Raw genomic sequence first — 55,907 nt, forward strand, 5'->3', positions numbered from 1 at the left:
GGTGCCCTGCCCGTGGTCCGGCGGTCGACGACGGCGACACCCGTCCACGGTGCGACCGGCACCCACGTGATCCGCCGCGCCGTCGAGCAGTCGAACATCCTGATCGGCTGCCCGTCCCTGACCGCGACCGACGAACGGCGGTTCGCGATGAGCGTGCTGAACGCCGTGCTCGGCGGGGGGATGTCCTCCAGGCTGTTCCAGGAGATCCGCGAGAAGCGCGGGCTCGTGTACTCCACCTATTCCTTCTCCGCGGCGTACGCGGACGCCGGCTACTTCGGCATGTACGCGGGCTGCTCGCCGGCCAAGACCGGCCAGGTGATCCGGCTGCTCGGCGCCGAGCTCGACCGGCTCGCAGCGGACGGCATCGACGCCGAGGAGCTCCGCAAGGCCGTGGGCCAGCTCTCCGGCGGACTCGTGATGGCGCTCGAGGACAGCAGTTCCCGGATGTCACGCCTCGGCCGCTCGGAGCTCGTGTCGGGGGAGTTCGTGGACATGGATGCCTCGCTCGAACGCATCAGGGCCGTCACGGCGGAGGACGTCCGGGACCTGGCCCGCGCGCTGGCCGCAGCGCCCCGCACCACCGTCGTCGTCGGTCCCTTCGACACGGAGGCCGACTTCACCGAGCAGGAGGGCTGAGGCGCAGACAGGCTGTCAGGACGTGCCGACGCGGCACTGCGGTGCTCCCGGCTAGCCGCCGGCGAACGGGGGCAGGATGTCGAGGACGTCGTCGGGCCGGAGGACGGTGGCGTGGTCGCGCACCGCGATCTCGTTGAGCAGGTAGCTGCTCCGGTCGAGGACCTTCGCGAGCGAGGGGGAGCCGGGTGGGCCGGACCTGCCGCGGAGATCCGCCAGCAGCTCCGCCAGGGGACGTCCGGCGGGCAGCTGCTCCTGGTCGACGCCGGACGCGGCCTTGGCCGCCCCGAAGTAGCGTACGAGGACCTCAGCCACCGATGGCACTCATCGACCGGTCGGGCTGGACGAAGCCGTCCGCCCCGAGGCCCGTGTGCCCCATGCCGTGCGCCTTGGGCTTCAGCCACATGGCGTCGCGCCAGCGCTGAGCGACGGCGTCGTCGTCCGCGTCCGAGCGGAGCAGGTCACGGAGGTCGGTCTCCTCGCGGGAGAAGAGGCAGCTCATGATCTTGCCCTCCGCGGTGACGCGCGTGCGGCGGCAGTCGGCGCAGAACGGCTCGGTGACGGACGCGATGATGCCCACGGTCCCCAGGACGACGTCGGGTGCGTCCTTCGACCTGACCTCCCACCGCTCGGCAGGGGCGCCGTCCCGGTTGCGCGGATCCGGGGTGAGGACGAAGCGGGTCTCGACGAGCTCCCGCATCTCCGCGGCCGTCACCATGCCCTCCTTGGTCCAGCCGTGGTCCGCATCGAGCGGCATCTGCTCGATGAAGCGCAGCTCGAAGCCGCGGCTCACCGCCCACTCGACCAGATCGGGTGCCTCGTGGTCGTTGATGCCGCGCATGAGGACGGCATTGATCTTGACGAGGCCCAGTCCGGCGTCCGCTGCGGCCTCGATGCCCTTCAGGACACGGTCGAGGAAGGGGCGGCGCGTCAGCTGGGCGAAGGTCTCCGCGTGGAGGGAGTCCATCGAGACGTTGATACGCGTCAGCCCGGCCTCCTTGAGCTGTACGGCGCGCCGGTCCAGGCCGAGCGCGTTGGTCGTCATGGAGATGGGCAGATCCGGATGGTTCGCCCTGATCTCCCGGATGATGTCGAGCAGGTCCGCCCGGACGAGGGGCTCACCGCCGGTCAGCCGGAGCTCCCTGATGCCGAGGCGGTCGACGCCGATGCGGACCAGCCTGACGATCTCGACCCGGGACAGGACCTGGTCCTTCTGCAGCCAGTTCAGGCCCTCCGCGGGCATGCAGTAGGTGCAGCGCAGATTGCACTTGTCGGTGAGTGAGAGGCGCATGTCCGTGGCCTGCCGGCCGTGGGTGTCCATCAATCCCGCTGCCGGGACGACGGGGGCGGCGCTCGGCATGCCCAGGTCGGTTCCCATGGTTCGAGGGTACGCCCTCGCCGCCTCCGGACCCTACCCGGCAGCCCGTGCGGGACGGGCCTTCCGCGGCCACCTCCGGGGAGGTAGGGGACGGCGGCGGGGGCCGGGGAACCCGGCGACGGCGGCACGCGTGTATCGGGAGGACCACAGCGGGCGGCACCCTGCCGCCCGGGGCCCGGACGGAAGGCACCGGTATGCGGCGGCGGACATGGGCAGCAGTCTCCGGAGCGCTGGCGGTGGGGCTGGGCGTGATCGGCGGGGAGCTGTCCGCAGCGGCGCTGAGCCCCTCCGTCACGCCCGTCAGCGCCGTCGGGTCCGCGGTGATCGACGGCCTTCCGCCCGGGGTGAAGGACTGGGCCATCGCCTGGTTCGGTACCGCCGACAAGGCGGTGTTCCTCGTGACCATCGCGGTCCTCATCGCGCTGCTCGCCCTCGCCGCCGGTGTGCTCGAGTACCGCAGGCGCTTCGCCGGACGGGCGATGATCGCCGGCTTCGGCGTGGTCGGCGCACTGGCGGTGGCGTCCCGCCCGCAGTCCTCCCCGGTCTCCTTCGTCGCGCCGGTCGTCGCGGCACTGGTGGCCGTCCTCGTGCTCGACGCGCTGGTCCGCGCCCTCAGGGCGTGGCAGCAGGGCGCCGACGGAGCAGCCACGACCGACAGGTCCCCGGCCCGACGCCGGTTCCTGCAGGGTGCGGGCGGCACGGCCGTCGTCGTGGCCGCCACCGGTGCCGCGGCGACCGGAGTCCGGTCCTCGCAGTCGACCGTGACCCAGCAGCGCTCGTCCATCACCCTGCCCGCGCCGGCGGAACCGGCAGTACCCCCGCGCCCCGAGGGATCCTTCATCCCGGAGGGCGCGGAACTGGAGATCCCCGGCATCAGCGAGCTGGTGACCGATGCCGACGACTTCTACCGGATCGACACCGCGCTCGTCGTCCCCGTGGTGGATCCCGCCGGGTGGACACTCCGGGTCACCGGTCTCGTGGACCGGGACGTGGAGATCACCTTCGACGAGCTCCTCGCACTGCCGCTCATCGAGCGCCACATCACCCTGGCCTGCGTCTCGAACACGGTGGGCGGAGGCCTGACCGGCACTGCACGGTGGCTGGGCTGGCCGGTGCGGGAACTCCTCGCGCGCGCGGGCGTCCGGCCGGAGGCGGACATGGTGCTGTCCCGCAGCGTCGACGGCTTCACCGCGGGCACCCCGCTGGAGGCGCTCACCGACGGCCGCGACGCGCTGATCGCCGTGGGCATGAACGGCGCGCCGCTGCCGGTCGAGCACGGCTTCCCGGTCCGCCTCGTGGTCCCCGGGCTCTACGGCTACGTCTCCGCCACGAAGTGGGTGAGCGAGCTGCGGGTGACCCGGTTCGCCGACGAGAAGGCCTACTGGTCCACACGGGGCTGGTCCGAGCGCGGCCCCGTGAAGACCTCCTCGCGGGTCGACGTGCCGCGCCCGAACGCCGATCTACCGGCGGGGGACGTCGTCGTCGCGGGGGTCGCCTGGGCCCAGCACCGCGGCGTCGAGGCCGTCGAGGTGAGGGTCGACGGCGGTCCCTGGCAGCGCGCGGTCCTCGCGACGGCGATCTCCGCGGACACGTGGTGCCAGTACAGCGCGACGCTGGCCCTGGCCGCCGGCTCGCACACCGTCCAGTCGCGGGCGGTGGATCGTGAGGGCGACGTGCAGTCGGACGCCGATGTGGCTCCGGCGCCTGACGGGGCCGAGGGCCTGCACACGGTAACGTTCACGGTGACCTAGACCACCCGCCTCCCCGGCGCCCGACCGCTCCCCGTGGCTCTTGCAGGGACAGCGGTTCCGCACGGGACGGCGTCCGGCTCAGCGGAGGCACTGATGAGAAGAACCGTCGCCGAACACCAGGCCGCCGTAGCCGGCCTCCTCCGCTGGAGCAGCGGGTACGACGCCGGAGCGCCGGAGATCCTCCCGCTCGCCGACGCCCTCGGCCGGTCCCTGGCCGCCGACGTCCCGGCTCCGGTCAGCCTTCCGCCGTTCGACAACTCACAGATGGACGGGTACGCGGTCCATGCCGCCGATCTCGAGGATCCGTCCCGGCTCGCCGTCACCGACGCGATCGCGGCCGGTTCCGTGCCGGCCGACCTGCGGCCCGGCACGGCCGCCCCGATCATGACGGGGGCCATGCTGCCCACCGGCGCCGCCGCCGTCGTGCCCATCGAGCGGGCGGTCCCACCCCGGTTCTACGCTGCAGCCGATCTCGCCCGGCCCGGTGCCGCGGTGACGGTCGCCCTCCCGGCAGGCATCCCTGCCGGACAGTACGTGCGACGGGCCGGGAGCGACATCGCCGAGGGGGCCACCGCGCTGACCGCCGGAACGCTGCTGGGGCCCGCACACCTCGGACTGCTCGCGGCCTGCGGCGTCGGACGCGTGCCCGTCCGGCCACGCTTCCGGGTCCTGCTGCTGTCCACCGGCGACGAGGTTGCGGAGCCCGGGACACCGCTCGCTCCCGGCACCATCTACGACGCCAACAGCACCCTGCTGGAGTCCGCCCTGACCGAGGCCGGGGTCGCGGTCACCCGCCACCGCCCCCTCGGTGACGACCCCGCCGTCCTCCGGGAGGCACTCGCCGGTATCGCCGCGGGCAGCACCAACCTGGTCCTCAGCACCGGCGGCATCAGCCAGGGGGCCTACGAGGTGGTGAAGCAGGCCCTGGCCGACAGCAGCGTCGAATTCTCGTCGGTCGCGATGCAGCCCGGAGGGCCGCAGGCGCACGGGACGCTCTCGGGGATCCCCTTCCTCGGCTTCCCCGGCAACCCGGTCAGCGCGCTCGTCTCCTTCGAGATGTTCCTGCGGCCCGCCCTGCAGCAGCTCACCGGCCTCCCGGCAGCACGGCCCGTCCTCGACGCCGTCCTGACCGAGGGACTCACCAGCCCCGAGGGCAAGCACCAGCTGCGGCGCGGGCTGTTCCGTGGAGGCCGGGTGGCACTCATCGGCGGACCGGGCTCCCACCTCCTCCACGCCCTCGCGGCGTCGAACTGCCTGGTCCACGTGCCCGAGGGAGTGGACATCCTGCAGGAGGGGGACAGGGTGCAGGTGACCCTCCTGGGACCCGTCCCCACGGACCCGTTCGCCGTCGAGGACGTCCTCGTCCTCGAGGACGCCGAACCGGCGAGCGTCACGGACTGATTGAATGGGATCCGCAGAAAGGACTCCTCGATGAGCACACCAGCACCTCCCGATGCCGGAGGCCCACCGGCCGCGTCCCCGGCCCTCTCCCACGTGCGGGCCGACGGGACCGCCCACATGGTCGACCTCTCCGGCAAGCAGCCGACCGTCCGCGAGGCCGTCGCCGAGTCGACGCTCGAGACCACGGCCGAGGTCGTGGCCCTGATCGCGGACGGGACCCTGCCGAAGGGTGACGCCCTCGCCGTCGCCCGCGTGGCCGGCATCATGGCGGCCAAGCAGACCTCCACCCTGATCCCGCTGTGCCACCCGTTGCCGCTGTCGAAGGTGACGGTCGACTTCGAGCCGGACGGCGGCACCGTCAGGGTCGTCGCGCTGGTCAGGACCACGGCGCTCACCGGGGTCGAGATGGAGGCGCTCACCGCCGCGTCCGTCGCGGCCCTCACGCTCTACGACATGGTCAAGGCCGTGGACAAGCGCGCCGTGATCAACGGGACGCGCGTGGTGGCCAAGTCCGGCGGGAAGAGCGGGGACTGGACGGCATGACGGGTCTCCGCACCGCAGCCGTGGTCATCGCCTCCACCCGCGCCGCCGCCGGCACCTACGAGGACGAGTGCGGCCCCGCCATCGCCGCGTGGCTCTACGAGCACGGGTTCGCCGTCGCGGACGCCGTGGTGGTCCCGGACGGCGACGCCGTGGGGACCGCCATCGGCGCGGCCCTGGAGGCGCGTCCCGCCGTCCTGATCACGAGTGGCGGGACGGGCCTCAGCCCCGACGACGCCACGCCGGAGCAGACGGCGCCCTACCTCACCCGCAGCCTCCCCGGCATCGTCGAGGCCATCCGGCGTGCCGGTGAGCCGAAGGTGCCGACGGCCGTGCTGAGCCGTGGCCTGGCAGGCACCGCCGGCAGCACCTTCGTGCTCAACCTGCCCGGTTCGCCCGGCGGGGTCCGCGACGGACTCTCCGTGCTCTCGCCGCTGATCGACCACATCTGCTCCCAGTTGGAGGGCCGCAATGACCACCGGTGACGTCGTCCACGCAGCCGTCGCAGCATCGCCGATCACCCCCGAGGAGGCCTACGCCGCCGTCGATTCTCCGTTCTGCGGTGCCGTCGTCGGCTTCAGCGGTGTGGTGCGGGACCACGACGGCGGCAAGGGCGTGACGTCCCTGAGCTACTCCGCGCACCCGAGCGCGGAGCGCATCATCCGCGAGGTCGCCGAGGAGATCGCGTCCCGGCACGAGGGCATCCGCGTCTGGGTGGCGCATCGCGTGGGTCCCCTCGACATCGGCGACCAGGCCCTGGTGGCCGCCGTCGGGGCCGCCCACCGCGGTGAGGCGTTCCGGGCGTGCTCGGACCTCGTGGACCTGGTCAAGGAGAAGGTGCCCATCTGGAAGGAGCAGTTCTTCACGGACGGCACCGTGGAATGGGTCGGCGCCGGCGCGTGACAGTAGGCTGGAGGGCATGACCGATCTCCTGCCCGTCGCCGTCCTCGGCGCCCGTGGTCGCATGGGTTCCGAGGCGGTCCGCGCCATCGGGGCGGCGCCCGACCTCGACCTCGTGGCCGCCCTCGGCAGCAGCGACCCGCTCGAGTCCCTCGTCTCCGCCGGTGCCGCCGTCGTCGTCGACCTGACCGTACCCGAGGCCACGGCATCCAATGTGCGCTTCATCGTCGACCACGGCATGCACGCCGTGGTGGGGACCACGGGCTGGACCGTCGACCGGCTCGCCGAACTCGAGTCCCAGCTGGCCGGCAGCCCCGCGACGGGAGTCCTCATCGCGCCGAACTTCGCCCTCGGATCCGTCCTCGCATCGGCGTTCGCCGCCACCGCGGCCCGGTACTTCGAATCCGTCGAGATCATCGAGCTGCACCACCCGGACAAGGTGGATGCGCCGTCGGGCACGGCCGCGCGGACCGCGCAGCTCATCGCCTCGGCGCGGGCCGCCGCTGGGGTTTCCCGGGCGCCGGACGCGACGCGCGACGAGCTCGACGGGGCGCGCGGGGCCCGTGTGGACGGCGTCCCCGTGCACTCCGTCCGGCTCCGGGGACTCACGGCGCACCAGGAGGTGCTGCTCGGCAGTCCGGGGGAGCAGCTGACCATCCGGCACGACTCCTACGACCGCGCGTCCTTCATGCCGGGCGTCCTCCTCGGCATCCGCTCCGTGGCCGGGCATCCGGGGTTGACCGTCGGACTCGACGGCTACCTCGACCTGCAGACCGGCGGACGATCGTGAACGCCGTGGACCTCTACCGCCGGCACAAGGTCAAGCTCGGCGTCCTGCTGGTGACGGCCCTGCTCGTGTTCTGGCTCGCGGTCGCCTTCCAGCGCAGCTTCCTGCTGCTCGGCGACCCCGAGCCCGTGGCCAAGGCGATCGGCGCGGGGTACCTGCTCCTGCCGTGCATCGGGGCGTGGGCACTGATCCGCGAACTGCTGTTCGGTGCGCAGACCCAGCGCATGGCGCGGCAGCTCGACCGCGAGGGCGGGCTACCGGTCGACGACCTGCCGAGGACCCCTGCCGGGCGTATCGTCCGCTCCGCGGCGGACGAGTCCTTCCCCGCCTACCAGGTCGAGGTCGAGTCCGACCCGGAGAACTGGCGCAGCTGGTTCAGGCTCTCCTGCGCCTACGACGCGGCCGGGGACCGCAAGCGGGCCCGGCGGGCGATGCGTGAGGCCGCGAAGCTCCACCGGCAGGACGGCGCGGCCAGCACGCCCTGACGGCGTCGCCTGCACGGACCGGGACCGGGTCGCCGGAGCCCCAGCGGCTCAGCGGCGGGCTTCGATGCGGCCGTCGCGTGCCGCGTTGGCCGCGCCCGACGCGATGAGTTCCAGGGGCCCCCGCGAGCGCACGCGCTGGAAGAGGATGCCGATGGCGACGGCGGCCGCCAGCTGGAGCCAGAAGAGCTGCACGGGATCCGGGAGCGGAGTCAGCTGGTCGGCCCAGCTCATGACGCAGACGTGGAGGCTGTAGAGGGTCAGCGTCATGGCCCCCGGCGCCGAGAGCGGCAGGAGCGCCTGCGGGAAGCGGCGCGTCAGCAGGAGGCAGACGGCGACGACGGCGGCGGCCGCTCCGGACACGTGCACCAGGTCGAGGGTCGAGCCGGAGTGGGGGGCACTGACCGCGAGCCACCACCAGGACCCGGTCTGGTCGATCCCCGCGAGGCCGACGTCGAGCATGGCCTGCAGCGGATACCGGGAGCCGTCCGGGGTCGCGAGGATGGCGTCGAGGCCGCCCGCCCGGAGCAGCTGTGCGCTGAGGAGCTTGGCCCCGATCGCCGCGGCGACGCCTCCCCCGAGGAGGCCGAGCTGCACGGGCAGTCGGCGGAGGTCCAGCCGCCCGACGACCAGCCCCACGAGGATGAAGCCGAGCCACTGCAGTGCCGGGTAGTAGCCGGTGAGCATGATGTCCGCGGCGAGGGTCTGCGGTACGAGGAGGTGGTCGAAGACCGGATTGCCGCCGAGGGTCGGGGGGTCGATCCCCGCCGTGACGACGGGCCGCAGCAGGTAGGCCGCGACGGGCGCGAGGACGAGCCACCCGACGGTCCAGGCGGCCAGCGCACGCAGCCGGAGGCCCACGAAGGGAAGGGCGAGGAGGAACAGTACGCCGTAGTGGACGAGGATGATCGCGATGTTCGTCTCGACGCCGCCCAGGATCAGGCCGGTCAGCGCGATGAGCAGGGCGCGCACCGCGATCCCGGTCCGGTCGGCGGAGAGCGTGCGGTCGCGGTGCGGCGATCGCCCGCCGGTGAGCAGCGCCAGCCCGATCCCGGCGATGACCGCGAACAGGCCGGAGGCGCGTCCGGAGAAGACCAGGGCGGTCCAGGTGGCGGTCGTGCTCCCGGGTGCGTACAGCGGCAGGATGTGCGTGCTCATCATCCCGAACAGCGCCACGCCGCGGGCCGCGTCGATCCCGGTGAGGCGCCGCGGCGCGGCCGTCGTCTGCATGCTGTCATGGTCCCACAGGCATCGTGACGGTCACGCCGGGTCCCACCGGGTGCCGCCCGAACGGGTAACGTTTCATCCATGGCTGACACCCCCTCGAGCACCCCTCCCTTCGGGACCCTCGTGACCGCCATGGTCACGCCGTTCACCGCCGACGGCGCCGTCGACCTCGACGCCACCGCCGTCCTCGCCTCGAAGCTCGTGGACGACGGCTGCGACGGCCTGGTGGTGTCGGGGACCACGGGGGAGACCTCGACACTGGAGGACTCCGAGAAGGAGGACCTCTACCGCGTGGTCGTGGAGACCGTCGGGGACCGCGCCCGCGTGATCGCCGGGACCGGGACCAACCACACCTCGCACTCGGTGGAGATGGCGCGCCGTGCGGAGCGGGCAGGGGCCCACGCGCAGCTCGTCGTGACGCCGTACTACAACAAGCCCACCCAGGCCGGGGTGATCGCGCACTTCGACGCCGTCGCGGCGGCCTCGGACCTCCCCATCATGATCTACGACATTCCCGGCCGCTCGGCCATCCCCATCACCACCGAGACCATGATCCGGCTCGCGGAGAATCCGAGGATCGGCGCCCTCAAGGACGCCAAGGCCGACTTCGCGGCGATCACCCGGGTCCTCGCCTCCACAGACCTCGACGTGTACTCCGGCGACGACGGCCTGACCCTGCCCTGGATGGCGGCCGGAGCGGTCGGCGTCGTCAGCGTCAGCGCCCACGTCGCGACGGCGGCCTTCCGGGCGCTGGTGGACGCGGCGGCCGCCGGGGACTTCGTGGAGGCCCGGCGCATCCATTTCGAGCTCGACCCCGTGATCCGCGCCGTCATGACGCACATCCCCGGCGCGGTCTCCGCCAAGCACATCCTGCACCTGCAGGGGGTCCTGGCGAACGCCGTCGTGCGCCTGCCCCTGGTCCAGGCCGACGAGCAGGAGCTCGCCCCGATCCTCGCGGATCTCGCCGAGGCGGGGTGGGACCTGGCCCCGACCGGAGCGCACCGGGGCGCAGGCGCATGAGTGACGCCGCCGGTGTCGGGCCCGCCCTGCGCACCCTGCCACCGGCACTCGGGGCCGGCACGCTGAGGATCGTCCCGCTCGGCGGGCTGGGGGAGATCGGCCGGAACATGGCCGTGTTCGAGATCGGCGGCAAGCTGCTGATCGTCGACTGCGGCGTCCTCTTCCCCGAGGAGACCCAGCCCGGCGTGGACCTGATCCTGCCGGACTTCTCCTACATCGAGGACAGGCTCGACGACGTCGTCGGGCTGGTCCTCACGCATGGCCACGAGGACCACATCGGCGCCGTCCCGTACCTGCTGCGCCTCAAGGCCGACATCCCGGTCATCGGCTCGCAGCTCACCCTCGCGCTCGTCGAGGCCAAGCTGCAGGAACACCGGATCCGCCCCTACACCCTGACGGTGTCCGAGGGGCAGATCGAGCAGTTCGGCCCCTTCGAGTGCGAGTTCGTGGCGGTCAACCACTCCATCCCGGACGCGCTGGCGGTCTTCATCCGCACGGAGGCCGGCAACGTCCTCCATACCGGTGACTTCAAGATGGACCAGCTGCCCCTCGACGGCCGCATCACGGACCTCCGCGCCTTCGCCCGCCTCGGCGAGGAGGGCGTGGACCTCTTCATGGTGGATTCCACCAATGCGGACGTCCCCGGCTTCACGACGGCGGAGCGCGAGATCGGCCCGGTCCTCGAGAACCTCTTCGGGCAGGTCCGCAAGCGCATCATCGTCGCGTCCTTCTCATCGCACGTGCACCGCGTGCAGCAGGTCATCGACGCCGCGCACGCCCACGGCCGCTTCGTCTGCTTCGCCGGCCGGTCGATGGTCCGGAACATGGCCATCGCCGCGAAGCTCGGCTACCTCAAGGTCCCGGACGGGATCCTCGTCGACATCAAGAACGTCGACGACCTGCCGGACGACCGCGTGGTCCTCATGTCCACCGGCTCCCAGGGTGAACCCATGGCCGCGCTGTCGCGCATGGCCAACGGGGACCACCGCATCACCGTCGGCAAGGGCGACACCGTGATCCTCGCGTCCTCGCTCATCCCGGGCAACGAGAACGCCGTCTACCGGGTCATCAACGGCCTGCTGAAGCTCGGCGCGGACGTCATCCACAAGGGGAACGCGAAGGTGCACGTCTCCGGGCACGCCGCAGCAGGCGAGCTCCTCTATTGCTACAACATCCTCCGGCCGAAGAACGTGATGCCCGTGCACGGCGAGACGCGCCACCTCATCGCGAACGGGAAGCTGGCGCAGCAGACCGGCGTCCCCGCCTCCAACGTGCTCCTGACGGATGACGGCTCCGTGGTCGATCTCGTGGACGGCAGGGCGCGGGTGGTCGGCGCCGTGGAGTGCGGCTTCGTGTACGTGGACGGCTCCAGCGTCGGAGAGATCACGGACGCGGACCTCAAGGACCGGCGGATCCTCGGCGAGGAGGGGTTCATCTCGATCATCACCGTCGTGAACCGGACCACGGGGAAGGTCGTCTCCGGCCCCGACATCCACGCGCGGGGCTTCGCGGAGGACGACTCCGTGTTCGACGAGATCAAGCCGAAGATCAACGAGGCGCTCGAGGAAGCCGTGATGAACACCACGGACCACACCACGTACCAGCTGCAGCAGGTGGTCCGGCGCATCATCGGGACCTGGGTCAATCGCCGGTACCGCCGCAGGCCCATGATCATCCCGGTCGTCCTCGAGGCCTGACGGCAGACGGGTCCACCGCGGCGACGCTCGACCGGGTGCCGGGTGCCGGGTGCCGGGTGCCGGGTGCCGTGGGTGCCGGGTGCCGTGGGTGCGGGAATCCGACGCTTCGGCGGCGCGGTCCGGTACCGTGAGGATCATGGCCACTCGAACGTCCCCTGCCCCGCGGGGCCAGCACCAGACCCGCGGCAAGGGAGCCTCCGCCGCTGCGGGGACCGGCCGGGCCAAGGCGCCCGCCAAGGACACCCAGCGCACGACGGCGAAGACCCGGCAGGTGCCGGTCGCTCCGGAGCCGCAGCACGAGGACCGCCTGGCGCTGCCGCTGCGGGCCGTCCGGGCCGTCTGGATGGGCACGGCGCGCCTCGTGGGGTCGGGTGTCCGCACGTTCGGGCACCACGTCGAACCGGAGCGTGACCTCCGCCGTGACGGCACCGGGTTCTTCCTCCTCCTGCTGGCACTGGCCGTCGCGGCCGTCGAATGGTGGGCCCTGACCGGGACGCCGGCCGACATCGTCCACGCGGCCGCCGGAGGGACATTCGGCTGGATGGCCCTGCTCGTGCCCTTCATGCTCGGTGTCGGCGCCGTCAGGCTCTTCCGGTACCCGGAACGCCACCGGGCCAACAACCGCGTCGCCATCGGACAGCTCGTCATCCTCGTCGCCGGCTCGGGCATCGCGCACCTCGTCGGTGGCCAGCCCGGCCTCGCGGCAGGACTGGACGCCCTCTGGCGCGCCGGGGGAGTGGCCGGCTTCGTCGTCGCCGGACCCCTCAGCAGCGTCCTCACGGCCTGGCCCGTCGCCCTCGTGCTCACCGCGGCGATCTTCCTCGGCCTGCTGATCGTCACCGCCACACCCTTCCGCCACATCCCCTCGCGCCTGCGGACCCTCTACGAGCACCTCATGGGCCAGGACCCGGACGCGGCCGACCACCGGCGAGAGGACGGCCACGACCAGAGCTACCTCTACGAGACGCACGGGGCCACCGCCGCACAGGAGCCGAAGAAGCGCAAGCGCCTGTTCGGCAAGGACCGGCAGTCCGCCGCAACCGGGGACCACGGCGAGGACGACGTCGACGGCTACGTCGGCGACGAGGCGTTCGAGCGCGCCGTCATCGAGGACGAGGAGCGCCGCGCCCGCGAGGCCGAGGCCGCCGTGCCCCCGGGCATCCGCCGCCCGACCAAGCAGGAGCTCGCCGCCGAGGAGCTGAAGCGGTCGAACGCAGCCCGGCTGCCGGCCGCCGAGGCCCCGGAGCGCGCGCCCGAGGGCGCCACCGAAGCCATCGACGTCGTCCCGGCGGCGAAGGCCCTGATCGTCCCGTCGACCCCGGTGCAGCCCCAGGTGCCGCCGACGCCGATCCCGCAGCGCACCGAGCAGCTGCAGCTCGCCGGGGACGTCGCCTACACCCTGCCGCCGTCGGACTACCTGCCGGCAGGCACCCCGCCCAAGGAGCGCTCGGAGGCCAACGACGCCGTCGTCGCCGCCCTGACGCACACCATGGACCAGTTCAACGTCGACGCCAAGGTCACCGGATTCTCGCGTGGTCCGACGGTCACGCGCTACGAGATCGAACTCGCGCCGGGCACCAAGGTGGAGCGGGTCACGGCGCTGTCCAAGAACATCTCCTACGCGGTCGCGTCCTCCGACGTCCGCATCCTCTCGCCCATCCCCGGCAAGTCCGCCATCGGGATCGAGATCCCCAACACGGACCGCGAGACCGTCTCCCTCGGTGACGTGCTCCGCTCCGGCAACGCGCGGAAGACGGACCACCCGATGGTCATGGGCGTCGGCAAGGACGTCGAGGGCGGGTTCGTCGTCGCGAACCTCGCCAAGATGCCCCATCTCCTCGTGGCCGGTGCCACGGGCGCGGGCAAGTCCTCCTTCGTCAACTCGATGATCACCTCCATCCTCATGCGGTCCACGCCGGACGAGGTGCGGATGGTCATGGTGGACCCCAAGCGCGTGGAACTGACCGCGTACGAGGGGGTCCCGCACCTCATCACGCCGATCATCACCAGCCCGAAGAAGGCCGCCGAGGCGCTGCAGTGGGTGGTCCGCGAGATGGACACGCGCTACGACGATCTCGCCAACTACGGCTACAAGCACATCGACGACTTCAACAAGGCCGTCCGCAACGGCAAGGTGGTGCCGCCCGAGGGCTCCAAGCGGGTCGTCCGCCCGTATCCCTACCTCCTGGTCATCGTCGATGAGCTCGCGGACCTCATGATGGTCGCCCCGCGCGACGTCGAGGACTCGATCGTGCGCATCACGCAGCTCGCGCGTGCCGCGGGCATCCACCTCGTGCTGGCGACGCAGCGCCCCTCGGTCGACGTCGTGACCGGCCTGATCAAGGCCAACGTGCCCTCCCGCATGGCCTTCGCGACATCATCCGTGACGGACTCCCGCGTGGTCCTCGACCAGCCGGGCGCCGAGAAGCTGATCGGCCAGGGCGACGCCCTGTTCCTGCCGATGGGTGCGTCCAAGCCGATGCGCGTGCAGGGCGCGTGGGTCACGGAGTCGGAGATCCACCGCGTCGTCGAGCACGTCAAGGGCCAGCTGCAGGCGGTGTACCGCGAGGACGTCGCGGTCGACGCGCCGAAGAAGCAGATCGACGACGACATCGGGGACGATCTCGACGTCCTGCTGCAGGCCACCGAACTGGTGGTCACCACCCAGTTCGGCTCGACGTCGATGCTGCAGCGCAAGCTGCGCGTCGGCTTCGCCAAGGCGGGCAGGCTCATGGACCTGCTCGAGTCGCGTGGCGTCGTCGGCCCCTCGGAGGGGTCCAAGGCCCGCGACGTCCTCGTGAAGCCGGACGACCTCGAGCCCGTCCTCGCGGCGATGCGCGGCGACGAACCGGCGTCGCAGGCCGCTTCGGTGCCCCGCCCTGCCCAGCCCCCGATCGACCTCGTCGCCGACGACCTCGCCTCCCGGGCACAGGCCGTCGACTATCACGACGGTGCTGACGGCTCGGACGACGCGGACGGCGACACCGACGCCTGGAACCTCACCGGCAGGTAGCCTGACACCGTGAACAGCTCCCCGACCCCGGCGGTGCCGGTACTGAACATCGCGAACGTCCTGACGGTCGTGCGCATCCTGCTGGTCCCCTTCTTCATCTGGTTCCTCCTGCTCGACGACGGCGGTGGCGGCCTCTTCCGCTGGCTCGCGGTCGCGACGTTCGCCGTCGCGATCTACACGGACAAGCTCGACGGCGACCTCGCCCGGAGCAGGGGACTCATCACGGACTTCGGCAAGATCGCAGACCCGATCGCCGACAAGCTCCTCATCGGCTCCGCGCTGATCCTGCTGTCCGTGCTCGGCGAACTGTGGTGGTGGGTGACGATCGTCATCCTGGTGCGGGAAATCGGCATCACGCTGCTCCGCTTCGCGGTGATCCGCTACGGCGTGATGCCCGCCTCGCGCGGCGGGAAGCTGAAGACGGTCGTCCAGACGGTCGCGATCCTCCTGCTCCTGGTCCCGCTGCAGGCGCTGCTCGGCGACTGGGCCTGGTGGGTCGCCGCGGCGGTCATGGCCGCCGCGCTCGTGATCACGGTCGTGACGGGGGTCGACTACATCCTCCAGGCGATCCGTCTCCGCGCGCGGGCCCGCCGGTGAGCCCGTCCTCGTCCGACCCGACGGGCGACAGGCTCCTGGTCCTGCCGCGGCCGGTCGCGGAGGGAGCAGCAGGGGACGCTCGGTGAGCGGCACCCTCGCCGCCGACGTCATCGCCCTCGCCACGCGGCGCGGTCTGACGGTCGCGACCGCCGAATCCCTGACCGCCGGCATGGTCGCCTCGGCACTGGCCGATGTGCCCGGCGCCTCGTCCGTCCTGCAGGGCGGTGTAGTCGCCTACCAGGTCGAGGTCAAGCAGAATCTGCTCGGCGTGGACGCTGATCTGCTGGCCGATGTCGGAGCCGTCGATGCCCGCGTAGCGGCGGCCATGGCCGAGGGGGCCCGGCTCGCCCTCGTCGCCGACATCGGCGTCGCCACCACGGGAGTGGCCGGGCCGTCGGCGCACCAGGGCAAGCCCGTGGGCACCGTCTTCACGGCGATCTCGACGGCATCCGGGACCCGGAGCTTCGAACACCACTTCCACGGCGGGCGGGACGGCGTCCGCGCCGCGACCGTCGAAGCCGTCCTGGCGGAACTCCTCGGGGAACTCTCCGGGGGAACAAACCGCCCACGGGGTGAGTTATAAACACTGCCGGCCGTTGATAGGGTTGGCGGCTCAGGCTCAAGCAGATCGGGCAGGTCATCATCACGGGCGTTCGTCGATCACGGCGGTGCCGCATCTATGAGGGAGCAAGGCGATACAGATGGTAAAGCAACCCGTATCCGTAAACGGCGTCGTCCGTTGGCGTGATGTGGGGTTGGCAGATGATGCACAACGCAAGCCCAAGGAGCGCAAAATGGTCGTACTTCGCCATGAGATCGGCGATGTCCTCCGGGATGTCCGCCAGCGCCAGGGCCGTACCCTGCGTGAGGTGTCGCACAGTGCGAGGGTTTCCCTCGGATACCTCAGCGAGGTCGAGCGTGGACAGAAGGAAGCATCCTCTGAACTCCTCTCATCAATCTGCAGTGCACTCGAGGTGCCGCTCTCCTCGATGCTGCGGGAAGTCAGCGACCGGCTGGCAGAAGCAGAAGGCGTGTCCATCCCGGATACCGTTCCCCAGGAATTCGCGCGTGAGTTCGGCGACGACCTCAGCGACGGACTGAACGACGATTTCCGTCGGGGGCTCGCGGCGACGAACCGCTAGCCACCCCACGACAAGGAAGGCCCGCCCCACAGGGGACGGGCCTTCCTGCTGTCCGCTACCAGTTGTCCTTGGTGTACGTGTTGTTGAGCTGCGCGATCAGGGTGCCCAGACGCGTGAGGTCGTCGACCTCCCAGTCCTCCATGAGCTGGTGGAACGCCTGCTTCCTGGCAGACTGCGCCGCGACCAGCTGAGTGGTTCCGGCGTCCGTGAGCGAGATGGACTGTGCCCGCCCGTCGAGCGGGTCCGCCTCCTTCTGCACCAGGCCGAGCTGCTCCAGCATCGCGATCTGGCGACTGACCGAGGGCTTGCCCACCCCGACGCTCGCAGCGATGTCCGTCAGGCGCATCGACCCCTCCCGCTGCAGGATCACGAGCAGGCCGTAGGCCGCCGGTTCCATGTCCGGGTGCACGCGACGCGCTACCTTGTAGGAATTCGACCTGGCACGACGCCACAGCATGCTCAGCTGTTGCTCGAGCGCTTCGATGGCGGCATCGGTGTCGGCGTCGTCGCCGGGATAGGGCGCCAGGCTCGGGCCGGGGTCGGTGCTGCTCGGCTTCGCGTTCATGGGCCAATTGTAGGGTTCCGGTTCCCGGGCGGCACCATGCGACGCCGGCCGATATCCCGCGACCTCCGTCGACGTGGCGCGACTCCGTCGCGTGCCGGATCGCCAAGAGCACCACGGCGCTGCACGGACCAGCCGCGCAGCCTGCCCTCGTGGCGGGCAGCTCGGGCCCCGCCCCGGCCGATGCTGCGCGGCGTCGGTGCGGGCGGCCACAATGGAGAGGGCGCCGCAGGGCATGCAGGCGCCGTCGAACAGGAACGGCGGGGAACTGGACATGCGGTTGAGCGATTTCTGGCGGTTGATGGACGACGAGTTCGGGGAGCGGTATTCCCGCACCCTCGCCCGTGACCTCGTGGTGGACCAGCTCGGTGACAGGACCGCCTCCGACGCGCTGTCGGCGGGCCTGGATCCGAAAGCGGTGTGGGAGGCGGTGTGCCGCGCCCAGGACGTCCCCCGGGACCGCTGGCTGGGCCAGGACGTGAAGCCGCGCTGACCCCGCCCGGACCGTCGGCGAACACGCGGGGGAGGTCCTGGATAATCGAATATCTGTTCGGATCGCGGTAGAATGATCCTGGAGGCGGAGTGCTCTTGTACACATAGCGGCAGGCCCACCTCAAACTGTCGGCGCAGACTCCTACAGTCGACTCTGAACACGTAAACAGGCCTCACGGCCATGGACAACCGAGGTGAAGAATGGCCGCTCCAGACCGCGAGAAAGCCCTCGAAGCAGCTCTCGCTCAGATCGACAAGCAGTACGGCAAGGGTTCCGTGATGCGTCTCGGTGACGAGACCAGGGCGCCCATCGAGACCATCTCGACCAGCTCCATCGCGCTGGACGCCGCGCTCGGTATCGGCGGGCTGCCCCGGGGAAGGGTCGTCGAGATCTACGGGCCGGAGTCCTCGGGCAAGACCACCGTCGCACTCCACGCCGTCGCCAGTGCCCAGCGCAACGGCGGGATCGCCGCGTTCATCGATGCCGAGCACGCGCTCGACCCCGAGTACGCCAAGCGGCTCGGTGTGGACACGGATGCCCTCCTGGTCTCCCAGCCGGACACCGGTGAGCAGGCGCTGGAGATCATGGACATGCTGATCGGGTCGGGGTCCATCGACATCGTCGTGATCGACTCCGTCGCCGCACTCGTGCCCCGCGCCGAGATCGAGGGCGAGATGGGCGACAGCCACGTCGGTCTGCAGGCGCGCCTCATGAGCCAGGCGCTGCGCAAGATCACCGGTCGCCTGAGCCAGACCAAGACGACGGCCATCTTCATCAACCAGCTACGCGAGAAGATCGGCGTGTTCTTCGGAAGCCCCGAGACCACCACAGGTGGCAAGGCGCTCAAGTTCTACGCCTCCGTCCGCATCGACGTGCGGCGCATCGAGACGTTGAAGGAGGGCGTGAACCCGGTCGGCAACAGGACCCGCGCCAAGATCGTCAAGAACAAGATGGCGCCGCCCTTCAAGCAGGCGGAGTTCGACATCCTCTACGGACACGGGATCTCCCGTGAGGGCGGGCTGATCGACGTCGGGGTCGAGAACGGCCTGGTCAAGAAGTCGGGCGCCTGGTTCACCTACGACGGTGACCAGTTGGGACAGGGCAAGGAGAACGCCCGTAAGTTCCTCATCGACAACCCGGGACTGGCCGATGAGCTGGAGCAGAAGATCCGGGTGAAGCTGGGGATCGGTGTCCACGCGGAGGAGCCTGAGGCGCCCAAGCTGAAGGCCGTCAGCGGCGAGTAGACGCATGAACGGCGACGACGGCGCGGGTCCCGTCGAGTGGGGGACCTCCTTCGGCCGATTCGGCGCCGACAGCTCGCAGGAGTCTGCCGAAAGGTCGGAGGGCGACGGCGAGACTCCCCGTCGGCAGGGCATGCGGAAGGGCCTGACGCGGTCCGGATCGTCCTCCTTCGGCCGGAGCGGGGTATCGAGGTCGGCGTCCGGGCGCACGGAAGCCGGAACGTCCAAGCGAAGCCGGCGGCAGCCGGGAGCGCGGGCTACCAGCGGCCGCGGCGGACGCTCCGTCGTCGATCCGTTCGGACCGGTCGTCGGATCGTCGGCCGATGCCGACGCCGATGCCTCCGCGGATTTGACGGGTGGGCCGTCCGACAGCGGCGAGAGCCCGAGAGCCCGGCCGCAGGGACGCCGCCGTCGGCAGGGTGCGCGAGTCGGGACCGGGACCGGAGCGGATGCCGCACTCGACGGACCGGCCGGGCCACCGCGGCATCCCGACGGTGATGAGATGCCTGCCGACGCTGCGAGGACCGACGAGGAGTGGACGTCACTGGGTCGCTCGGTGCTCCTGCGGCAACTCGCCCTCGGTGCGCGGAGTCGTCATCAACTCGACCGCAAGCTCGCCGAGCGGGAGGTGCCTCCGTCGGTCGCCTCGGCGCTCCTCGACCGGTTCGTCGAGGTGCAGCTGATCGATGACGCGGAGTTCGCGCGCATGTGGGTCCGCACGCGGATCGCGGCCAAATCCCTGTCCCGGTCGTCATTGCGTCGCGAGCTGGCCGAGAAGGGCATCGCCGTCGAGCTCGTCGAGGATGCCCTCGAGCAGGTGTCCGACGAGGACGAGATCGAGCAGGCCCGTGACGTGGTCCGACGGAAGCTGCGGATGTCCGCCGATCTCGCCGACCGGACGGTCCGCGAGAAGGAGATGCGCAGGCTCGTCGGAGTCCTCGCCCGGAAGGGCTACAACCCGGGGAGTGCCTACTCCATCGTCAAGGAGGTCATCGCCGGGGCGGCAGCAGATGCGGCAGAAGGGGCAGAGCCGGAGGGGTGACCCTCATGCATCACCCGGGGACGGCGGAGACGCAGATCGCGCCGAGAGCCCGGGAGGTCGAGGGCGTGCCCGCAGAGGCGCCGGTCCGGGTGCGACCGGACGCGACCGGAGGCGGGCCGTCGCTCGGCTCATCGTCGGACTGCTGTACCGGGCCGCTGCGATTGTGGGGCTCCGTCCCGGCGGTCGTAGGCTTGATGCCGTGAGCAGCACAGTCCCCGTCGCCGTCGGCCCCATCGATCTCGAACCAGCCGGAGCACCCTCCGCCCTGCCGGTACCGCCACGCACCTACGAGGTGCGCACCTTCGGCTGCCAGATGAACGTCCACGACTCCGAGCGGATCTCGGGCCTCCTCGAGGACTCCGGCCTCAGCCGGAACGAGGACGGGCAGGCCGACGTCGTCGTCTTCAACACCTGCGCCGTCCGCGAGAACGCGGACAACAAGCTGTACGGCAACCTCGGGATGCTCAAGGCCATCAAGGAGCAGCGACCGGAGATGCAGATCGCCGTCGGGGGGTGCCTCGCGCAGAAGGATCGGGAGACCATCCTCGCCAAGGCTCCCTGGGTCGACGCGGTCTTCGGAACCCACAACATCGGCGCCCTGCCCGCCCTGCTCCAGCGAGCACGCCACAACCAGGACGCACAGCTGGAGATCCTGGAATCGCTCGACGTGTTCCCGTCCACGCTCCCGACGAAACGCGAATCCGTCTACGCCGGCTGGGTCTCCATCTCGGTCGGGTGCAACAACACCTGCACCTTCTGCATCGTGCCCGCCCTGCGCGGGAAGGAGCGCGACCGCAGGCCGGGGGAGATCCTCGCCGAGATCGAGGCGCTGGTGGCGGACGGGGCCGTCGAGGTCACGCTGCTCGGGCAGAACGTCAATTCCTATGGTGTGGAGTTCGGCGACCGCGGTGCCTTCGCCAAGCTGCTCCGCGCCTGCGGGTCCATCGAGGGGCTCGAGCGCGTGCGCTTCACCAGCCCCCACCCTGCAGCATTCACCGATGACGTCATCGAGGCGATGGCGGAGACGCCGAACGTGATGCCGCAGCTGCACATGCCGCTGCAGTCGGGCTCGGACCGGATCCTCAAGGCGATGCGCCGCTCCTACCGGTCCTCACGGTTCCTCGGCATCCTCGACCGGGTGCGCGAGCGCATGCCGGACGCGGCGATCTCCACGGACATCATCGTCGGGTTCCCGGGCGAAACCGAGGAGGACTTCCAGGCCACCCTCGACGTCGTGGAGCGGTCCCGCTTCGCGACGGCCTTCACGTTCCAGTACTCGAAGCGGCCGGGTACGCCTGCTGCCGATCTTCCCGACCAGCTCCCGAAGGCCGTGGTCCAGGAGCGCTTCGAACGGCTCACAGCACTCCAGGACCGCATCGCCCGCGAGGAGAACGCCCGCCAGGTCGGCCGCTCGGTCGAGGTGCTCGTGACCGATCAGCAGGGCCGCAAGGGCAGCGAGACGCACCGCCTGACCGGGCGGGCACGCGACCAGCGGCTCGTCCACTTCTCCGTGCCCGAGGGAGCACCCGCACCGAGGCCCGGCGACGTCGTCACCGTGCCCGTCACCGAGGCCGCGTCGTTCCACCTGCTCTCGGACCCGGGCCCCGAACAGTACGTCCTCCGCCGTTCCCGGGCAGGAGACGCATGGGACCGGAGCCAGGCCGACTCCTGCGGTGTCCCCACCGCAGGGGACGGGGCCGTCCGGGCCGTGTCCCTCGGCATGCCGGCCCTCCCCGTCAGGGCGAGCGCCTGGTGATCCTCCCCGTGGTCGCCGTGGTCGGCCCGACCGGATCAGGCAAGTCCGAGCTCGGGGTGGCACTTGCACACCGGCTGGGCGGGGAAGTGATCAATGCCGATGCGCTGCAGTTCTACCGCGGCATGGACATCGGCACGGCGAAGCTGCCTGTCGAGGACCGCCGGGGCGTCGAGCACCATCTCCTGGACGTCCTCGACGTCACGCAGGAAGCATCCGTCGCGGCCTACCAGCGGGACGCACGGAGTGCCATCGACGAGATCCGCAGCCGCGGGCTGGTTCCCGTGCTCGTCGGTGGCTCGGGGCTGTACCTCCGGGCGGCCCTCGACCGTCTCGACTTCCCTCCCACAGACCAGGCGGTCCGCTCCCGCCTGGAGGCCGAACTGCTCGACGGCGGCCGCGCGGTCTTCCGTGAGCGGCTCCGGGCCGTCGATCCCGTATCCGCTGGTCGTATCGAGGACGACCGCCGCCTCGTCCGGGCGCTGGAGGTCCACGAGGTCAGCGGGCGGCCCTTCAGTTCCTTCATGCCGACGCGCGAGTATCATCACCCGGCCGTGCAGATCGGCCTGGCAGTGGACCGTGATCTCCTGCGTGAGCGTCTCGGGGAGCGCGTGCACGGCATGGTCCGCCTCGGGCTGCGCAGGGAGGTCGAGCGACTCGCCGCGAGCGGACTGCGCGAAGGGCGGACGGCATCGCGCGCGCTCGGCTACGGCCAGTTCCTGCGGGTCATCGACGGTGGCCTGACCGAGGCCGAAGCCGTCGACGAGACCATCGCCGCCACGCGCCGCTTCGCGAAGCGTCAACTGACCTGGTTCCGGGGGGACCCCAGGATCACCTGGCTGGACGCGCAGCAGGAGAGCCTCGTCGACGACGCCGCCGCCCTGGTGCGGTCCCGCGGGGACCTATCCTTGGAAGCGTGACCGACTTCCGCAGCGACACCGAACCAGCCCGAGGCACCCACCCGGTGGACGCCTCCGTCGCAGGCTCCTCCGGGCTCACCTTCACCAAGGGCCATGGCACGGGCAACGACTTCATCCTCGTGCTCGACCCCGACGGCCTCGCACCGACGGACGGCCCTTTCGTCGCAGCCCTGTGCGACCGGCACCGCGGTATCGGCGCGGACGGCTACATCCGCGCGGTCCGTTCGTCCTCGCTCCCGGAGGGTCGAGCTCTCCTGCAGACCGAACCCGCCGCGGAATGGTTCATGGACTACCGCAACGGCGACGGATCCGTGTCGGAGATGTGCGGCAACGGCGTCCGCGTCTTCGCCCACTTCCTCCTTCAGATGTCCGTCGCGCACCTGCCCGAGGGCGGAGAACTGGCCATCGGTACGCGCGCGGGCGTCAAGCGCGTCGCACGGTCCGGCGACGGGTACGCGGTGGACATGGGCCCGTGGGAGTTCATCGCGCCCGATGCCGCCGTGTCTCGGGGCATGGACTCGCTCGTCGCCGTGGGCGGGCTCGACGTCGATCGTCCCGGCCTGTCGATCAGCATGGGCAACCCGCACACCGTCGTCGCGCTGGCGGAGTACGAGGAACTGGGCCGGACCGACCTGAACAGGGCACCGGTCGTGGATCCGGCGCCTCCGCTCGGGACCAATGTGGAGCTGGTCGTGCCGTCCGATCCGCTGGTGGGGGACGACGGCGTGGGTCGCCTGACCATGAGGGTGCACGAGCGGGGTGTCGGAGAGACGCAGTCCTGCGGGACCGGGGCCTGCGCCGCGGCAGCGGCGACGCGCTTCTGGGCAGGGCCCACGGCGCCGGCGCACTGGCTCGTCACGGTACCCGGCGGCGTGGTCGGCGTGACCTTCTTCGACGGTCCGGAGGGTCGGGAGCACGTGCAGCTCAGCGGGCCGGCCGTCCTGGTGGCCCACGGCACCCTCCTGAACGGATCCTGAGCAGCGCCTGAATGCTCCTGAATGCTCACCCCGGTGCGCCGGTCGCGGTGATCGTGGTTCCGGCGCTGGACGGGCCGGAGCGGCAGGGACGTCAGTCCGCCCGGTGTACCTCGATGACGCGGAAGGACTTGGACGTCTCGGCGCGCCGCACCGTGAAGCCGGTAGGCAGTTCGTCCGCCAGCCACCGCTGCAGTGAGTCGGCGCCGAGATTCTTCTGGACCACCAGCCAGGCCCGGCCGCCCGGGGCGAGCCGGGGGATCCAGCGGAGCAGCAGCGCGTGGAGCTCCTGCTTGCCGATACGGATCGGCGGATTCGACCAGATGGTGTCGAACTCGAGGTCCGGGTCGACATCGTCGGGCTTCGCGCCCGTGATGTTCGTCAGGCCCAGGCGTGTCGCATTCTCGGCGGTGAGTGCGAGGCACCGCTCGTTCACGTCGACCGCAAGGACCGACGCCTGCGGGGCCTGGAGCGCCAGGGTCAGCGCGATCGGACCCCACCCGCACCCGACGTCCAGCAGCCGCTGTCCCTCGGGGGCCGGTACGCCGTCCAGGAGGATCCGCGTGCCCTTGTCGACGCCGTCGGGACTGAAGATCCCCGACGAGGTCACGAGCTCGCGCCGTTCGCCGGCGAGGACGACAGACAGGGGTTTCCGGGTGTCCGGACCGGACGGCTGCTCGCTGAAATAGTGCTGGGACTCCATGGGGAAAGCCTAGTGGCAGCCTGCAGGCAACCGGTCCGGCCGACATTTCGCGCTGGGAGAAGAGCCTGTGTCCGTCGTCGTGCGTGGACGTAGAATTGACCTACTCATACCTAGGGAGACCATGACCACGAACAACGGACATTCCACCGGAGCCGACATGGGCCCGGAGGAGATCCAGGCAGTCATCGATCGGATTCTCGCCAGCGACGAAGCTGCCGTGGCGAAGACGAAGGCCGGTACATCGGAGCAGGCTGCCGCGCCCACGGAGAAGACCTGGCGCTCGCGGGCGCTCGCCCTCTCGGACGGGGACGAGACGTCGGACGCCGACGGGGACCAGCAGGATCTCGCCGAACGCCGCGCCCTGCGGCGCGTCGCGGGACTCTCCACGGAGCTCGAGGACGTCACCGAGGTCGAATACCGCCAGCTGAGGCTCGAGCGCGTGGTCCTCGCCGGACTGTGGAGCGAGGGCACGGCGCAGGATGCCGAGAACTCGCTGCAGGAGCTGGCGGCCCTCGCCGAGACAGCAGGTTCCGAGGTCCTCGACGGGATCGTCCAGCGCCGGCTCAAGCCGGACCCCGGGACGTTCCTCGGTTCGGGCAAGGCACAGGAGTTGAAGGACATCGTGCAGGCCACGGGCGCGGACACCGTGATCGTGGACAGCGAGCTCTCGCCGTCCCAGCGGCGTGGCCTCGAGGACATCGTCAAGGTGAAGGTCATCGACCGGACCGCCCTGATCCTCGACATCTTCGCGCAGCACGCCAAGTCCCGCGAGGGCAAGGCGCAGGTGGAACTGGCCCAGCTCGAGTACCTCCTGCCGCGTCTGCGTGGCTGGGGCGAGTCGATGTCCCGCCAGGCCGGTGGCCAGGTCGGCAGTGCCGGGGCGGGCATGGGATCGCGCGGACCGGGTGAGACGAAGATCGAACTCGACCGACGCAAGATCCGCACCCGCATGGCGAAACTGCGCCGGGAGATCGCGGGGATGAAGCCTGCCCGGGAGACGAAGCGGTCCAACCGCCGCCGGAACCAGGTGCCGTCCGTGGCGATCGCCGGGTACACGAACGCCGGGAAGTCCTCGCTCCTGAACCGCCTCACCGATGCCGGCGTGCTCGTCGAGAACGCGTTGTTCGCGACTCTCGATCCGACCATCCGACGCACCGAGACGCCGGACGGGATCGGCTACACGCTGGCCGACACCGTCGGCTTCGTCCGGTCGCTGCCCACACAGCTCATCGAGGCCTTCCGGTCCACCCTCGAGGAGGTCGCCGACTCGGACCTCATCCTGCACGTCGTCGACGCCTCCCACCCCGACCCCGAGGGGCAGATCGCCGCGGTCCGCGCGGTGCTGACGGAGGTCGAGGCCCGGAACGTCCCCGAGATCATCGTGCTCAACAAGGCCGATGCAGCCGATCCGTTCGTCATCGAGCGACTGCGTCAGCGGGAGCCGCGCTCCGTGGTCGTCTCCGCCCGGACCGGTGCGGGCCTGACCGAACTGCGGCAGCTGATCAGCACGAGCATCCCGCGCCCCGGGGTGAAGCTCGACCTGATGGTGCCCTACGAGCACGGCGAGATCGTCAGCCGCCTCCACGAAGAGGATGCCGAGATCCTCGGGATGGAGCACGTCGACGAGGGGACCCGCCTCGAGGTGATGGTCCGCGAGGGCCTGGCAGCCGAGCTGGAGCCGTACGTCCGGCATGAGTGACAGCACGCGGTCCGGCGCCGCCGTCGCGGCGCCGGACGCGGCTCGCCCTTCCCCGGAATCACGCCAGGCGCTCGAGCTCCTCGACGCCGCCGTCTCCGCCATGGGCGGGGAGATGCGCTCGGGCCAGCACGAGATGGTCCGTCAGGTCAGTGAGGCGATCCACTCGGGCGACCACCTGCTCGTCCAGGCCGGCACGGGAACCGGCAAGTCGCTCGCCTATCTGGTGCCCCTGATTGCCCACGCCATGGACAGCGATCGCCCGTCCGTCGTATCGACCGCGACGCTCGCCCTCCAGGCACAGATCGTGGGCCGGGACCTGCCACGACTGCTGGACGCGGTCCGGCCCGCGCTTGCCCGGCCGGTCGACGTCGCGCTGCTCAAGGGGCGCTCGAACTACGTCTGCCTGCACAAGACCGGCGGGGGATTCCCGGAGGAGGATGCGCCGGACACGCTCTTCAGCCTCGGCGAGGATGCGGCTCCCCACCCGGCGCCGGCCGCCATCGCGGGTGGAGCCGCCTCGGCTCTGGGCCGTGAGGTGGTCCGGCTCCGGGAGTGGGCGGAGGAGACGGAGACGGGTGACCGCGACGACCTCGTGCCCGGCGTCAGCGATCGTGCATGGCGGCAGGTGTCCGTCTCCAGCATGGAGTGCCTCGGCGCCGCGCGCTGCCCCGTCGCCCAGGAGTGCTTCAGCGAGAAGGCCCGCGCCGCGGCGGCCGACGCCGACATCATCATCACGAATCACGCCATGCTGGCGATCAGCGCCTTCGAGGGGCTCGCCGTGCTGCCCGAGTACGACGTCGTCGTGATCGACGAGGCGCACGAGCTCCACGACCGTGTCACCGGGGCCGTCTCCGGTCAGCTCTCCGCCGCCATGGTCAGCACGGCGGCCGCCGGCCTCAGGCGCCATGCGTCCGTTGCGACGACAGCGCTCGACTCCGCAGCCAGCGCCTTCGAGGCCGCGTCCGAGCTGGTCTCCTCCGGTCTGCTCGCCGGCGGGCTCCCGGACGATCTGGAGCAGACCCTCGCCCAGGTCCGCGATGCGGCTCGCGCCGCCCTCTCCGACACCAGGACGGACGGGAAGTCCGAGGCAGATGCGGACGGCGGACGCCAGATGGCGAGGTCCCGCGTCACGCTCGTGTTCGACCTGGCCGAGCGGATCCTCGCGGCGTCGGACGCGAAGGAGGTGGTCTGGGCGTCGAGGCCCAGCAGCTTCACGCCCGGATCCGGCTATTCACCGGCGGACGAGAGTGCGCCGGCGACCCTCAACGTGGCGCCGCTCTCGGTGGCCGGCCGGCTCCGCGAAGGGCTCTTCGAGGACCACACCGTGATCCTGACGTCGGCGACACTGGCCATCGGATCCGAATTCGGCCCGGTCGCCGGGTCCCTGGGTCTGAGTGGCCCGGGCGCGCCGGCGTGGACCGGCGTCGACGTGGGCAGTCCGTTCGACTACCCCCGCCAGGGCGTTCTGTACGTCGCCAAGGATCTGCCGAAACCTGAGCGCGGGACGTCGGACGCGCAGCTCGAGGAGTTGCTGGTGCTGCTCACGGCGTCGCGGGGCGGAGCGCTGGGGCTCTTCTCGTCCAAGCGGGCCGCCGAGGAAGCCGCGGAGGCACTGCGCCCGAAGGTGGACTTCGAGATCCTCTGCCAGGGGGAGTCCTCGCTCAACGCCCTGGTCACGCAGTTCGCCGAGGAACAGGACACGTGCCTGTTCGGCACCATGTCGCTCTGGCAGGGCGTCGATGTGCCGGGGGAGTCCTGCCGCCTCGTCGTGATCGATCGCATCCCCTTCCCGCGGCCGGACGATCCGCTGATGACGGCGCGCACCCGGGACGTCGCCCGGAACGGCGGCAACGGGTTCATGAGCGTGTCCGCCACGCACGCGGCGGTCCGCCTCGCCCAAGGAGCGGGACGCCTGATCCGTGCCACCGGTGACCGGGGGGTCGTCGCCGTGCTTGACAGCCGTCTCGCCACGGCGCGGTACGGCGGGTTCCTCCGGGCAGCGCTGCCGCCCTTCTGGGCGACGACGGACCGGGCCACGGTCACCGGCATCCTCGAGCGGATCTCGGGGCGCTGAGGGCTCCGGGCCCGGTGTCCTCCGGCGGGTCTCGGGGCGCCGAGGTCTCCGGGCGGGGGCCGTGCAGGATGCCGGCGGGCAGTCCCCCTCGGCAGGTGTCCCAGCACCGTCGGGCGATCACCGGGCGGGCGGGCTCCCGCCCCGGCCGGACCGGGCTAGAGAGCCCGCATCACCGAGACGACCTTGCCCATGATGCTCGCGTGGTCTCCGAGGATCGGTTCGTAGCGGGTGTTCTGCGGCAGGAGCCACGTGTGGCCGTCGCGCTGGCGGAAGGTCTTGACCGTCGCCTCGTCGTCCAGCAGGGCAGCCACGATGTCGCCGTTCTGGGCGCTCTGCTGACGCCGCACCACCACCCAGTCGCCGTCGCAGATGGCGGCGTCGACCATCGAGTCCCCGGACACCCTGAGCATGAACAGATCGCCGTGGCCCACGAGCTGCCGGGGGAGGGGCATCACGTCCTCCACCACCTGATCGGCCAGGATCGGTCCACCCGCCGCGATGCGTCCGACGAGCGGCACCAGCGCCGTGTCGACGGCGAACTGCTGCTCCGGGGCCGTACCTGACGCGGACGACGCGTCACCCGGCGTCTCCGCGGCAAGCGTCAGCGGCAGCAGGACCTCCATGGCACGGGGCCGCTTCGGGTCCCGCCGGACATAGCCGAGGCGCTCGAGCTGTGACAGCTGGTGCGTGACGCTCGACAGGCTCGCCAGACCGACGGTGTCGCCGATCTCCCGCATGGACGGGGGATACCCCTTGTCGGCGATCGACCGCTGGATGGTCTCCAGGATGGTCAGCTGACGGGCCGTCAGTCCTTTGGACACGGACCGGCCCCGTGGCCTGCCGCGGCCCGCGCTGAGGGGCACGACGTCGGTCGGGGCGTCAACGGTGTTCGAATCCTGTCGAGCTGCCGGTGTTCGTTCCGCCACGGTGAGCCTTTCGCCTGGGACTGTCCGTCCCGTCGGTTCCGCCCTCGCGCCTCCGGTCGTCCCGGAAGCGATTGTGTCAGTGGCGGGTGATTGTCTTGGGTTCATCGGGGCCGTCGTTACGCGGAAGCAGCGACGTCACCGGTGTTCTCCTGTCACGTTCACGCTAGGACAGACCGGGGCACTTATCAAACATATGTTCGAGCGAGTCTCGACAGCGGTCGTCGCTGAGTGCTAGAAATAGGACCAGACGAATTAGAACGTGTGTTCGAACACGCTGATCGGGCGGGTCCGTACATTCGAAGAAAGAGGGAATGGACATGGCTGAAGCAACAGTTCTGCACGGCAGCACGGCGCTGTGGGCGCTGACGCCTGCACGGGCGGCATCCCATCTCCGGGTCGTTCCCTCGACTCTCGACGCCGATCCTTCCCGGGTCCGTACGTCCACGCAGCGGACTACGGGCTTCTCGGGTTCCGAAGGCACCGTCACCGACACGCCACCGGCAGCACGGCCGCTCACACTGACGAGGCGCGGACGCCTGCTGCTGGTGGGCCTGCCCATCGCCCTCGGTGTCGCGGCGCTGGTCCTCCTCGGAGCGTTCCTCACATCACAGGCGCAGGCCGGGGTGGACGCTCCTGCGCCGTCAGCCGTGGTCCAAGTCGATGTCGCGGCGGGCGAGACACTCTGGGACCTGGCCGTCCAGTACGCGCCGGAGCGTGACACACGTCAGGTCGTCGGCGAGATGGTGGAGCTGAACAATCTGGGCACGTCAGTGATCCACGCGGGTCAGAGCCTCTCCATCCCGTCGCGGGGCTGAATCGCTTCTTCCGGATTCCCGCGGATGTGCCGGCCCGAAGGTCCGATGCTCCTGACGGGGTCCCGTCGCATTCGTCGGTGGAGAAGCCGTCGCTTAAACTGGGCAGGTGCCTTCAACCGTCGACGCCCTAGCGAACCTGCCCCTCCGTGACGATCTCGTGGGGCTGCACCCGTACGGCGCGCCACAACTCGATGTTCCGGTCCTCCTGAACGTGAACGAGAACACCTTCGGTGTTCCGGCCGACGTGCATGCGGCTATCGTCGCCGCCGTGGATGCGGCCGCGCAGGGGTTGAACCGATACCCGGACCGCGAGTTCACCGAGCTGCGGACGAACCTCGCCCGCTACCTCGGCCACGGGCTCACGCCGGACCAGCTCTGGGCGGCCAACGGTTCCAACGAGGTGCTGCAGCAGATCCTCCAGGCATTCGGTGGGCCGGGGCGGACGGCGATCGGCTTTCCTCCCACCTATTCGATGTATCCGCTGCTGGCCAGCGGGACCGGAACGCGGTACGTCACCGCACCACGCGACGCGGCCTACACCATGACGCCCGACGCCACGGCGCGGGCCGTCCGGGACTCCGGCGCCAACATCGTGTTCCTCTGCTCCCCGAACAACCCGACCGGGACGGCGCTCGGACTGGAGGTCGTCGAGGCGGTCTACGAGGCAGGGAAGGATTCCCGGGCGATCGTGATCGTGGACGAGGCCTACGGCGAGTTCGCCCAGGAGGGGACGGCCAGCGCCCTGACCCTGCTGCCCGGTCGGCCCCGGTTGCTCGTCTCGCGGACCATGAGCAAGGCGTTCGCCCTGGCCGGGGCCAGGATCGGTTACCTCGCCGCCGCACCGGAGATCACCGACGCCCTCCGCCTGGTGCGCCTCCCGTACCACCTCTCCGCGATCACGCAGGCGGCGGCCAATGCGGCCCTGACCCACGCCGCCACGCTGCTGTCCAACGTCGAGGCGATCAAGGTGCAGCGGGACCGGATCGTGGTGGAACTGCAGCGGCTCGGGCTGACGCCGGCGCCGTCCGACGCGAACTTCGTCTTCTTCACGGGCCTCGAGGACCCGCACCGTGTCTGGGAAGGCCTGCTGGCCGCCGGGGTGCTGATCCGTGACGTCGGCATACCGGGGTCGCTGCGGGTGACGGCCGGGACCGAGGAGGAGACGACCCTCTTCCTCTCGGCGCTGAAGAACCTCCTGTAGGGCTTCGCGGCCCCGCCTGTTCTCCTAGACTTGAGGGGCAGGATCGCGGCACCCGTCCAGTGGGCGGAGCCGGGCCGCCCCTGCGCCTGATTCGCCGACCAGCGCCCGGAAGCCCGGCAGCGCACAGAAGGAATGACATGACTGCAGATGCCCCCCGCGGCCGCACGGCCCGGATCGAGCGCGTCACCAGTGAGTCCAGCGTGCTCGTGGAACTGGACCTGGATGGCACCGGCGTGTCCACCATCGACACGACGGTCCCGTTCTTCGACCACATGCTGACGGCGCTGTCGAAGCACTCACTCATCGATCTCACCATCCGGTCGTCCGGCGACACGCACATCGACGTGCACCACACCGTGGAGGACACCGCCATCGCGATCGGCGAGGCCCTGCTCGTCGCGCTCGGTGACAAAGCCGGGATCCGCCGCTTCGGCGAGGCGACCGTACCGCTCGACGAGGCGCTGGCGAACGCCGTCGTGGACATCTCCGGCCGCCCCTTCCTCGTGCACGGCGGAGAGCCCGCGGGCCAGGAGTACCACCTGATCGGCGGGCACTTCACGGGATCGCTGACGCGCCACGTGCTGGAGGCGATAGCGCTGCACGCCCGGATCTGCCTCCACGTCACGGTGATCGCCGGCCGGGATCCCCACCACATCGTCGAAGCACAGTTCAAGGCCCTTGCCCGGGCGCTCCGCGCCGCCGTCGAGCCCGACCCGCGGGTCGAGGGCATCCCGTCCACCAAGGGGGCCCTGTGAGTGCGCGGACCATCACCGTCCTGGACTACGGCTCCGGCAACGTCCGTTCGGTGGTGCGTGCCCTCGAGCACGTGGGCGCGGAGGTCCTCCTCAGCGCCAAGCCGGACGACGTCCTGAAGGCCGACGGGCTGCTGGTGCCCGGGGTGGGCGCGTTCCAGGCCGTGATGAAGGGCCTGAAGGACGTCGATGCCCTGCGCATGATCGGCCGCCGGGTCGCCGGAGGCCGGCCGGTACTCGGCATCTGCGTCGGGCTCCAGGTCCTGTTCGACGAAGGGGTGGAGCACGGTGTCCGGACGCCCGGGATGGCCGAGTGGCCCGGAGTCGTCGAGCGGCTCAAGGCCGACGTGGTCCCGCACATGGGATGGAACACCGTCCAGGCGCCGGAGGACACCGTCCTGTTCGACGGCATCCGCGACGAGCGCTTCTACTTCGTCCACTCCTACGGCGTGCAGGACTGGTCCTTCGACGTGACGCAGCCCGCCATGAAGCCTCCCCAGGTCACGTGGTCGAACCACGGTGGTCCGTTCATCGCCGCCGTCGAGAACGGACCCCTCAGCGCCACCCAGTTCCACCCCGAGAAGTCGGGTGACGCAGGGGCGCACCTCCTGCGGAACTGGATCGACGGCCTGCGGTGACCGCGTGCTGAGCCTCGTGCTGATGGGGGTGGCCGGCCTCCTGATCGGTGGTGCCTTCTCGCTCCGGGGGCAGGATTTCCCCCGATGGGTCTGGATCGCCTTCCTCGTCCTGGCGGGCCTCTCGCTCGTCGCTGCCTACCTCTTCACCCTTCCCGGCGACTGACCGGGCACCCGTCCATCGCCCCCCGCGTCCTCCCGTACCGACGAAAGCAGACACCGCACCCATGAGCCCCTTCACCGAATCACCCACGCTCGAACTCCTTCCGGCCGTCGACGTCGCCGACGGCCAGGCCGTGCGCCTCGTGCAGGGCGAAGCCGGTAGCGAGACCAGCTACGGCGATCCGCTCGACGCCGCCCTCGCCTGGCAGGAGGCGGGCGCCGAGTGGGTGCACCTGGTCGACCTGGACGCTGCTTTCGGGCGCGGTTCGAACAAGGACCTCCTCGAACGCGTGGTCCGCAACCTCGACATCAAGGTGGAGCTCTCGGGCGGTATCCGGGACGACGTCTCGCTGGATGCCGCGCTGGAACTGGGCGCGACGCGCGTCAATCTGGGCACCGCAGCGCTCGAGAATCCCGAGTGGACCCAACTCGCCATCGCGCGGTACGGCGACGCCGTCGCCGTGGGCCTCGATGTCCGCGGCACCACGCTCGCGGCCCGCGGCTGGACCGAGGAGGGTGGTGACCTGTGGGAGGTGCTGCAGCGGCTCGAGGATGCCGGCTGTGCCCGCTACGTGGTCACCGACGTGACGAAGGACGGAACCCTGCGCGGACCGAATCTCGAACTCCTCCAGCAGGTCCTCGCCCGGACCACGCGACCCGTCGTCGCCTCCGGTGGCATCTCGAGCCTCGATGACATCGCCGCACTGCGGGACCTCGTGCCGCACGGCCTGGAGGGCGCGATCGTCGGGAAGGCGCTCTACGCCGGTGCCTTCACGCTCCCGCAGGCCCTCGACGTGGCGGGAATGCCCGGCGCGGACGCGTGACGGCCAGGCGCCTCCCCGCACATATCGCCGCGGCCCTCGCCGGCCGTCAGCACGGCGCCGAGGGCGGGAACACCGCGGACTCCGCGGGCCGTCCATGGGCCGGACGGGACCTGTCCGGCCCTGACAACCCACTCCACGCGTTCGACGACGACGACGGGTCCGCCGATCCAGGTCTGGCCGCGGCCGTGGCCGGCCTGCTCGGGGGTCCGGCGGCGACGGACGGGCCGGTGGACCAGCCGGGTCCGGGTGAGCGCCGGGTCCTCGCAGCACTCGCCACGGCGCGCGTCTTCATCCCGATCGTCGCGCAGCTCACCGTCGCGGGGGAAGCCGATGGTGCGGCCGGTGCTGCGGGACCACAGGGCGCTCTGCACTCCGACAAGGAGGCCGACATGGCGCTCGTGACGCTCACGGCGCCCGACGGCCGGAAGGCGCTGCCGGTCTTCTCCTCCACCGGGGCCCTCGAGCGCTGGCATCCGGAGGCACGGCCCGTCGCGGCCTATGCCTCCAGGGCCGCCCTCGCGGCGGCCGCCGACGGCGCCGAACTCCTGGTGCTCGATCCCGGCGCCGCACTGACCGTCGTCGTCCGCCGCCCAGCGGTGTGGGCGCTGGCGCAGCAGGTCGCCTGGACGCCGTCCTACGAGGACCCTGCACTGGTGACGCTCGTGGAGACCGCCGCCGCCGGGCAGGAGGAGATCCTGTCGGTGGCTCTCCGGCCCGCCGCAGGCGTCCTCAGCCGGGCTGCCGACGGTAGCATTGCCTCCGGAGGCGGGCCCGGCCCCGAACTCCGGATGGACGTGCGGCTACGACCGGGACTGCCCGCCGAGGGCGTCCGCGAGGCCGTCACCGCCCTCAGGTCCACCCTTCTGGGTCTCCCGGATTTCGTGGAACGGGTCGACTCGCTCGACATCAAACTCATGGGCTGACGGGAGCGTCGGCCAGGAAGACGACTTGTGAACTTCGCCGTATACCGGGACCTGCTGCGCATCCGCTCCGTCCGTACCCTGCTGATCGTCGGCATGGTCGCCCGGTTCCCGCACTCCGCGGCCGGTGTGCTGCTGACCCTCCACGTGGTGCAGACCCTCGATCGAGGCTATGCGGAAGCCGGCGCTGTCGCCGCCGTCGTCACCATCGGGATCGCCGTCGGAGCGCCCTGGCGCGGACGCCGTATCGACAGTGCGGGTCTGCGCCGCGCGCTGATCCCCTCAGTCGTCGCCGAGGCGGTCATCTGGTCCGTCGCGCCGCACCTGCCCTATCCCTGGCTCCTAGTCGCCGCGCTCGTCGGCGGGCTGTTCACGCTTCCGGCGTTCTCCGTGATCCGGCAGGCGCTGGGCGTGCTGGTCGAGGGGGACCGGCGCCGGACCGCCTTCACGCTCGACGCGATCTCGACGGAGGTCGTCTTCATGGCGGGACCGGCCGTCGGCGTCGTCCTCGCGACGCAGGTCTCGACGGTCCTCGGGCTGACGCTGATCGGGATCGCCACCGCGTCCGCCGGCCTGTTCCTCATGTGGTTCAATCCGCCGACGCGGTCCGAGCAGCTGCCGGACGCCGCCACGGTGCCCGCTGCCGCGCCGTCCGGCGTCGGAGAGGCTGCAGCCGATCTCATCGGCACCCGGGACACCGGAGCGTCGCCGGGAGCCAGAGCCTCGCTCCTCCGCAGGGGCGTGCGCCGCGCGCTGCCCTGGCTGACCTTCCCGCTCCTGATCGTCATGGTGGTCGCAGCAGGTGCCGGGCTCGTGCTCTCGGGGACCGAGGTGGGGATCGTGGCCGCGCTCGAGCTGTCCGGCGACGAAGGCGAACTCGGCCTCGTATTCGTCGCGTGGTGTGCCGCCTCCGTGATGGGCGGACTCCTCTACGGAGCGCTCCACCGACCCGTACCGCCATCCCTCCTCCTGCTCGGCATGGCGCTCCTGACCCTGCCCCTGGCCTTCGCGGACTCGACCCTGGAACTCGCGCTCCTCTCCATCCCCGCCGGCCTGCTGTGTGCGCCGGTCCTGTCGGCTGCATCGGAGAAGGTCGCGGACCTCGTCGCCGAGGACCGGAGGGGGGAGGCGATGGGGTGGTACGGGTCCGCACTGACGTCGGGCGTCGCGCTCGGAGCTCCCGTCGCCGGTCTGCTGATCGACGCCACGGGCCCCTGGGGCGGATTCATCGCCGTCGGCATCGTGTCCTCGCTGATCGGCGTCGTCGGGTTCTCGGTCAGCGACCTGGCCCGCCGTCCGGCCACGGCGGAGTCGGCGCACGCCGGCCGGTAGGACCCGGGCGGCTGGACGCACGGATCGAGCAGCGGCCCGGGTATCCGCCGGACACGACGAGGGCCCGCACCGACCGAACGGTGCGGGCCCTCGTCGTGCCAGGTCTCGCGGGCGGCGCGATGCGTCAGTTGACCGGACCGGTGTACTTCTCGCCCGGGCCCTGCCCCGGCGGATCGGGGATGATCGACGCCTCGCGGAAGGCGAGCTGGAGGGATCGCAGACCGTCACGCAACGGTCCGGCGTGCTGGGAACCGATCTCCGGCGCGGCAGCGGTGACGAATCCGGCGAGAGCGGTGATGAGCTTGCGGGCCTCGTCGAGATCCTTGAGCTGCTCCGCGTTCTCCTCGTGCCCGAGACCGCATTTCACCGCCGCCGCGCTCATGAGGTGCACGGCCGACGTGACGATGACCTCCACGGCCGCCACCTCGGAGATGTCGCGCATCTGGCGCCGGACGTCCTGCTCGGCATCGCCCGGACCGTCCGCGGGACCACGGTCGTGCCCGTCACCGTGACCGTCCGTGCCGCCGTCCAGGGGATGCTGGTTCTCCTCCGTGAAGCTACGCCGGGTGGGGGCCGCGGCGTCGGTATCGGGGGAGTGCGGCGGATTGTCGTGTGGCGTGTTCATACTGGTAAGCTTGGCATAGACCAACCGGTCATCGTTACTCGCTGTGCTCCGTAAGGAGCGCGCTGAAGCTGGCCGGTCTGCAAGCGGAGTCCTCTCCCACCCGCGTTTGCCTGGTGCAGCCTTCGGCAGCATTGCAGGTAGCCGGGTCCCCTGGTCGGTCCTGATGATGGACGTGCAGGAAGCTCACGCTTCCTCCGGTCATCCGGTACCGGTTTCCGAGGCCTTCGATTGCGCATGCAATGGGAGGCCTTCTTCCGTCTGCAGGCGGTTTCGGTTAGAGCACCTACAGGAGTCACACATTAGCGAGCCGAGAATCAATGATCGTATCCGCGTCCCCGAGGTGCGGTTGGTTGGACCTGCCGGCGAACAGGTAGGAATCGTCCGTATCGAGGACGCACTCCGACTTGCCGCCGAGTCCGACCTGGATCTGGTCGAGGTAGCACCGCAGGCAAAGCCTCCGGTGGCCAAGCTCATGGATTTTGGTAAGTACAAGTACGAAGCGGCCGTCAAGGCCCGCGAGGCGCGGAAGAACCAGACCAATACGGTCCTCAAGGAGATCCGGTTCCGCCTGAAGATCGATACGCACGACTACGAGACCAAGCGTGGCCACGCCATCCGCTTCCTCGGAGCCGGCGACAAGGTCAAGGCCATGATCCAGTTCCGCGGACGTGAGCAGCAGCGGCCCGAGATGGGTATCCGCCTGCTCCAGAAGTTCGCGGAGGACGTGGCGGAGGTCGGCGTGGTCGAGTCGTCACCGCGGATCGACGGACGCAACATGGTCATGGTCATCGGCCCGACGAAGAACAAGGCCGAAGCGAAGGCCGAAGCCCGTCGCGCCACGCAGCGCGCCGAGGCGAAGGCCGCCAACGAGGCTGCGAAGTCCGGTGTCGATACCGGCCGCGTCGACACCTCGGGTAGCGACAACGCACCGTTCACGCAGTCGCTCGCCGATCTCCTGCCGGAGGGGTACACCGTCAACACGGAGCCCGAGGCTCCCGCCGCCCCGGTTGTCGAGGTGGTGCCGGAGACGGCGTCGACGACTGCCGATGCTCCTGCGGTCGAAGCGACGGGACGTGAGGAGCCGACGACGGAAGCGCCGAAGGCTGCTGCACCGAAGGCCGCTCCTGCGCGCTCGACGTCGGCACCGCGGTCTGCGCCGGCCCGTACCTCGACCGAGCGCCCCGCATCGTCGCGCCCTGCCTCATCCGCGTCGCGGCCGGCATCCTCCGCACCGCGGACCGCATCCACGACGCCGCGGCCGGCGTCTGCAGCTCCCGCCGCCCCGAGGCCTGCCACGGCTCCGGCGCCGTCGCCTGCGGCGGCACCCAAGCCGGCGGCGGCTGCAAAGCCGTCCGCCATGCCCAAGCCGGGTGCGCCGAAGCCTTCGGCGACCCCCAAGCCTGCCGGCCGGACGGCTCCTCCCAAGAGCCCGACCAGCCGTCCCAAGCCCGGAAGCACGGACTAAGGGCCCCGGCCCCCGTTCCCCCGGGTACGTTCGACAACCAGCAGGCACCCTCGGGTGCCGACCTCCGGGTGCATCCGCCCCGGCTACGAGAAGGAGATCGGTTCCCATGCCGAAGATGAAGACCCACAGCGGAGCCAAGAAGCGCTTCAAGCTGACCGGTAGCGGAAAGCTGAAGCGCCAGCAGGCGAACCGCCGTCACTACCTCGAGCACAAGTCCTCGACCCTGACGCGTCGACTCGCGAGCGACCAGATCGTCTCGAAGGCCGACACCAAGGTCATCAAGAAGATGCTGGGCATCTAACCACCAATCCACCCCCTCGGGAAAGCACGGGCACCCCAGGTGCCGCGCTGCGGCTGCGGCCGTGACCGAAGAAGCAAAGGAGTACACACGTGGCACGTGTGAAGCGGGCAGTCAATGCCCACAAGAAGCGTCGCGTCATCCTCGAACGCGCCAAGGGCTACCGTGGACAGCGCTCGCGCCTGTACCGCAAGGCCAAGGAGCAGCTGCTCCACTCGTTCGTCTACAGCTACGGCGACCGCCGCAAGCGCAAGGGTGACTTCCGTCGCCTGTGGATCCAGCGCATCAACGCTGCGTCCCGCGCCAACGGCCTGACCTACAACCGCCTGATCCAGGGCCTCAAGGCCGCCGAGATCCAGGTCGACCGCCGTATGCTCGCCGATCTCGCGGTCACCGACGGAGCCGCGTTCGCCGCGCTCGTCCAGATCGCCAAGAACGCCCTGCCGGCCGACACGTCGGCTCCGCTGAAGGCCTCGGCCTAGGCACATCGGCTGCCGCGGGCCAGGCCCGCGCACCCGGTCCACGATGACTGTGAACGGACGCCCCCAGGCGCCACTGATGATCAACACCCACGCTGATCGGGTGAAGGAGGTGGCACGTCTGGCCGGGCGTCCGTCGCGGTTAAAGCGGCGGGAGTTCCTCGCCGAGGGGCCACAGGCCGTCCGTGAGGCCCTCCGGCTGCACCAGCAGCGGAACGACGACGGCGCCTCCGGGGTGGTGGTCGACGTCTATGCGACCGCCGACGCGCTCGAGCGGCATCCTGACGTCGCTGCACTCCTGGCCTCCGACGACACGCCGACGGTGCGGCTGGTCAGCCCCGACGTGCTGGCGGCGATGTCCTCGACCGTGACACCCCAGGGTTTCATCGCGGTCTGCCGCTTCGTCGACAGTTCCCTCGACGACGTCCTGGCGGCGCGCCCGCGCCTCGTCGCCGTGCTGGTCGAGGTACGGGATCCCGGGAACGCCGGCACGATCATCCGCGCAGCAGACTCCGCAGGGGCCGATGCCGTCATCCTCACCGGCGCGAGCGTCGATCCCTACAACCCGAAGACGGTCCGCTCCACGGTCGGATCCCTCTTCCACCTCCCGCTGGTGATCGGCGCAGAGCTCGACGGGCTGGCCGAGCGACTGCGCGCCGCCGGACTGGCCGTCCTCGCCGCCGACGGATACGGGAGCACGAGCCTCGACGATCTGCAGGACGCCAGTGCCGCCAGGCGTGGGCCCGCGCGTACCGCGCGGCCGGACGTCGACCCAGGGGCAAGCATGTCGACGGCCGGGCCCGACGCGATCCCGACGAAGGGGCCCGAGGTGCGCCTTGAGCAGCCCGCGGCCTGGCTGTTCGGCAACGAGGCGCAGGGTCTGGCCCAGGAGGTCTCCGCTGCCGCCGACGCCCGTGTCGCCGTCCCCATCTACGGTCGGGCCGAGAGCCTCAATGTCGGCACGGCTGCGACGGTGTGCCTCTACGCCTCGGCGCGCGCACAACGCTGAGGGTGACCGGGGCCGGCGGGATGGACGCCGGACTCCCACCCGCGCGTCCACCATGCCGGCCGGAGGGATGCCCACGGCAGCGACTCGGGCCGCCCCACTCGTCAGGGGACGCGGACGCCCTCCGCGCTCGACACCGCACCGGGTGTCCCGGCTGTCGCTGGTGCCTCGGACCGCCCGTTCGATCCACCGTCAGGCGCCGGAGTGTCCCGTCGATCGATGCGGCCGCTCAGGAGGGCGACGCCGAGGCCGAGGACCGCCAGGCCGGCGCCGACGAGGGCCGGTGAGGTGAAACCCCAGCCGGCCGTGATGACGGCTCCGCCGACCGCTGCGCCGAGGGCATTGGCCGTATTCAGCGCCGAGTGGTTCATCGATGAGGCGAGCGAGGGAGCCCCGGGTGAGACATCGAGGAGCCGTGCCTGCAGCGGCGGGATGAGCGTCGAGCCACTCGTCCCCACGAGGAAGACGAAGAGGCAGGCGGACCAGGGGGCGGTGGCGGCCATGGGGAACAGCAGGAGGACGATCGTGATACTCGCCATGACGCCGTAGATGCTGCCCATGATGGACCGATCGGCGAGCCGGCCGCCCAGGATATTGCCGGCGACCATCCCCAGGCCGTACAACGCGACGACGAGCGGCAGGAGCGCGGACTCCAGTCCTGCCACCTCGGTCATGATCGGCGAGATGTACGAGTAGACGGCGAAGAAGCCGCCGAAGCCGACGATCCCGATGAGCAGGGTCATCCACAGTTGCGGACGGCGGAGCGCGCCCAGCTCGGTGCGGATACTCGCGCCCGGCCGGACGGGGATGTCGGGTACGAAGGCGCGGATGGAGACCAGCGTCGCGATGCCGATGAGGCCCACGAGCAGGAACATGGTGCGCCACCCGAACTGTTGTCCGAGCCACGTCGCGAACGGTACGCCGACGACATTCGCGATGCTGAGTCCCAGCATCACCATGGCGATCGCACGGCCCCGTTTCGCCGGATCGGCCAGTGTCGCGGCGATGACGGCCGCGACGCCGAAGTACGCGCCGTGCGGCAGGCCGGACAGGAAGCGTGACGCGAGCATCCAGCCGAAGCCGGAGGCGAAGTAGGACGAGAGGTTGGCGAGCGTGATGACCAGCATCAGGGCCAGTGCCACGGTGCGCTGCGGCTTCTTCGCCCCGATGGTCGCGAGCACCGGCGCACCGATCACGACACCGAGCGCGTAGGCCGAGATGACGTGCCCTCCCTGGGCGTAGTCGACGCCGAGATCCGCGCGCATCTGCTCGAGGAGTCCCATGATGGTGAACTCGGTGGTACCGATGGCGAAGCCGCCCACCGCCAGCGCCGCGATGGCGAGATTCAACCGGCGGCCTGACAAGCGTTGGGAGGGTGGTCCTTGGGCGGGGGTGTCAGTCATGGGTGTCCTAGCGGCGGGAGTCTGTCGGGAGCGGTCGGCCCGGTCGCCGGATGCCCGGGACGGGATGACCGCCGGGCGGAACGGCGACAGGTGACGTCGTCGTTCCCCCTCAAGCCTAGGCGAGGGCTCCGAGGTCGGGAAATGCAAGGGAAACGTGCGTCACGACGGGTTTGCCGCCCGGACATCAGCAGACTTACGATCGCTGACGGAATCGTGGGTGAGCAGAGGCCCTGACACGTCTTCCTGCTCAGGAGTTCGACATGCAGATACCCGCAGAGGTCCTCGCGCGACGCGCCCGGACGCAATCCGCTTCACCTTCGGGTATGAAGCCATGAGGACCTTCGGCGTCGAGGAAGAGTTTCTTCTCGTCGACGCGGTGACGGGAGAGCCGAGGCCTGTCGGCCGGCAGGTCGTCGAGCAGAGCTTCGACGATCGGCTGACGTGCGAGGTCACGCAGGAGCGGCTCGAGACAGCCACCCGACCGCACCGGGATGTCAACGACCTCGCCCTCGACCTCGCGAGGTGCCGCACGCTCGCCGACGAGACGGCCCTCCGGGTGGGTGCACGGGCTGCCGCCCTCGCGGTGTCCCCGCAGCCGGTCCTCCCGCTCGCCCCTCCCGCCAGCAGGCACGACGGGACACACGAGCGCTTCGCCCTGACTGCCGGCGACCAGGTGACCTGCGGGTGCCACGTCCATGTGGCTGTCGAGGACGACGACGAAGGTGTAACGGTCCTCGACCGCATCCGCCCGTGGCTGCCGGTCCTCCTGGCACTGTCGACCAACTCGCCGTACTGGGACGGAGCGGACACGGGGTACGCCAGCTACCGGTCCCAGGCCCGGCGGCGTTGGCCCATGGCGGGTCCATGCGATCTCTTCGGAACCGCGGAGCGGTACCACGCAACGGTCGAGGGCCTCCTCGAGGCCGCTGTACCCGTGGATCTCGGGCAGATCCCCTTCGACGCCCGCCTGAACCACCAGGACCTTACGGTCGAGGTGCGCGTGAGCGACGTGTGCCTGTACTCCGACGACGCCGTCCTGATCGCGCTCCTGACCCGGGGACTCGTCGAGACCGCCGCACGCGAGTGGCACGCCGGCGTGCCGCCGCTCGAGATACCCACCGCGACCGTCAGGGTGGCTTCGTGGCGGGCGGGCCGCTTCGGCATGGACGGACGGCTCCTGCATCCGGTGACGGCCACTCCGCAGGATGCAGGCGACGTCGCGCTCGCCCTCCTGCAGCGCCTGCGCCCTGTCCTCAGGGACCAGGGAGACGCCGAGATCGCCGAGTCCCTGCTGCGCCAGCTCCTCGCCCGCGGAACCGGAGCGCGCCGCCAGCGTGCAGCACTGTCGAGGAGGGGCGATCTCCGGGACGTCGTCTCCGAGGTGGTCCGCGTGACCAACCTCCCCCGCGGCGGCATCACGGATCAGCATGAGGCCGCCGCTCGTCCTGCGTCACGCTCATTCGCCGGTCTCCTGGGTCGGGGCAGGCCATGACGGACCCTGCATGCTGGAACGTGCGGGATGGGCCGCTCCCGAGACCGATCGGCGCCGCTCGTCAAGCCCCGCGGTGCCGTCGACCTCAGCTGGCCGATCCCGCGCCCTGATGATGTGATCGGGGGATGAGCTGGACACCGCACCCCTCCCAATTACCCCACAGCGAGCACCTTCGCGAGGACATCAACCTGCCTGCAGAGCCCGCGTCCGAGAGCGCTGCAGACTTCTCCGACGAGTCCTACACCTCGATGGAACTCAACGCCGGCCAGCAGGTGCCCGGACTAGGCCCACATGGTGAATACCGGCGCGGGGACGACCCCGAACGCCGGACGGCGCCGACGGGCGACGGCCTGGCCTCGCCCGAGGAGAGCTGAGCGCACTCGATAGACTTCCCGGGTGACGCAACCAGCAACGGATCCGCTCCGTCAGATCGTGGGAGCCGCCGTCGTGGACTCCCTCGTGCAGCCGACCCGACTCCTCGTGGCCCGGCGGACGGCGCCGCCCGAATTCGCCGGGATGTGGGAGTTCCCGGGCGGCAAGGTGGAGCCGGGGGAGACCTGCGAGGCGGCGCTCCTGCGGGAGCTCGAGGAGGAACTGGGCGTCCGCGCCGTCCTGGGCTCCGAGATCGAGGGGCCGGGTCAGCAGGGGTGGCAGCTCAATCCCGCGGCTGCGATGCGCGTCTGGCTTGCCGAGGTCGCGGACGGCGAGCCTGCGCCCCTCCAGGACCACGACGAGGTGCGGTGGGTCCTCCTGGACCCCTCCCACGAGCTGGAAGCACTGCAGTGGATCCCGGCAGACCGTCCGATCCTCGCCGCGTTGCGAGCCCAGGCGGCTGCACGCCGGACGTCCTGAGCCTGCTGCCGGACGTCGACGGTTCGATCCGACGCCGGAGACCCTGACCTGCCGAAGGAGAGAACATGGAACTCGATGACCTACTCGCCGCACTGGATGCCGGGGAGACCATCACCGGCGACTCGCCTCTGCACGAGGTGATGCACGCCGTGAGCCAGGACGCCCTGCGGATCACGGGCGAACTCAACAACGGGTACAAGGACCCGGCGCGCGTCCGGGTGCTGCTGTCCGAGCTGACCGGCAGGCCGGTCGACGAGACCGTGACGGTGTTCCCGCCGTTCTACTCGGAGTTCGGCCGGAACATCACCCTGGGGCGACGCATCTTCATCAACGCCGGATGCAAGCTGCAGGACCAGGGCGGGGTGGTCATCGGGGACGACTGCCTGATCGGGCACAACGTGGTGATGGCAACCCTCAACCACGACCTCGACCCCGGCAGGCGCGCCGACATGATCCCCGCCCCGATCGTCATCGGCCGGAACGTCTGGGTCGGCTCGAACGCGATCATCCTTCCCGGGGTCACCATCGGGGACAACGCGGTCGTCGCAGCGGCTGCCGTCGTGACGAAGGACGTGCCGGAGAACGCCGTCGTCGTCGGTTCTCCGGCACGAGTGGTGCGCTCGGTGACCGGCTGACCCGACCACTGGTCAGAAGAGCGCCGCCTGAACCGGAGCGGGCGTCCGTGCGTCGGACGGTGCTTGCCTGCCGGGAGCGCCGGGAGCGCCGGGAGTGGCTGGTGCGGGGGACCCGGTCGGCGTCAGGTTCCGGAAGAACCCGGCGCCCGCTGTAAGGCCATGCTTCCGCCTGAAGACGCGGATCCGTCCCGACAGCCAGTCGCGGTACTCCTTCGACGCATAGCTCCCGCTGCTGTACAGGCCCTCGTACCGTGACACGAGGCGGGGGTGATGCGCTGAGAGCCACTGCATGAACCACTCCCGCGACCCGGGTCTCAAGTAGAGGGGGCCCGCGCTGACCCCGGTCGCACCGGCGGCGGCGAGCGCCCCGAACAGCTGGTCGAGGGACTCGTCGCCGTCGGTGAGCCACGGCAGGATCGGCATGGCCATCACCCCGCAGGGCAGTCCGGCGTCGCGCAGCCGCGAGATCAGCGCAAGACGCGCCTTCGGAGCGGGGGTGCCCGGCTCGATCGACTCCGCGAGGACCGGGTCCATCAGCGCGAGCGAGATACCCACACCGATGGACACCGCGTGCGACGCCGCCGCGAGGAGGGGGATGTCCCGGGCCAGGAGCGTGCCCTTGGTGAGGATGGAGAACGGGGTCCCCGACTCGGCGAGGGCGGAGATGATCCCGGGCATCAGACGGTACCGGCCCTCCGCGCGCTGGTACGGATCCGTGTTCGTCCCGAGGGCCACATGGTCGCGGTTCCACGAGGGCCTGGCGAGTTCGCGGGCCAGCACCTCCGCGGCGTTGATCTTCACGACGAGCTGCGCGTCGAAATCGAGCCCGGTGTCCAGGTTCAGGTAGCTGTGGGTCTTCCGCGCGAAGCAGTAGACACAGGCGTGGGAGCACCCACGGAAGGGATTGATCGTCCACGAGAAGGGCATCGAGGATGTCGGCGGCACCTTGTTGAGCACCGACTTGGCGGCGACCTCGTGGAAGGTGATCCCCGCGAAGTCCGGGGTCCTCACCGTGCGGACGAGACCCGCGAGCGGCAGGAGGCTCGGTTCCGCAACGGTGCTGCCGTCCTGCTCCGTGACTCTCTGGCCTTCCCACCGCATGGAAGTATTAGAACATGCGTTCTAATAATCTGTCATCCGACGGCTGACCTAGGCTTGTCGAATGATCCTCCTCACCGGCTTCGAACCCTTCGGGGGAGAAGCGACCAACCCGTCCTGGCTCGCCGCCCGGCGTGCGACGTCCCTGCTGCGCGAGCAGGGTCTGGACGCGACCGCCGTCGAGGTGCCGTGCGTCTTCGGCCGCAGCGTCGATGCGTTGGCGGAGGCGATGGACCGCCACCGGCCGGACATCGTCCTCTGCGTGGGGCAGGCCGGAGGCCGCGAGCGCGTCTCCATCGAGCGTGTCGCCATCAATGTCGACGACGCACGCATCCCGGACAACGCGGGCCGTCAGCCCGTCGATGAGGCGGTGGAGCCGGGCGGTCCTGCCGCCTACTTCTCCACCCTGCCGATCAAGGCGTGCCGCGAGGCGGTGGCCTCGCTCGGCGTCCCGGTGGAGGTCTCGCAGACCGCCGGGACCTACGTCTGCAACCACATCTTCTACGGGCTCATGCACCGCCTCGCAGGAAGCAGTGGGATGAGGGGCGGCTTCGTCCACGTCCCGTACTCGACGGAGCAGGGCGAGGCGAACGGCGCCCCGGGACTCCCGGTCGAGGACATGGCGGCTGCGCTCGTGGCCATCGCGACGACGACGGCGGGGACATCGACGGACCTGCGGGTCTCCGCCGGCGCGGAGCACTAGGCCCGGGCGCGACGACGACGGCGGAAACAGAGGGACAGGGAGAGGACACAGGGACCGGCGGAGCAGGACACGCCGCGGACCGCTGCCGGGCAGGGCTCAGGACGCCGGGTCCTGTTTCCGGCGCACGCGCCTGGTGTCCAGCGCGGCCCGGACCGTGGCCGTGACGGGACGGAGCGGTTGTTCGCGGTAGCCGCCGTCGGCCAGTCCGGCCCCGCGTTCGAACGGGTTCCGCGACGCCGGATCGCCCGTCCGCAGGAGCGAGTACCCGGCGGCCGCCAGATAGGCGGGAAGGAACGGCAGGCCGAGACAGGCGGCGTACTGGCGACAGTGGCGCGCCTCGTGCTCGAGGAGCCGCCGGAAGCCCGCCGGCGCGTCCTGGGGGACCCGCCCGCGCAGCAGCACGACACTACCCACGGTGAACGCACGGGCCCTCGGCAGGCGCCTCCGGTAGCCCTCGGCGAGGAGGATGCCATGGGGACCGCGGGTGATCCTGCAGCCCGACAGGACGGCGACGGCCAGGCCGCACGGGGTGGACAGGTTCACCCAATTGAGGACGGGCACGAGGCTCCGGTGCATGCCGACATCGTACTGCGGCCGGAGAACCGGTCACCGACGACGTCCGACGAGCAGGCCTGGGCCCGGGCGTGATGCGGTTGCGGGCCCGCCGAGCCGGTCGCCTAGACTTGACCCGCCGGTGCGCCCACGCTGCGAGCCGGCGTTTTCCTGTCCACGGCGTGGCCGGCCGAGCAGGCCGCCCGCCGCACGTCGCGAGAGTGCAAGGTAGCAATCGATATGTCCGACACCCCAGAGCAGGCCGGGCCCGCCGGCCCCGATGCGCAGGTCCCCGATCCGCTGGACGCCGCGTCGGTCGCCGCCGCCGTGGATGCCGCGCTCGCTGACATCGCTGCGGCAGGAGACCTTGACGGACTCAAGGCGGCACGGATCGCCCACACGGGGGAGAAGTCGCCCCTGAGCCTCGCCAACCGCGGCATCGGCGCGCTGCCGAAGGAGCAGAAGTCGGCGGCGGGCAAGAACATCGGCCCAGCGCGGGGGCGCATCAACCAGGCACTGGCCGCACGCACCACCGAGCTCGAGGCCGAACGGGACGCCCGCATCCTCGTCGAGGAGGCCGTCGACGTGACGGCCGCGCCCCGCCGCCGTCGTACCGGTGCACGGCATCCGCTCTCCACCCTGCAGGAGCGCGTCAGCGACGTGTTCGTCGGGATGGGCTGGGAGATCGCGGAGGGGCCCGAGCTGGAGTCGGAGTGGTTCAACTTCGACGCCCTGAACTTCAAGCCGGACCACCCCGCCCGCGAGATGCAGGACACCTTCTTCGTGGAGCCACCCGAAGCGCACCTCGTGCTGCGTACGCACACCTCACCGGTGCAGGTGCGGTCCATGCTCGAGCGCGAGCTGCCCATCTACGTGCTCTGCCCGGGCAAGGTGTTCCGCACCGACGAGCTCGACGCGACGCACACGCCGGTCTTCCACCAGTTCGAGGGCCTCGCGATCGACAAGGGCCTCACCATGGCGGACCTCGTCGGCACGCTCGAGCACTTCACGCAGCAGCTGTTCGGCGACGACGCCAGGGTGCGCCTGCGGCCGAACTTCTTCCCCTTCACCGAACCCAGCGCCGAACTCGACATCTGGCACCCGGGGGCCAAGGGCGGGCCGCGCTGGATCGAGTGGGGCGGCTGCGGCATGGTCAACCCCAACGTGCTCAGGGCCACCGGGATCGACCCGGACGTGTACTCCGGTTTCGCCTTCGGGATGGGGATCGAGCGGGCACTCATGTTCCGCAACGAGGTCGTCGACATGCGCGACATGATCGAGGGCGATGTACGTTTCAGCGAACACTTCGGGATGGAGATCTAAGTGAGAGTCCCACTCTCCTGGCTGCGCGAGTACGCAGCCGTACCTGCGGACGCCACCGCGGAAGACGTCATGGCGGAGCTCGTGAAGGTCGGGCTCGAGGAGGAGGACGTCCACCGTCCCACCGACGAGCTGACCGGACCGATCGTCGTCGGGCAGGTCCTCAGCCTGGTCAAGGAACCCCAGTCCAACGGGAAGACCATCAACTGGTGCCAGGTGCGCGTGGTGCCCGAGGGTGCCGGGCAGGCGCTGTCCGGCGACGGGATCGACCCCTCCGGCGTGCAGGGCATCGTCTGCGGCGCCCACAACTTCGTCGAGGGTGACAAGGTGGTGGTCACGCTGCCCGGCGCGGTGCTGCCGGGCGACTTCCGCATCAGCCCCCGCAAGACCTACGGGCACGTGTCCGCCGGCATGATCGCCTCGGTGCGCGAGCTCGGGATCGGCGATGACCACGACGGCATCCTCGTGCTCTCGATGCTGGGCCTCGATCCCGAGGTCGGCACCGACGCCATGGAGCTGCTCGGACTGTACGACGAGGCCGCCGAGATCAACGTGACCCCGGACCGCGGGTACTGCTTCTCCATCCGCGGTGTGGCCCGCGAGTACGCCCACGCCACGGGAACGGCCTTCACCGACCCGGCGGCCGCCGTCGTCGTGCCGCCGGGCACTGGCGGGGGCTACCCGGTGCGGCTCGAGGACGGTGCGCCCGTCTACGGTGTCCCCGGCTGCGACCGCTTCGTGGCCCGGACGGTCCGCGGCGTCGACCCCACCCGGCCCACCCCGCCCTGGCTGTCGGCGCGCCTGCGCCTCGCGGGGATCCGCTCCATCTCGCTCGTGGTCGACATCTCCAACTACGTGATGCTCGAACTCGGCCAGCCGCTGCACTTCTACGACCTCGACGCGCTCTCGGGCGAGATCGTGGTCCGGCGCGCCACCGCCGGCGAGACGCTCCGTACCCTCGACGACAAGGTGCGCACGCTCGACGCCGCGGACCTCCTCATCACGGACGCCTCCGGCCCCATCGGGATCGCGGGCGTCATGGGCGGGGCCGCGACCGAGGTCACCGACGGCACGCGCAACGTCCTGATCGAGTCCGCGCACTTCGACGCCGTCAGCATCGGCCGCTCGCGCCGCCGCCACAAGCTCCCCTCCGAGGCGTCCAAGCGCTTCGAGCGCGGCGTGGACTGGCACGTGGCGGACATCGCCGCGCAGCGCGCCGTCGAGCTCCTCCTCGACCTCGCGGGCGGAACGGTCGACGACGCCGTGACCGATGCCGGCCAGGCACCGGAGCCGCGGGTCATCGAGTTGGCCGCCGACTTCCCGGCGCGCCTGATCGGCCGTCCCTTCGATGACGGCGAGATCACCGGCACGCTCACCGACCTCGGCGCGGCGGTCGAGCGCACCGACGGAGGCTACCGCGTGACGGCCCCGAGCTGGCGCTCCGACCTCGAGACACGGGAGGACCTCACGGAGGAGATCATCCGCCTCCTCGGGTACGACACCATCCCGTCGAGCCTGCCCGTGGCACCGCCCGGCCGCGGCCTGACCCGCGGCCAGCAGCAGCGTCGCCGGCTCCTGAACGCCCTCGCGGCGGCGGGCCTCACGGAGGTGCTGTCCTACCCGTTCGTCAGCGCCCGGTCCAACACCGTGTTCGGGGCACCGGAGGAGGGCATGGCCGCGCCGTCGGTGAAGCTCGCCAACCCGCTGAGTGCCGAACTCGGGTTCCTCCGCCGGTCGATCCTGCCGGGCCTCGCCGAACTCGCCCGGCGGAACCACTCCCGCGGTTTCCGGGACCTCGCCCTCTTCGAGGCGGGGGCGGTGTTCCTGCCCGGCGATCCGCTCGGCACGGATTCGATCCCGCCGCTGGGCATCAAGCCCGACGACGCCGTCCTCGACGCGCTGTACGCCGGGATCCCGGACCAGCCGCAGACCGTGGCGGGCCTGTTCACCGGACACGAGGCGGCGCCGTCGGCCGGGGTGGCCCCCCGCGCCTGGGACTGGGCCGATGCCGTCGACGCGGTGCACCTCATGGCGCAGGTCACCGGGGTCGACGTCGTGGTCCGGCAGGGCAGCCACCAGGCGTTCCACCCCGGCCGTACCGCGGAGTTCGCGCTGCGCAGCGGGGAACTGCTGGGGTACGCGGGCGAACTGCACCCGAAGCTCATCGCTGCGGAGGACCTCCCGGCGCGGACCGTCGCCTTCGAGATCGACGTGGACCTGCTGTTCGACGCCGCGGCCGACGTGATCGTGGCCCGGCCGCTGTCCACCTACCCTGCGGCGACCCAGGACGTGGCGCTCGTCGTCGATGCCGCCGTGGTCGCAGGGGACGTGCTCGAGGCCCTGCGCGAGGGCGCGGGCGAACTCCTCGAGGACGTCAGCCTGTTCGACGTCTATACGGGCCCGGGCATCGGCGAGGGGAGCAAGTCACTGGCGTTCGCGCTGCGCTTCCGTGCTCCCGACCGGACCCTGACCGCCGAGGAGGCGAGCGCCGCGCGGGACAGCGCCGTCGCCGGCGCGGCCGAGCGCTTCGGAGCCGTACAGCGCTGACCTCCGGGAGACTCCCTTGCCACGACGGAAGGCCCGCCCACGCTCGCGCGGGCGGGCCTTCCGTCGTCCGGACACGCAGTCCGGTCAGGGGACCAGCAGCACTTTCCCCGTGGTCCTGCGGCCCTGCAGGTCCTCGTGGGCGCGTGCGGCCTCCGCGAGGGGGTAGCGGGCGCCGATGCGCACCTCGAGATGGCCGGCGACGACGGCACCGAAGAGCTCCTCGGAGCGCCAGCGCCGCTCCTCCGGGGTGAGCAGGTGGTGGACCAGCGTGGGGCGGGTGACGAACAGGGAACCCCCGCTGTTGAGGCGCTGCAGGTCCAGTGGAGGGACCGGGCCGGATGCCGCCCCGTAGAGCACCAGCGTCCCGCGGATCCTCAGCGCGCGCAGGGACGCGTCGAAGGTGTCCTTGCCGACGCCGTCGTAGACGACGTCCACGCCCGTACCGTCGGTCAGGGCCCTCGCAGCATCCGCGAAGCCGTCGTAGCGCAGCACCTCGTCGGCGCCGGCGCTGCGGGCCAGCTCCTCCTTCTCGGCCGTGGACACGGTGGCGATGACCCGGGCGCCCTTGGCCTTGATGAGCTGCGTGATCAGGAGACCCACGCCACCGGCGCCGGCGTGGACCAGCACGGTGTGCTCGGGCCGCACCTCGAACGTGGAGTTGATGAGGTAGTGGGCGGTCATTCCCTGCAGCGGCAGTGCCGCGGCCGTCTCGAGGTCCACGCCCTCCGGCACGGGCAGGGCGCGGTCGGCGTCGACGAGGGCGTACTCGGCGTAGGTGCCCGCTCCCTCGGCGAAGGCGACGCGGTCACCCACCCCGAAGCCCGCGGTGTCCGCCCCGAGCGCCTCGACGGTGCCCGCTGCCTCGGCTCCCGGGGTGAAGGGATGCTCGACGGGGTAGGCGCCGCTGCGCTGGTAGGTCTCGATGAAGTTCACCCCGGCGGCGGCGACCTTCACGAGGAGCTGGCCGGGACCCGGTTCCGGGCGGTCCGCGGGAGCGAGGGCGAGGACCTCGGGTCCGCCTGCCTGCCGGACGACGATGGCTGAGGGCATGATGCTGATCCTTTCGGTGGCGTCTGCCCATGCTATTCCCGCAGGCCGCACCGAAGGACTGCATAACTATGTGTAGCTCTGCATATCCTTGCTGTAGGGTTGGGGTATGACGTTCACCGCAGCGGTATCCGGCGCCAGTGGCTACGCCGGGGGAGAGCTCCTGCGCCTCCTCGCGAACCACCCCGACATCGAGGTCGGAGCCATCACCGCGCACAGCAGTGCCGGGTCCGCCCTCGGTGCGCTCCAGCCCCACCTGCACTCGCTGGCCGGTCGCATCCTGCAGGACACGACCCCCGAGGTCCTCGCCGGGCACGACGTCGTCTTCCTCGCCCTGCCGCACGGAGCCAGTGCGGAGATCGCCGCGCAGCTCCCGCCGGACACGCTCGTCATCGACGCCGGGGCGGACCACCGCCTGCAGGATCCCGCCGCCTGGGCGAAGTTCTACGGTTCCGCGCATGCGGGCACCTGGCCGTACGGGCTGCCCGAGTTGCCCGGACACCGGGCCGCCCTCGAGGGTGCGCGCCGCATCGCCGTTCCCGGCTGCTATCCCACGAGCGTGCTCCTCGCCCTCACCCCCGGCTTCGCCGCGGGCCTCCTCGAGCCCGACGACGTCGTCGTCGTCTCGGCATCGGGCACGTCGGGTGCGGGCAAGGCCGCGAAGCCCCACCTGATCGGCTCCGAGGTGATGGGCGGCATGAGCCCCTACGGGGTCGGGGGAGGCCACCGCCACACCCCCGAGATGGAGCAGGGCCTCAGCCTCGCCGCCGGCGAGCGCGTGTCGCTGTCCTTCACGCCGACCCTCGCGCCGATGGCCCGGGGCATCCTCACGACGGCGACCGCGAAGGTACGCCCCGGCGTCGGCTACGCCGAGCTGCGTGAGGCATGGGAGGCGGCCTACGCGGACGAGCCGTTCGTGCGCATCCTCCCGGAGGGGCAGTGGCCCGCCACGAAGTCGGTCCTCGGCTCGAACTTCGCGAACCTCCAGCTCGCGTTCGACGCGCACGCCGGCCGCGTGATCGTCAGCAGCGTCATCGACAACCTCACCAAGGGGACCGCCGGCGGAGCCGTGCAGTCCATGAACATCGCCCTCGGTCTCGACGAGACCCGGGGCCTGACCATCCAGGGGATCGCACCGTGAGTATCACCTACCCGGGCGGGTTCCGCGCCGCGGGCGTCGCCGCCGGCCTCAAGAGCACCGGAAAGCCCGACATCGCCCTCGTGGTCAACGACGGGCCGCTGCACACCGCGGCAGCGGTCTTCACCTCCAACCGCGTCGTGGCCGCTCCCGTCCTCTGGTCCCGCCAGGTGGTCTCCGACGGACGCGCCGACGCCGTCGTCCTCAATTCCGGCGGCGCCAACGCCTGCACGGGGCCGGAAGGCTTCCAGAACACGCACCGCACCGCCGAGGTGGCGGCCGAGCTCCTCGGCGTCTCGGCCACCGACGTCGTCGTGTGCTCCACCGGACTCATCGGCGAGCACCTGCCCATGGAGAAGCTCCTGGCCGGTGTCGCCGACGCCGCCGGATCACTCGGCCGGGGAGGCGGACCCTCCGCCGCCGAGGCGATCATGACCACGGACACGGTGTCCAAGGAAGCCCGCTACCCGGCGACCGCCGACTCCGCCAGCGAGGGCTACGCCATCGGCGGGATGGCCAAGGGGGCAGGAATGCTCGCGCCCGGCCTCGCCACGATGCTCGTCGTCCTGACCACGGACGCCGCGCTCGAGCCCACCGCGCTGGACGCGGCGCTCCGCGAGGCGACGCGTGTCAGCTTCGACCGCACCGACGCCGACGGCTGCATGTCGACGAACGACACCGTGGTGCTCCTCGCCTCGGGCGCAGCCGGGATCGCGCCCGACCAGGCCCAGTTCACGGCGGCCCTGACCGATGTGTGCCTCGACCTCGCCGCGCAGCTCATCCACGACGCCGAGGGCGCGAGCCACACCATCGCCGTCACGACGGTCAACGCCGCGACCGAGCGGGACGCCGAGGTGGTCAGCCGCGCCGTGGCCCGCTCGAACCTCTTCAAGACCGCCATCTTCGGCAACGACCCGAACTGGGGCCGGGTCCTCGCCGCCGTCGGCACCACCGACGCCGTCTTCGAGCCGGACCAGCTCAACGTCTCCATGAACGGCGTCCAGATCTGCCGGAACGGCGGCATCGGCGACCCGCGCGACCTCGTGGACCTCAGCGGACGGGATGTCGCCGTCGAGATCGACCTCGCAGCGGGATCCGCCGGCGCCACCATCTGGACCAACGACCTCACGCACGAGTACGTGCACGAGAACTCGGCGTACTCGAGCTGATGGGAGGGACCATGACAGACGCACCCCCGACCGGACCCTCCGCGTCGACCCTGCGGGCGCAGGACAAGGCCGCCACGCTGATGGAGGCCCTGCCCTGGATCCAGCGGTTCGCCGGGACCACGATGGTGATCAAGTACGGCGGCAACGCCATGGTGGACGACGACATGCGCCGGGCCTTCGCCGAGGACATCGTCTTCCTGCAACACGTGGGCATCCGCCCGGTCGTCGTCCACGGCGGCGGACCGCAGATCAACGCGATGCTGCAGAAGCTGGGCATCGAATCCGAGTTCAAGGGCGGCCTCCGCGTCACGACGCCCGACGCCATGGACGTGGTCCGCATGGTCCTCACCGGACAGGTGGGCCGCGAGCTCGTGGGCCTGATCAACTCGCACGGCCCGTACGCCGTCGGTCTCTCCGGGGAGGACGGCGGGTTGCTCCGCGCCGTGCGCACCGGGACGGTGGTCGACGGCGAGCCCGTGGACCTCGGCCTGGTCGGCGAAGTCACCGCCGTCCACCCGGGAGCGATCCTCGACATCCTGCAGGCGGGCCGCATCCCGGTGATCTCCACGGTGGCGCCCGAGTACGACGTCGACGGCGAGCCGACGCAGCAGGTCCTCAACGTCAACGCCGATTCCGCCGCTGCCGCGCTCGCCGTGGCCCTCGGGGCGGCCAAGCTCGTGATCCTGACCGATGTGGAGGGGCTCTACGCCGACTGGCCCGACCGCGGTTCGCTCATCTCGTCGCTGTCGGCGGGCAGGCTGCGGGAGCTCCTGCCGTCGCTGGAGTCCGGCATGATCCCGAAGATGACCGCCTGCCTGCAGGCCGTCGAGGGCGGCGTGGAACGCGCGCACATCGTGGACGGCCGGCTCGCCCACTCGATGCTCCTGGAGACCTTCACCGCGGCGGGCATCGGCACCCAGGTGGTCCCCGACGAGACCCCAGCACCCACGGGAGGAACCCCATGACCGACCTCGGGACGACGACAAGCACCACGGGCACCCCGGGCACCACGGGCATCGAAGCCGCGCAGGGCACCGCGCACGGCCGGCACGCTGCCCCCGGTCCGGTCGATGCGGTCCCCGCGGAGGCGGGCCGGATCGACGCCGGGACGGCCGGTCACGCGGTCGGCGTCCTCACGGGCGGCAGTTCCGGCGCCGACTGGCTCGCCCGGTACAGCGGCTCCCTGATGGGTGTGTTCGGGACGCCGCAGCGCGTGCTCGTGCGTGGCTCGGGCTGCTACGTCTGGGACGCCGACGGGAGCCGGTACCTCGACCTGCTCGGCGGCATCGCCGTCAACGCCGTCGGTCACGCCCACCCGTTCGTCACGTCGGTGATCTCGAGCCAGCTGGCGACCCTCGGCCACATCTCGAACTTCTTCACCAGCCCCACGCAGGTGGCGCTCGCCGAGAAGCTCCTCGCGCTCGCCGACGCCCCCGAGGGGTCCCGCGTGTTCTTCACCAACTCCGGGGCGGAAGCGCTGGAGGCCGCCGTCAAGCTGGCCCGCCGGAACAGCACGCCGGAGCGGCGCCGCATCCTGGCGCTCGACGGCGCCTTCCACGGCCGCACCATGGGCGCCCTCGCGCTGACCTCGAAGAAGGCCTACCGCGAGCCGTTCGAGCCCCTGCCCGGCGGCGTCGAGCATCTTCCGTTCGACGACGTCGAGGCCCTCCGTGCGGCGATGGACCACACCGTGGCCGCCCTCGTCGTCGAACCGATCCAGGGTGAGGCCGGGGTCCGCCCGCTGTCCGCCGGATACCTCCGCGCGGCGCGTGAACTCACCCGCGAGCACGGCGCCCTGCTGATCCTCGACGAGGTCCAGTCCGGCATCGGCCGCACCGGCCGCTGGTTCGCGCACCAGGGGGTGGAGGGAGTGGTCCCCGACGCCATGACCCTCGCCAAGGGACTCGGTGGGGGCTTCCCCGTCGGCGCGCTCGTCACGTTCGGCGAGGCGGTCTCGACGCTCATCTCCGCGGGCCAGCACGGCACCACCTTCGGTGGCAACCCGGTGGCCACGGCAGCCGGGCTCGCGACGCTCCACGTCCTCGAGACCACGGGTGCCCTGCAGGACGCGGTGCACGTCGGAGCCCTCCTGCGGCGCGGGCTCGCCGCCACGCGGGGCGTCGTCGCGGTGCGCGGCGAGGGACTCCTCATCGGGTTCGACCTCGACGGCGACCATGCCCCGGCCGCCGTGCAGGCCGCCCTGCAGTCCGGGTTCATCATCAACGCGACCGGCCCGGCGACCATCCGGCTCGCGCCGCCCCTCATCCTCACCGAGGACCAGGCAGCGAGCTTCCTCGACGCGCTCCCCGGCATCCTCGACGCCGCCCGGCCGTCGACCGACAGCACATCCCAGGAGGCACCAGCATGACGCGCCATTTCCTCGTCGACACCGATCTCTCGCCGGCCGAGCAGGCGGAGGTCCTGGACCTCGCCGCCGAGCTGAAGGCGGACCCCTACGCGCACGCCCCCTTCGCGGGCCGCG

At 70.9% G+C, this 55,907-nt stretch carries 57 protein-coding genes (2 of these 57 only partly in view); 46 read left to right on the forward strand and 11 right to left on the reverse strand.

Translation table 11 applies throughout. The features are described 5' to 3' along the window. Positions 1-636, forward strand: the 3' portion of a protein-coding gene (locus NVV32_RS05410; RefSeq protein ID WP_422391626.1) for a M16 family metallopeptidase. It extends 741 nt beyond the left edge of the window; the window shows 636 of its 1,377 coding nt (coding positions 742-1,377); its start codon lies beyond the left edge, outside the window; its stop codon occupies positions 634-636. A gap of 51 nt (positions 637-687) precedes the next feature. Here the strand turns inward: NVV32_RS05410 and NVV32_RS05415 are convergent, their stop codons facing one another. After that, positions 688-948 carry a MoaD/ThiS family protein gene (locus tag NVV32_RS05415; protein ID WP_422391627.1) on the reverse strand — a complete coding sequence of 87 codons (261 nt, stop codon included), beginning with the start codon at positions 946-948 and terminating at the stop codon, positions 688-690. Continuing rightward, positions 941-2,011 (reverse strand): GTP 3',8-cyclase MoaA, encoded by a 1,071-nt coding sequence (gene moaA, locus NVV32_RS05420; protein ID WP_422391628.1) that lies wholly within the window; start codon positions 2,009-2,011, stop codon positions 941-943. Before moaA ends, NVV32_RS05415 begins: the two co-directional genes overlap by 8 nt. Positions 2,012-2,205: 194 nt before the next feature. Between moaA and NVV32_RS05425 the strand changes: the two genes are divergently transcribed. From NVV32_RS05425 to NVV32_RS05455, 7 genes are all read left to right on the forward strand, one after another. Then, positions 2,206-3,762, forward strand: a complete 1,557-nt coding sequence (locus NVV32_RS05425; RefSeq protein WP_422391629.1) for a molybdopterin-dependent oxidoreductase — start codon at positions 2,206-2,208, stop codon at positions 3,760-3,762. Positions 3,763-3,855: 93 nt separating this feature from the next. Further along, complete coding sequence (glp, locus tag NVV32_RS05430; RefSeq protein WP_422391630.1) at positions 3,856-5,163, forward strand: gephyrin-like molybdotransferase Glp; 1,308 nt, start codon at positions 3,856-3,858, stop codon at positions 5,161-5,163. Positions 5,164-5,193: 30 nt separating this feature from the next. Further along, positions 5,194-5,706 (forward strand): cyclic pyranopterin monophosphate synthase MoaC, encoded by a 513-nt coding sequence (gene moaC / locus NVV32_RS05435; RefSeq protein ID WP_422391631.1) that lies wholly within the window; start codon positions 5,194-5,196, stop codon positions 5,704-5,706. Then, a complete protein-coding gene (locus tag NVV32_RS05440) occupies positions 5,703-6,188 on the forward strand; it encodes a MogA/MoaB family molybdenum cofactor biosynthesis protein (protein ID WP_055772530.1) in 486 nt (161 codons plus the stop codon). Before moaC ends, NVV32_RS05440 begins: the two co-directional genes overlap by 4 nt. After that, positions 6,175-6,606, forward strand: a complete 432-nt coding sequence (locus NVV32_RS05445; RefSeq protein ID WP_422391632.1) for a molybdenum cofactor biosynthesis protein MoaE — start codon at positions 6,175-6,177, stop codon at positions 6,604-6,606. The genes NVV32_RS05440 and NVV32_RS05445 overlap by 14 nt, the downstream gene beginning before the upstream one ends. A gap of 16 nt (positions 6,607-6,622) precedes the next feature. Then, positions 6,623-7,393: a 4-hydroxy-tetrahydrodipicolinate reductase gene (gene dapB, locus NVV32_RS05450; RefSeq protein WP_422391633.1), complete on the forward strand. Its 771-nt coding sequence runs from the start codon at positions 6,623-6,625 to the stop codon at positions 7,391-7,393. Next, complete coding sequence (locus NVV32_RS05455; RefSeq protein WP_422392005.1) at positions 7,387-7,875, forward strand: hypothetical protein; 489 nt, start codon at positions 7,387-7,389, stop codon at positions 7,873-7,875. The genes dapB and NVV32_RS05455 overlap by 7 nt, the downstream gene beginning before the upstream one ends. 48 nt (positions 7,876-7,923) lie before the next feature. Here NVV32_RS05455 and NVV32_RS05460 read toward each other — a convergent pair whose 3' ends face one another. Further along, positions 7,924-9,102, reverse strand: coding sequence for a heparan-alpha-glucosaminide N-acetyltransferase domain-containing protein (locus NVV32_RS05460; RefSeq protein ID WP_422391634.1), 1,179 nt, complete (start codon positions 9,100-9,102; stop codon positions 7,924-7,926). Positions 9,103-9,180: 78 nt separating this feature from the next. On the opposite strand from NVV32_RS05460, the gene dapA reads away from it, so the two are divergent. The 6 genes from dapA (at position 9,181) to NVV32_RS05490 (ending at position 16,568) form a co-directional block, all read left to right on the forward strand. Next, positions 9,181-10,119: a 4-hydroxy-tetrahydrodipicolinate synthase gene (gene dapA / locus NVV32_RS05465; RefSeq protein ID WP_055772516.1), complete on the forward strand. Its 939-nt coding sequence runs from the start codon at positions 9,181-9,183 to the stop codon at positions 10,117-10,119. After that, positions 10,116-11,816, forward strand: a complete 1,701-nt coding sequence (locus tag NVV32_RS05470) for a ribonuclease J (RefSeq protein ID WP_422391635.1) — start codon at positions 10,116-10,118, stop codon at positions 11,814-11,816. Before dapA ends, NVV32_RS05470 begins: the two co-directional genes overlap by 4 nt. 136 nt (positions 11,817-11,952) lie before the next feature. Beyond that, positions 11,953-14,829 (forward strand): FtsK/SpoIIIE family DNA translocase, encoded by a 2,877-nt coding sequence (locus NVV32_RS05475; protein WP_055772509.1) that lies wholly within the window; start codon positions 11,953-11,955, stop codon positions 14,827-14,829. A gap of 9 nt (positions 14,830-14,838) precedes the next feature. Beyond that, positions 14,839-15,426 carry a CDP-diacylglycerol--glycerol-3-phosphate 3-phosphatidyltransferase gene (gene pgsA / locus NVV32_RS05480; RefSeq protein ID WP_055772506.1) on the forward strand — a complete coding sequence of 196 codons (588 nt, stop codon included), beginning with the start codon at positions 14,839-14,841 and terminating at the stop codon, positions 15,424-15,426. Between the two features lie 82 nt (positions 15,427-15,508). Continuing rightward, positions 15,509-16,009 (forward strand): CinA family protein, encoded by a 501-nt coding sequence (locus NVV32_RS05485; RefSeq protein WP_055772503.1) that lies wholly within the window; start codon positions 15,509-15,511, stop codon positions 16,007-16,009. Positions 16,010-16,127: 118 nt separating this feature from the next. Next, positions 16,128-16,568 (forward strand): helix-turn-helix domain-containing protein, encoded by a 441-nt coding sequence (locus NVV32_RS05490; RefSeq protein WP_055772501.1) that lies wholly within the window; start codon positions 16,128-16,130, stop codon positions 16,566-16,568. Between the two features lie 55 nt (positions 16,569-16,623). Here the strand turns inward: NVV32_RS05490 and NVV32_RS05495 are convergent, their stop codons facing one another. Continuing rightward, positions 16,624-17,133, reverse strand: a complete 510-nt coding sequence (locus NVV32_RS05495) for a MarR family winged helix-turn-helix transcriptional regulator (protein WP_055772498.1) — start codon at positions 17,131-17,133, stop codon at positions 16,624-16,626. 271 nt (positions 17,134-17,404) lie between these two features. On the opposite strand from NVV32_RS05495, the gene NVV32_RS05500 reads away from it, so the two are divergent. From NVV32_RS05500 to dapF, 6 genes are all read left to right on the forward strand, one after another. Next, the gene (locus NVV32_RS05500) at positions 17,405-17,623 is read left to right on the forward strand and encodes a DUF3046 domain-containing protein (protein WP_422392006.1); all 219 of its coding nucleotides are present in this window, start codon (positions 17,405-17,407) and stop codon (positions 17,621-17,623) included. 200 nt (positions 17,624-17,823) lie between these two features. Then, positions 17,824-18,867 (forward strand): recombinase RecA, encoded by a 1,044-nt coding sequence (gene recA, locus NVV32_RS05505; protein WP_055772494.1) that lies wholly within the window; start codon positions 17,824-17,826, stop codon positions 18,865-18,867. A gap of 499 nt (positions 18,868-19,366) precedes the next feature. Beyond that, a complete protein-coding gene (locus tag NVV32_RS05510) occupies positions 19,367-19,906 on the forward strand; it encodes a regulatory protein RecX (RefSeq protein ID WP_422391636.1) in 540 nt (179 codons plus the stop codon). Between the two features lie 199 nt (positions 19,907-20,105). Further along, positions 20,106-21,662 (forward strand): tRNA (N6-isopentenyl adenosine(37)-C2)-methylthiotransferase MiaB, encoded by a 1,557-nt coding sequence (miaB, locus tag NVV32_RS05515; protein ID WP_422391637.1) that lies wholly within the window; start codon positions 20,106-20,108, stop codon positions 21,660-21,662. Continuing rightward, positions 21,656-22,579 carry a tRNA (adenosine(37)-N6)-dimethylallyltransferase MiaA gene (miaA, locus tag NVV32_RS05520; protein WP_422392007.1) on the forward strand — a complete coding sequence of 308 codons (924 nt, stop codon included), beginning with the start codon at positions 21,656-21,658 and terminating at the stop codon, positions 22,577-22,579. The genes miaB and miaA overlap by 7 nt, the downstream gene beginning before the upstream one ends. Positions 22,580-22,623: 44 nt before the next feature. Beyond that, positions 22,624-23,556, forward strand: a complete 933-nt coding sequence (dapF, locus tag NVV32_RS05525; RefSeq protein ID WP_422392008.1) for a diaminopimelate epimerase — start codon at positions 22,624-22,626, stop codon at positions 23,554-23,556. Positions 23,557-23,647: 91 nt separating this feature from the next. Here the strand turns inward: dapF and NVV32_RS05530 are convergent, their stop codons facing one another. Further along, entirely contained in the window at positions 23,648-24,256 is a 609-nt protein-coding gene (locus NVV32_RS05530) for a class I SAM-dependent methyltransferase (RefSeq protein WP_422391638.1), read from the reverse strand. Positions 24,257-24,377: 121 nt separating this feature from the next. On the opposite strand from NVV32_RS05530, the gene hflX reads away from it, so the two are divergent. Both hflX and NVV32_RS05540 read left to right on the forward strand, forming a co-directional pair. Beyond that, a complete protein-coding gene (gene hflX / locus NVV32_RS05535) occupies positions 24,378-25,955 on the forward strand; it encodes a GTPase HflX (protein WP_422391639.1) in 1,578 nt (525 codons plus the stop codon). Further along, complete coding sequence (locus NVV32_RS05540) at positions 25,948-28,029, forward strand: ATP-dependent DNA helicase (protein WP_422391640.1); 2,082 nt, start codon at positions 25,948-25,950, stop codon at positions 28,027-28,029. The genes hflX and NVV32_RS05540 overlap by 8 nt, the downstream gene beginning before the upstream one ends. Positions 28,030-28,184: 155 nt before the next feature. Here NVV32_RS05540 and lexA read toward each other — a convergent pair whose 3' ends face one another. Then, positions 28,185-28,892: a transcriptional repressor LexA gene (gene lexA, locus NVV32_RS05545; protein ID WP_055772474.1), complete on the reverse strand. Its 708-nt coding sequence runs from the start codon at positions 28,890-28,892 to the stop codon at positions 28,185-28,187. A 380-nt stretch (positions 28,893-29,272) separates the two neighbouring features. Between lexA and NVV32_RS05550 the strand changes: the two genes are divergently transcribed. From NVV32_RS05550 to NVV32_RS05585, 8 genes are all read left to right on the forward strand, one after another. After that, positions 29,273-29,770: a LysM peptidoglycan-binding domain-containing protein gene (locus NVV32_RS05550; RefSeq protein ID WP_422391641.1), complete on the forward strand. Its 498-nt coding sequence runs from the start codon at positions 29,273-29,275 to the stop codon at positions 29,768-29,770. A gap of 106 nt (positions 29,771-29,876) precedes the next feature. Further along, positions 29,877-30,971 carry a histidinol-phosphate transaminase gene (locus tag NVV32_RS05555; protein ID WP_422391642.1) on the forward strand — a complete coding sequence of 365 codons (1,095 nt, stop codon included), beginning with the start codon at positions 29,877-29,879 and terminating at the stop codon, positions 30,969-30,971. 137 nt (positions 30,972-31,108) lie between these two features. Beyond that, positions 31,109-31,726, forward strand: a complete 618-nt coding sequence (gene hisB, locus NVV32_RS05560) for an imidazoleglycerol-phosphate dehydratase HisB (RefSeq protein WP_422391643.1) — start codon at positions 31,109-31,111, stop codon at positions 31,724-31,726. Further along, positions 31,723-32,361, forward strand: coding sequence for an imidazole glycerol phosphate synthase subunit HisH (hisH, locus tag NVV32_RS05565; RefSeq protein WP_422391644.1), 639 nt, complete (start codon positions 31,723-31,725; stop codon positions 32,359-32,361). The genes hisB and hisH overlap by 4 nt, the downstream gene beginning before the upstream one ends. A 4-nt stretch (positions 32,362-32,365) precedes the next feature. After that, on the forward strand, positions 32,366-32,524 hold the full coding sequence (locus NVV32_RS05570) for a hypothetical protein (protein WP_200914841.1): 159 nt from the start codon (positions 32,366-32,368) through the stop codon (positions 32,522-32,524). 61 nt (positions 32,525-32,585) lie between these two features. After that, entirely contained in the window at positions 32,586-33,344 is a 759-nt protein-coding gene (gene priA, locus NVV32_RS05575) for a bifunctional 1-(5-phosphoribosyl)-5-((5-phosphoribosylamino)methylideneamino)imidazole-4-carboxamide isomerase/phosphoribosylanthranilate isomerase PriA (protein WP_055772462.1), read from the forward strand. Then, on the forward strand, positions 33,341-34,267 hold the full coding sequence (locus NVV32_RS05580) for an SseB family protein (RefSeq protein WP_422391645.1): 927 nt from the start codon (positions 33,341-33,343) through the stop codon (positions 34,265-34,267). Before priA ends, NVV32_RS05580 begins: the two co-directional genes overlap by 4 nt. A gap of 27 nt (positions 34,268-34,294) precedes the next feature. Then, positions 34,295-35,596, forward strand: coding sequence for an MFS transporter (locus NVV32_RS05585; RefSeq protein ID WP_422391646.1), 1,302 nt, complete (start codon positions 34,295-34,297; stop codon positions 35,594-35,596). A 124-nt stretch (positions 35,597-35,720) separates the two neighbouring features. On the opposite strand, the gene NVV32_RS05590 is transcribed toward NVV32_RS05585, so the two are convergent. Further along, positions 35,721-36,221: a DUF1844 domain-containing protein gene (locus NVV32_RS05590; RefSeq protein WP_321166902.1), complete on the reverse strand. Its 501-nt coding sequence runs from the start codon at positions 36,219-36,221 to the stop codon at positions 35,721-35,723. A gap of 340 nt (positions 36,222-36,561) precedes the next feature. Here NVV32_RS05590 and infC point away from each other — a divergent pair, with 340 nt between their 5' ends. The 4 genes from infC to NVV32_RS05610 all read left to right on the forward strand — a co-directional run bounded on the left by infC (position 36,562) and on the right by NVV32_RS05610 (position 39,472). Further along, a complete protein-coding gene (gene infC / locus NVV32_RS05595) occupies positions 36,562-37,686 on the forward strand; it encodes a translation initiation factor IF-3 (protein WP_422391647.1) in 1,125 nt (374 codons plus the stop codon). A 106-nt stretch (positions 37,687-37,792) separates the two neighbouring features. Beyond that, entirely contained in the window at positions 37,793-37,987 is a 195-nt protein-coding gene (gene rpmI, locus NVV32_RS05600) for a 50S ribosomal protein L35 (RefSeq protein ID WP_055772451.1), read from the forward strand. 89 nt (positions 37,988-38,076) lie between these two features. Then, positions 38,077-38,466 (forward strand): 50S ribosomal protein L20, encoded by a 390-nt coding sequence (gene rplT, locus NVV32_RS05605; RefSeq protein WP_055772447.1) that lies wholly within the window; start codon positions 38,077-38,079, stop codon positions 38,464-38,466. Positions 38,467-38,509: 43 nt separating this feature from the next. Next, complete coding sequence (locus tag NVV32_RS05610) at positions 38,510-39,472, forward strand: TrmH family RNA methyltransferase (RefSeq protein ID WP_422391648.1); 963 nt, start codon at positions 38,510-38,512, stop codon at positions 39,470-39,472. 101 nt (positions 39,473-39,573) lie between these two features. On the opposite strand, the gene NVV32_RS05615 is transcribed toward NVV32_RS05610, so the two are convergent. Beyond that, the gene (locus NVV32_RS05615) at positions 39,574-40,872 is read right to left on the reverse strand and encodes an MFS transporter (RefSeq protein ID WP_422391649.1); all 1,299 of its coding nucleotides are present in this window, start codon (positions 40,870-40,872) and stop codon (positions 39,574-39,576) included. A gap of 331 nt (positions 40,873-41,203) precedes the next feature. On the opposite strand from NVV32_RS05615, the gene NVV32_RS05620 reads away from it, so the two are divergent. The 4 genes from NVV32_RS05620 to NVV32_RS05635 all read left to right on the forward strand — a co-directional run bounded on the left by NVV32_RS05620 (position 41,204) and on the right by NVV32_RS05635 (position 43,851). Then, positions 41,204-42,364 (forward strand): glutamate--cysteine ligase, encoded by a 1,161-nt coding sequence (locus NVV32_RS05620; RefSeq protein ID WP_422391650.1) that lies wholly within the window; start codon positions 41,204-41,206, stop codon positions 42,362-42,364. A gap of 125 nt (positions 42,365-42,489) precedes the next feature. Further along, a complete protein-coding gene (locus tag NVV32_RS05625) occupies positions 42,490-42,738 on the forward strand; it encodes a hypothetical protein (protein WP_422391651.1) in 249 nt (82 codons plus the stop codon). Between the two features lie 22 nt (positions 42,739-42,760). Beyond that, positions 42,761-43,216, forward strand: coding sequence for an NUDIX domain-containing protein (locus tag NVV32_RS05630; protein ID WP_422391652.1), 456 nt, complete (start codon positions 42,761-42,763; stop codon positions 43,214-43,216). A 65-nt stretch (positions 43,217-43,281) separates the two neighbouring features. Further along, entirely contained in the window at positions 43,282-43,851 is a 570-nt protein-coding gene (locus NVV32_RS05635; protein ID WP_055772438.1) for a DapH/DapD/GlmU-related protein, read from the forward strand. A 12-nt stretch (positions 43,852-43,863) separates the two neighbouring features. Here the strand turns inward: NVV32_RS05635 and NVV32_RS05640 are convergent, their stop codons facing one another. Beyond that, the gene (locus NVV32_RS05640) at positions 43,864-44,952 is read right to left on the reverse strand and encodes an Rv2578c family radical SAM protein (protein WP_422391653.1); all 1,089 of its coding nucleotides are present in this window, start codon (positions 44,950-44,952) and stop codon (positions 43,864-43,866) included. Positions 44,953-45,013: 61 nt separating this feature from the next. Between NVV32_RS05640 and pcp the strand changes: the two genes are divergently transcribed. Continuing rightward, a complete protein-coding gene (gene pcp, locus NVV32_RS05645) occupies positions 45,014-45,652 on the forward strand; it encodes a pyroglutamyl-peptidase I (protein WP_422391654.1) in 639 nt (212 codons plus the stop codon). A 96-nt stretch (positions 45,653-45,748) separates the two neighbouring features. Here the strand turns inward: pcp and NVV32_RS05650 are convergent, their stop codons facing one another. Beyond that, positions 45,749-46,228 carry an eCIS core domain-containing protein gene (locus NVV32_RS05650; RefSeq protein WP_422391655.1) on the reverse strand — a complete coding sequence of 160 codons (480 nt, stop codon included), beginning with the start codon at positions 46,226-46,228 and terminating at the stop codon, positions 45,749-45,751. Between the two features lie 216 nt (positions 46,229-46,444). On the opposite strand from NVV32_RS05650, the gene pheS reads away from it, so the two are divergent. After that, positions 46,445-47,527: a phenylalanine--tRNA ligase subunit alpha gene (gene pheS / locus NVV32_RS05655; RefSeq protein WP_422391656.1), complete on the forward strand. Its 1,083-nt coding sequence runs from the start codon at positions 46,445-46,447 to the stop codon at positions 47,525-47,527. Then, complete coding sequence (pheT, locus tag NVV32_RS05660) at positions 47,528-50,071, forward strand: phenylalanine--tRNA ligase subunit beta (RefSeq protein WP_422391657.1); 2,544 nt, start codon at positions 47,528-47,530, stop codon at positions 50,069-50,071. An 84-nt stretch (positions 50,072-50,155) separates the two neighbouring features. Here the strand turns inward: pheT and NVV32_RS05665 are convergent, their stop codons facing one another. Beyond that, the gene (locus NVV32_RS05665) at positions 50,156-51,121 is read right to left on the reverse strand and encodes a quinone oxidoreductase family protein (RefSeq protein WP_422391658.1); all 966 of its coding nucleotides are present in this window, start codon (positions 51,119-51,121) and stop codon (positions 50,156-50,158) included. Between the two features lie 106 nt (positions 51,122-51,227). Between NVV32_RS05665 and argC the strand changes: the two genes are divergently transcribed. The 5 genes in view from argC to argF are tightly spaced (at most 11 nt apart) and all read left to right on the forward strand, a layout consistent with a single transcriptional unit that may run on beyond the window. After that, positions 51,228-52,259, forward strand: a complete 1,032-nt coding sequence (gene argC / locus NVV32_RS05670; protein WP_422391659.1) for an N-acetyl-gamma-glutamyl-phosphate reductase — start codon at positions 51,228-51,230, stop codon at positions 52,257-52,259. After that, positions 52,256-53,425, forward strand: coding sequence for a bifunctional glutamate N-acetyltransferase/amino-acid acetyltransferase ArgJ (gene argJ, locus NVV32_RS05675; protein ID WP_422391660.1), 1,170 nt, complete (start codon positions 52,256-52,258; stop codon positions 53,423-53,425). The genes argC and argJ overlap by 4 nt, the downstream gene beginning before the upstream one ends. Positions 53,426-53,436: 11 nt before the next feature. Beyond that, complete coding sequence (argB, locus tag NVV32_RS05680; protein WP_422391661.1) at positions 53,437-54,390, forward strand: acetylglutamate kinase; 954 nt, start codon at positions 53,437-53,439, stop codon at positions 54,388-54,390. Beyond that, positions 54,387-55,793, forward strand: coding sequence for an acetylornithine transaminase (locus NVV32_RS05685; protein WP_422391662.1), 1,407 nt, complete (start codon positions 54,387-54,389; stop codon positions 55,791-55,793). The genes argB and NVV32_RS05685 overlap by 4 nt, the downstream gene beginning before the upstream one ends. Next, on the forward strand, positions 55,790-55,907 hold the beginning of the coding sequence (gene argF / locus NVV32_RS05690) for an ornithine carbamoyltransferase (RefSeq protein WP_422391663.1). 830 nt of this gene lie beyond the right edge of the window; only the first 118 of its 948 coding nucleotides appear in the window; it begins with the start codon at positions 55,790-55,792; its stop codon lies beyond the right edge, outside the window. Before NVV32_RS05685 ends, argF begins: the two co-directional genes overlap by 4 nt.

Source organism: Arthrobacter sp. N1 (assembly GCF_048288285.1).
In the GTDB taxonomy this organism is placed as follows: Bacteria; Actinomycetota; Actinomycetes; order Actinomycetales; family Micrococcaceae; genus Arthrobacter_D.

Bases quoted from the DNA above. Each gene is read 5' to 3' on its own strand.
- moaA (WP_422391628.1), bottom strand. From the start codon at position 2,011: ATGGGAACCGACCTGGGCATGCCGAGCGCCGCCCCCGTCGTCCCGGCA.
- NVV32_RS05425 (WP_422391629.1), top strand. From the start codon at position 2,206: ATGCGGCGGCGGACATGGGCAGCAGTCTCCGGAGCGCTGGCGGTGGGG.
- glp (WP_422391630.1), top strand. From the start codon at position 3,856: ATGAGAAGAACCGTCGCCGAACACCAGGCCGCCGTAGCCGGCCTCCTC.
- moaC (WP_422391631.1), top strand. From the start codon at position 5,194: ATGAGCACACCAGCACCTCCCGATGCCGGAGGCCCACCGGCCGCGTCC.
- NVV32_RS05440 (WP_055772530.1), top strand. From the start codon at position 5,703: ATGACGGGTCTCCGCACCGCAGCCGTGGTCATCGCCTCCACCCGCGCC.
- NVV32_RS05445 (WP_422391632.1), top strand. From the start codon at position 6,175: ATGACCACCGGTGACGTCGTCCACGCAGCCGTCGCAGCATCGCCGATC.
- dapB (WP_422391633.1), top strand. From the start codon at position 6,623: ATGACCGATCTCCTGCCCGTCGCCGTCCTCGGCGCCCGTGGTCGCATG.
- NVV32_RS05460 (WP_422391634.1), bottom strand. From the start codon at position 9,102: ATGCAGACGACGGCCGCGCCGCGGCGCCTCACCGGGATCGACGCGGCC.
- dapA (WP_055772516.1), top strand. From the start codon at position 9,181: ATGGCTGACACCCCCTCGAGCACCCCTCCCTTCGGGACCCTCGTGACC.
- NVV32_RS05470 (WP_422391635.1), top strand. From the start codon at position 10,116: ATGAGTGACGCCGCCGGTGTCGGGCCCGCCCTGCGCACCCTGCCACCG.
- NVV32_RS05475 (WP_055772509.1), top strand. From the start codon at position 11,953: ATGGCCACTCGAACGTCCCCTGCCCCGCGGGGCCAGCACCAGACCCGC.
- NVV32_RS05490 (WP_055772501.1), top strand. From the start codon at position 16,128: ATGGTAAAGCAACCCGTATCCGTAAACGGCGTCGTCCGTTGGCGTGAT.
- NVV32_RS05495 (WP_055772498.1), bottom strand. From the start codon at position 17,133: ATGAACGCGAAGCCGAGCAGCACCGACCCCGGCCCGAGCCTGGCGCCC.
- NVV32_RS05500 (WP_422392006.1), top strand. From the start codon at position 17,405: ATGCGGTTGAGCGATTTCTGGCGGTTGATGGACGACGAGTTCGGGGAG.
- recA (WP_055772494.1), top strand. From the start codon at position 17,824: ATGGCCGCTCCAGACCGCGAGAAAGCCCTCGAAGCAGCTCTCGCTCAG.
- NVV32_RS05510 (WP_422391636.1), top strand. From the start codon at position 19,367: ATGCCTGCCGACGCTGCGAGGACCGACGAGGAGTGGACGTCACTGGGT.
- NVV32_RS05530 (WP_422391638.1), bottom strand. From the start codon at position 24,256: ATGGAGTCCCAGCACTATTTCAGCGAGCAGCCGTCCGGTCCGGACACC.
- hflX (WP_422391639.1), top strand. From the start codon at position 24,378: ATGACCACGAACAACGGACATTCCACCGGAGCCGACATGGGCCCGGAG.
- NVV32_RS05540 (WP_422391640.1), top strand. From the start codon at position 25,948: ATGAGTGACAGCACGCGGTCCGGCGCCGCCGTCGCGGCGCCGGACGCG.
- NVV32_RS05550 (WP_422391641.1), top strand. From the start codon at position 29,273: ATGGCTGAAGCAACAGTTCTGCACGGCAGCACGGCGCTGTGGGCGCTG.
- hisB (WP_422391643.1), top strand. From the start codon at position 31,109: ATGACTGCAGATGCCCCCCGCGGCCGCACGGCCCGGATCGAGCGCGTC.
- priA (WP_055772462.1), top strand. From the start codon at position 32,586: ATGAGCCCCTTCACCGAATCACCCACGCTCGAACTCCTTCCGGCCGTC.
- NVV32_RS05590 (WP_321166902.1), bottom strand. From the start codon at position 36,221: ATGAACACGCCACACGACAATCCGCCGCACTCCCCCGATACCGACGCC.
- rpmI (WP_055772451.1), top strand. From the start codon at position 37,793: ATGCCGAAGATGAAGACCCACAGCGGAGCCAAGAAGCGCTTCAAGCTG.
- NVV32_RS05610 (WP_422391648.1), top strand. From the start codon at position 38,510: ATGACTGTGAACGGACGCCCCCAGGCGCCACTGATGATCAACACCCAC.
- NVV32_RS05615 (WP_422391649.1), bottom strand. From the start codon at position 40,872: ATGACTGACACCCCCGCCCAAGGACCACCCTCCCAACGCTTGTCAGGC.
- NVV32_RS05620 (WP_422391650.1), top strand. From the start codon at position 41,204: ATGAGGACCTTCGGCGTCGAGGAAGAGTTTCTTCTCGTCGACGCGGTG.
- NVV32_RS05625 (WP_422391651.1), top strand. From the start codon at position 42,490: ATGAGCTGGACACCGCACCCCTCCCAATTACCCCACAGCGAGCACCTT.
- NVV32_RS05635 (WP_055772438.1), top strand. From the start codon at position 43,282: ATGGAACTCGATGACCTACTCGCCGCACTGGATGCCGGGGAGACCATC.
- NVV32_RS05640 (WP_422391653.1), bottom strand. From the start codon at position 44,952: ATGCGGTGGGAAGGCCAGAGAGTCACGGAGCAGGACGGCAGCACCGTT.
- pcp (WP_422391654.1), top strand. From the start codon at position 45,014: ATGATCCTCCTCACCGGCTTCGAACCCTTCGGGGGAGAAGCGACCAAC.
- NVV32_RS05650 (WP_422391655.1), bottom strand. From the start codon at position 46,228: ATGCACCGGAGCCTCGTGCCCGTCCTCAATTGGGTGAACCTGTCCACC.
- pheS (WP_422391656.1), top strand. From the start codon at position 46,445: ATGTCCGACACCCCAGAGCAGGCCGGGCCCGCCGGCCCCGATGCGCAG.
- NVV32_RS05665 (WP_422391658.1), bottom strand. From the start codon at position 51,121: ATGCCCTCAGCCATCGTCGTCCGGCAGGCAGGCGGACCCGAGGTCCTC.
- argC (WP_422391659.1), top strand. From the start codon at position 51,228: ATGACGTTCACCGCAGCGGTATCCGGCGCCAGTGGCTACGCCGGGGGA.
- argB (WP_422391661.1), top strand. From the start codon at position 53,437: ATGACAGACGCACCCCCGACCGGACCCTCCGCGTCGACCCTGCGGGCG.
- NVV32_RS05685 (WP_422391662.1), top strand. From the start codon at position 54,387: ATGACCGACCTCGGGACGACGACAAGCACCACGGGCACCCCGGGCACC.